General features: G+C 72.5%; 49 protein-coding genes and 1 pseudogene (2 of these 50 cut by a window edge). 13 read left to right on the top strand and 37 right to left on the bottom strand.

Annotation, left to right across the window (positions count from 1 at the left end; all coding sequences use genetic code 11):
- On the top strand, positions 1–2090 hold the 3' portion of the coding sequence (locus ACWCSV_RS08890) for a hypothetical protein (RefSeq protein WP_451139968.1). 148 nt of this gene lie to the left of the window's left edge; 2090 of the gene's 2238 nt are visible here — the last part of the coding sequence; its start codon lies beyond the left edge, outside the window; it ends in the stop codon at positions 2088–2090.
- Between the two features lie 39 nt (positions 2091–2129).
- Here the strand turns inward: ACWCSV_RS08890 and ACWCSV_RS08895 are convergent.
- Positions 2130–2685 (bottom strand): annotated as a pseudogene (locus tag ACWCSV_RS08895) (SDR family oxidoreductase).
- Between the two features lie 392 nt (positions 2686–3077).
- Here ACWCSV_RS08895 and ACWCSV_RS08900 point away from each other — a divergent pair.
- Positions 3078–5357: a catalase gene (locus tag ACWCSV_RS08900; RefSeq protein WP_451139970.1), complete on the top strand. Its 2280-nt coding sequence runs from the start codon at positions 3078–3080 to the stop codon at positions 5355–5357.
- Between the two features lie 117 nt (positions 5358–5474).
- Here the strand turns inward: ACWCSV_RS08900 and ACWCSV_RS08905 are convergent, their stop codons facing one another.
- Positions 5475–6416, bottom strand: a complete 942-nt coding sequence (locus ACWCSV_RS08905) for a LysR family transcriptional regulator (RefSeq protein WP_451139972.1) — start codon at positions 6414–6416, stop codon at positions 5475–5477.
- A 100-nt stretch (positions 6417–6516) separates the two neighbouring features.
- On the opposite strand from ACWCSV_RS08905, the gene ACWCSV_RS08910 reads away from it, so the two are divergent.
- On the top strand, positions 6517–6882 hold the full coding sequence (locus ACWCSV_RS08910) for a YybH family protein (RefSeq protein WP_451139974.1): 366 nt from the start codon (positions 6517–6519) through the stop codon (positions 6880–6882).
- 24 nt (positions 6883–6906) lie between these two features.
- On the opposite strand, the gene ACWCSV_RS08915 is transcribed toward ACWCSV_RS08910, so the two are convergent.
- The 20 genes from ACWCSV_RS08915 to ACWCSV_RS09010 all read right to left on the bottom strand — a co-directional run bounded on the left by ACWCSV_RS08915 (position 6907) and on the right by ACWCSV_RS09010 (position 31805).
- Positions 6907–8157 (bottom strand): MFS transporter, encoded by a 1251-nt coding sequence (locus ACWCSV_RS08915; RefSeq protein WP_451139976.1) that lies wholly within the window; start codon positions 8155–8157, stop codon positions 6907–6909.
- A gap of 104 nt (positions 8158–8261) precedes the next feature.
- Positions 8262–9821: an MFS transporter gene (locus ACWCSV_RS08920; RefSeq protein ID WP_451139978.1), complete on the bottom strand. Its 1560-nt coding sequence runs from the start codon at positions 9819–9821 to the stop codon at positions 8262–8264.
- Positions 9822–10002: 181 nt separating this feature from the next.
- Entirely contained in the window at positions 10003–10866 is an 864-nt protein-coding gene (locus tag ACWCSV_RS08925) for a phosphate ABC transporter ATP-binding protein (RefSeq protein WP_451139980.1), read from the bottom strand.
- 61 nt (positions 10867–10927) lie between these two features.
- Complete coding sequence (locus ACWCSV_RS08930) at positions 10928–11860, bottom strand: sortase (RefSeq protein ID WP_451139982.1); 933 nt, start codon at positions 11858–11860, stop codon at positions 10928–10930.
- A gap of 150 nt (positions 11861–12010) precedes the next feature.
- Positions 12011–13402, bottom strand: a complete 1392-nt coding sequence (locus tag ACWCSV_RS08935; RefSeq protein ID WP_451139984.1) for a hypothetical protein — start codon at positions 13400–13402, stop codon at positions 12011–12013.
- Positions 13403–13532: 130 nt separating this feature from the next.
- Positions 13533–14525: a hypothetical protein gene (locus ACWCSV_RS08940; RefSeq protein ID WP_451139986.1), complete on the bottom strand. Its 993-nt coding sequence runs from the start codon at positions 14523–14525 to the stop codon at positions 13533–13535.
- Positions 14526–14791: 266 nt separating this feature from the next.
- The gene (locus ACWCSV_RS08945) at positions 14792–17350 is read right to left on the bottom strand and encodes a hypothetical protein (RefSeq protein ID WP_451139988.1); all 2559 of its coding nucleotides are present in this window, start codon (positions 17348–17350) and stop codon (positions 14792–14794) included.
- Positions 17347–19095 (bottom strand): phosphate ABC transporter substrate-binding protein PstS, encoded by a 1749-nt coding sequence (gene pstS, locus ACWCSV_RS08950; RefSeq protein WP_451139990.1) that lies wholly within the window; start codon positions 19093–19095, stop codon positions 17347–17349. The genes ACWCSV_RS08945 and pstS overlap by 4 nt, the downstream gene beginning before the upstream one ends.
- A gap of 83 nt (positions 19096–19178) precedes the next feature.
- Entirely contained in the window at positions 19179–20480 is a 1302-nt protein-coding gene (pstA, locus tag ACWCSV_RS08955) for a phosphate ABC transporter permease PstA (RefSeq protein ID WP_451139992.1), read from the bottom strand.
- An 88-nt stretch (positions 20481–20568) separates the two neighbouring features.
- Entirely contained in the window at positions 20569–21675 is a 1107-nt protein-coding gene (gene pstC / locus ACWCSV_RS08960; RefSeq protein WP_451139994.1) for a phosphate ABC transporter permease subunit PstC, read from the bottom strand.
- 96 nt (positions 21676–21771) lie between these two features.
- Positions 21772–22167 carry a hypothetical protein gene (locus ACWCSV_RS08965; protein WP_451139996.1) on the bottom strand — a complete coding sequence of 132 codons (396 nt, stop codon included), beginning with the start codon at positions 22165–22167 and terminating at the stop codon, positions 21772–21774.
- A 468-nt stretch (positions 22168–22635) separates the two neighbouring features.
- Positions 22636–23886 (bottom strand): cytochrome P450 family protein, encoded by a 1251-nt coding sequence (locus ACWCSV_RS08970; RefSeq protein WP_451139998.1) that lies wholly within the window; start codon positions 23884–23886, stop codon positions 22636–22638.
- A gap of 191 nt (positions 23887–24077) precedes the next feature.
- On the bottom strand, positions 24078–25445 hold the full coding sequence (locus ACWCSV_RS08975; RefSeq protein WP_451140000.1) for a cytochrome P450: 1368 nt from the start codon (positions 25443–25445) through the stop codon (positions 24078–24080).
- Positions 25442–25990: a GTP-binding protein gene (locus ACWCSV_RS08980; RefSeq protein ID WP_451140211.1), complete on the bottom strand. Its 549-nt coding sequence runs from the start codon at positions 25988–25990 to the stop codon at positions 25442–25444. The genes ACWCSV_RS08975 and ACWCSV_RS08980 overlap by 4 nt, the downstream gene beginning before the upstream one ends.
- Positions 25991–26075: 85 nt before the next feature.
- Entirely contained in the window at positions 26076–26435 is a 360-nt protein-coding gene (locus tag ACWCSV_RS08985) for a DUF742 domain-containing protein (RefSeq protein ID WP_451140002.1), read from the bottom strand.
- On the bottom strand, positions 26432–26878 hold the full coding sequence (locus ACWCSV_RS08990; RefSeq protein ID WP_327178488.1) for a roadblock/LC7 domain-containing protein: 447 nt from the start codon (positions 26876–26878) through the stop codon (positions 26432–26434). Before ACWCSV_RS08990 ends, ACWCSV_RS08985 begins: the two co-directional genes overlap by 4 nt.
- Positions 26875–28476 carry an ATP-binding protein gene (locus tag ACWCSV_RS08995; RefSeq protein WP_451140004.1) on the bottom strand — a complete coding sequence of 534 codons (1602 nt, stop codon included), beginning with the start codon at positions 28474–28476 and terminating at the stop codon, positions 26875–26877. The genes ACWCSV_RS08990 and ACWCSV_RS08995 overlap by 4 nt, the downstream gene beginning before the upstream one ends.
- Before the next feature lie 540 nt (positions 28477–29016).
- The gene (locus tag ACWCSV_RS09000; RefSeq protein WP_451140006.1) at positions 29017–29868 is read right to left on the bottom strand and encodes an alpha/beta fold hydrolase; all 852 of its coding nucleotides are present in this window, start codon (positions 29866–29868) and stop codon (positions 29017–29019) included.
- Positions 29869–29958: 90 nt separating this feature from the next.
- Positions 29959–30780 (bottom strand): alpha/beta fold hydrolase, encoded by an 822-nt coding sequence (locus ACWCSV_RS09005; protein ID WP_451140008.1) that lies wholly within the window; start codon positions 30778–30780, stop codon positions 29959–29961.
- Between the two features lie 188 nt (positions 30781–30968).
- A complete protein-coding gene (locus tag ACWCSV_RS09010) occupies positions 30969–31805 on the bottom strand; it encodes an alpha/beta hydrolase (RefSeq protein ID WP_451140010.1) in 837 nt (278 codons plus the stop codon).
- Positions 31806–32122: 317 nt separating this feature from the next.
- Between ACWCSV_RS09010 and ACWCSV_RS09015 the strand changes: the two genes are divergently transcribed.
- From ACWCSV_RS09015 to ACWCSV_RS09025, 3 genes are all read left to right on the top strand, one after another.
- Positions 32123–32824, top strand: a complete 702-nt coding sequence (locus tag ACWCSV_RS09015) for a nuclear transport factor 2 family protein (RefSeq protein WP_451140012.1) — start codon at positions 32123–32125, stop codon at positions 32822–32824.
- 115 nt (positions 32825–32939) lie between these two features.
- Positions 32940–35735, top strand: coding sequence for an ATP-binding protein (locus ACWCSV_RS09020; protein WP_451140014.1), 2796 nt, complete (start codon positions 32940–32942; stop codon positions 35733–35735).
- A gap of 375 nt (positions 35736–36110) precedes the next feature.
- Positions 36111–37436, top strand: coding sequence for an alpha/beta fold hydrolase (locus ACWCSV_RS09025; protein ID WP_451140016.1), 1326 nt, complete (start codon positions 36111–36113; stop codon positions 37434–37436).
- Positions 37437–37507: 71 nt separating this feature from the next.
- Here ACWCSV_RS09025 and ACWCSV_RS09030 read toward each other — a convergent pair whose 3' ends face one another.
- Both ACWCSV_RS09030 and ACWCSV_RS09035 read right to left on the bottom strand, forming a co-directional pair.
- The gene (locus ACWCSV_RS09030; protein WP_451140018.1) at positions 37508–38296 is read right to left on the bottom strand and encodes an SAM-dependent methyltransferase; all 789 of its coding nucleotides are present in this window, start codon (positions 38294–38296) and stop codon (positions 37508–37510) included.
- A 158-nt stretch (positions 38297–38454) separates the two neighbouring features.
- Entirely contained in the window at positions 38455–39474 is a 1020-nt protein-coding gene (locus ACWCSV_RS09035) for an AraC-like ligand-binding domain-containing protein (RefSeq protein WP_451140020.1), read from the bottom strand.
- Between the two features lie 288 nt (positions 39475–39762).
- On the opposite strand from ACWCSV_RS09035, the gene ACWCSV_RS09040 reads away from it, so the two are divergent.
- Together ACWCSV_RS09040 and ACWCSV_RS09045 are read left to right on the top strand one after the other, a co-directional pair.
- Positions 39763–40605, top strand: coding sequence for an alpha/beta hydrolase (locus tag ACWCSV_RS09040; protein WP_451140022.1), 843 nt, complete (start codon positions 39763–39765; stop codon positions 40603–40605).
- Between the two features lie 286 nt (positions 40606–40891).
- Positions 40892–41971: a beta family protein gene (locus ACWCSV_RS09045; RefSeq protein ID WP_451140024.1), complete on the top strand. Its 1080-nt coding sequence runs from the start codon at positions 40892–40894 to the stop codon at positions 41969–41971.
- Positions 41972–42084: 113 nt separating this feature from the next.
- On the opposite strand, the gene ACWCSV_RS09050 is transcribed toward ACWCSV_RS09045, so the two are convergent.
- On the bottom strand, positions 42085–42624 hold the full coding sequence (locus ACWCSV_RS09050; protein WP_451140026.1) for a MarR family winged helix-turn-helix transcriptional regulator: 540 nt from the start codon (positions 42622–42624) through the stop codon (positions 42085–42087).
- Between the two features lie 46 nt (positions 42625–42670).
- On the opposite strand from ACWCSV_RS09050, the gene ACWCSV_RS09055 reads away from it, so the two are divergent.
- Positions 42671–43618 (top strand): DMT family transporter, encoded by a 948-nt coding sequence (locus ACWCSV_RS09055; protein WP_451140028.1) that lies wholly within the window; start codon positions 42671–42673, stop codon positions 43616–43618.
- Here the strand turns inward: ACWCSV_RS09055 and ACWCSV_RS09060 are convergent.
- Positions 43597–44535, bottom strand: coding sequence for a GlxA family transcriptional regulator (locus tag ACWCSV_RS09060; protein WP_451140030.1), 939 nt, complete (start codon positions 44533–44535; stop codon positions 43597–43599). The genes ACWCSV_RS09055 and ACWCSV_RS09060 overlap by 22 nt on opposite strands.
- A 211-nt stretch (positions 44536–44746) precedes the next feature.
- Here ACWCSV_RS09060 and ACWCSV_RS09065 point away from each other — a divergent pair, with 211 nt between their 5' ends.
- From ACWCSV_RS09065 to ACWCSV_RS09075, 3 genes are all read left to right on the top strand, one after another.
- The gene (locus ACWCSV_RS09065; RefSeq protein ID WP_451140032.1) at positions 44747–45469 is read left to right on the top strand and encodes a DJ-1/PfpI family protein; all 723 of its coding nucleotides are present in this window, start codon (positions 44747–44749) and stop codon (positions 45467–45469) included.
- Positions 45470–45539: 70 nt separating this feature from the next.
- Positions 45540–45866 (top strand): hypothetical protein, encoded by a 327-nt coding sequence (locus ACWCSV_RS09070; protein WP_451140034.1) that lies wholly within the window; start codon positions 45540–45542, stop codon positions 45864–45866.
- Positions 45863–46330: a hypothetical protein gene (locus ACWCSV_RS09075; RefSeq protein ID WP_451140035.1), complete on the top strand. Its 468-nt coding sequence runs from the start codon at positions 45863–45865 to the stop codon at positions 46328–46330. The genes ACWCSV_RS09070 and ACWCSV_RS09075 overlap by 4 nt, the downstream gene beginning before the upstream one ends.
- A 93-nt stretch (positions 46331–46423) precedes the next feature.
- On the opposite strand, the gene ACWCSV_RS09080 is transcribed toward ACWCSV_RS09075, so the two are convergent.
- The 11 genes from ACWCSV_RS09080 to ACWCSV_RS09130 are packed head-to-tail and all read right to left on the bottom strand — an operon-like array spanning position 46424 to position 56517.
- Complete coding sequence (locus ACWCSV_RS09080; protein ID WP_451140037.1) at positions 46424–47440, bottom strand: Rieske 2Fe-2S domain-containing protein; 1017 nt, start codon at positions 47438–47440, stop codon at positions 46424–46426.
- A 1-nt stretch (position 47441) separates the two neighbouring features.
- The gene (locus ACWCSV_RS09085; protein WP_451140039.1) at positions 47442–47678 is read right to left on the bottom strand and encodes a recombinase-like helix-turn-helix domain-containing protein; all 237 of its coding nucleotides are present in this window, start codon (positions 47676–47678) and stop codon (positions 47442–47444) included.
- A gap of 28 nt (positions 47679–47706) precedes the next feature.
- Positions 47707–48642 carry a PDR/VanB family oxidoreductase gene (locus ACWCSV_RS09090; RefSeq protein WP_451140041.1) on the bottom strand — a complete coding sequence of 312 codons (936 nt, stop codon included), beginning with the start codon at positions 48640–48642 and terminating at the stop codon, positions 47707–47709.
- A 56-nt stretch (positions 48643–48698) separates the two neighbouring features.
- The gene (locus ACWCSV_RS09095; RefSeq protein WP_451140043.1) at positions 48699–50324 is read right to left on the bottom strand and encodes a thiamine pyrophosphate-binding protein; all 1626 of its coding nucleotides are present in this window, start codon (positions 50322–50324) and stop codon (positions 48699–48701) included.
- Positions 50325–50333: 9 nt separating this feature from the next.
- Positions 50334–51122 carry an SDR family oxidoreductase gene (locus ACWCSV_RS09100; RefSeq protein ID WP_451140045.1) on the bottom strand — a complete coding sequence of 263 codons (789 nt, stop codon included), beginning with the start codon at positions 51120–51122 and terminating at the stop codon, positions 50334–50336.
- A 19-nt stretch (positions 51123–51141) separates the two neighbouring features.
- Positions 51142–51897: an SDR family oxidoreductase gene (locus ACWCSV_RS09105; protein WP_451140047.1), complete on the bottom strand. Its 756-nt coding sequence runs from the start codon at positions 51895–51897 to the stop codon at positions 51142–51144.
- Positions 51890–52411: a cupin domain-containing protein gene (locus ACWCSV_RS09110; RefSeq protein ID WP_386888256.1), complete on the bottom strand. Its 522-nt coding sequence runs from the start codon at positions 52409–52411 to the stop codon at positions 51890–51892. The genes ACWCSV_RS09105 and ACWCSV_RS09110 overlap by 8 nt, the downstream gene beginning before the upstream one ends.
- An 11-nt stretch (positions 52412–52422) precedes the next feature.
- Positions 52423–53211: an alpha/beta fold hydrolase gene (locus tag ACWCSV_RS09115; RefSeq protein ID WP_451140051.1), complete on the bottom strand. Its 789-nt coding sequence runs from the start codon at positions 53209–53211 to the stop codon at positions 52423–52425.
- A complete protein-coding gene (locus ACWCSV_RS09120) occupies positions 53208–54005 on the bottom strand; it encodes an aspartate dehydrogenase domain-containing protein (RefSeq protein ID WP_451140053.1) in 798 nt (265 codons plus the stop codon). The genes ACWCSV_RS09115 and ACWCSV_RS09120 overlap by 4 nt, the downstream gene beginning before the upstream one ends.
- Entirely contained in the window at positions 54002–54979 is a 978-nt protein-coding gene (locus tag ACWCSV_RS09125; protein ID WP_451140055.1) for a VOC family protein, read from the bottom strand. The genes ACWCSV_RS09120 and ACWCSV_RS09125 overlap by 4 nt, the downstream gene beginning before the upstream one ends.
- Before the next feature lie 53 nt (positions 54980–55032).
- On the bottom strand, positions 55033–56517 hold the full coding sequence (locus ACWCSV_RS09130) for an aldehyde dehydrogenase family protein (RefSeq protein ID WP_451140057.1): 1485 nt from the start codon (positions 56515–56517) through the stop codon (positions 55033–55035).
- A 315-nt stretch (positions 56518–56832) separates the two neighbouring features.
- On the opposite strand from ACWCSV_RS09130, the gene ACWCSV_RS09135 reads away from it, so the two are divergent.
- On the top strand, positions 56833–57671 hold the 5' portion of the coding sequence (locus ACWCSV_RS09135; RefSeq protein WP_451140059.1) for an MFS transporter. Its footprint extends 526 nt past the window's final position; only the first 839 of its 1365 coding nucleotides appear in the window; the start codon lies at positions 56833–56835; its stop codon lies beyond the right edge, outside the window.

The following is a 57671-nucleotide window of genomic DNA, read 5'->3' on the forward strand; positions in this document are numbered from 1 at the left end:
CCGGAGCCTTCGCGAGCGTCTTCTCACTGACCTCCGCCACCTCGGGGCAGCGGTACGCGGTCAAGTGCTTCACCCGGCACGTTCCCGACCAGGAGCTCCGCTACCGGGCCATCAGCGACCGGCTCGCACGCCTGAACCCGGCGGAACTGTCCCAGCCGTGGAAGCTCGGCTTCGAGTACCTGCCCGACGCGATCATCGTGGGCCGGGAGTACTATCCGGTCCTCAAGATGGAGTGGATCGAGGCCGTCACCCTCTCCTCCTGGCTGGACGACCACTTCACCGACCGGTACGCCGTCGACCGGCTGGCCGAACGCTTCGCGTCGCTGACCCGCGATCTCTCGGACCACGAGATCGCCCATGGCGACTTCCAGCACGGCAACCTGCTCGTCGCAGCCGACGACACCTTCCGCCTCGTCGACTACGACGGCATGTACGTGCCGGAACTGTCCGGGCTGGGCGGCACCGAGCGGGGGCACCGCAACTACCAGTCGCCCCTGCGGGGGAACGACGACTTCGGCGCGCTGCTCGACCGCTTCTCCGCCTGGGTCGTCTTCCTGTCGCTCAAGGCCGTCGCCGCCGACCCCGCCCTGTGGGGCCGGCTGCACGAGCCCAGCGGCGAGTTCCTGCTGCTCACCGAGGACGACTTCAGGAACCCCGTCGGCTCCACCGGCCTGCGGACCCTGCTGGCCCACCCCGACCCGACGGTGAGCGGTCTCGCGGAACAGGTGAAGTTCCTGGCCTTCCAGCCGCTGGAACTGCTGCCGCCGCTGGCGGGGGCCGCGGTGCCGAAACAGCGGACCGGAGCGCCGGCGGGCGCGGGCTCCACCGCGTCGGCAGGTTCCACCCGGACGGCCGGTACGGGTGGGCTGCCCGGCTGGATGACCGGGCACGTCGCTCCGCCTGCCGCGCCCTCCTCGCCCGCCGCGGCTCCCTCGCCGGCCGCCCCCGCCGCACCCCCGTGGGCCGCTCCCGCCACAGCGCCGGACACCTTCCGCGTCCGGACGCCGTGGGATCTGGCGGTGGCGGTGTTCTGGCCGGTCGCGCTGGCCGTGGCCGTGCTGATGGTGGTCGGTGGCCTCCCGGCCGTTCCCCTCGGTCCCGGTGTGCCGCTCGTCCTCGCCGCCGCGTTCACCGCGTTCGCCCGGGGCCGCCGGACGGAGTGGACGCAGGCCAAGGCGGCGCTCCGCCGACTCGAAGACGAACTCCTCCGGTTGGGAGATCCGGCCGAGGCGGCCGAGAAGCTGCGCGCGGAACAGGCGGCGCTCGACGCGGCGGAGGCGGGCCGGAACGCCGCCCAGCCACAGGCCAGGGCCAGGCTCACCGCCGCGTACCACAACGAACTCAAGGAAGCCGAGAAGCGCAGGATCGCCGCCCTGCGCGACCTCGACAGCCGGATCGGCAGACTTCCGGAGGAGCTCCGCAAAGCCCTGGACCGGGCGCTCACCGACAAGCAGTCCGCGTACGTGCAGGACCACCTCCGCCGGACCTCGATCGTCCAGACCCCGCCGTACGGCATCGGCCCGAAGCTCGCCGCGCGGCTCGCCTCGGCGGGCATCCGGACCGCCGCGGACTTCACCGGCGCCCGGATCGTACGGACCGGGCCGCGGCGCTACCCGCACAGCACCGGCGCCGTACTGGTACGGCCCGGCGGCGCCACCGTCGACATCTCCGGCATCGGGCAGGCGAAGGCGGTCGCTCTGGAGGCGTGGCGGAGAGAGGCCGTCGCGTCGGCCTCCGCCCGGCAGCCGACGGCCCTCACGGCGGTGGAGCGGCACACGGTCGAGCAGCGCATGGCGGCCCGTCGGACCCATCTCGGCGTCCAGCGCACCACCGCGGAGTCCGAAGCCGTCGCCAGGGGCGCGTCGGCACGCAAGCGCCTGGAGGACGGCCAGGAGCGGCTCGCACGGGAGAACACGGCCGCCGACGACCGGGCCCGGACACAGCGGCGGGAGTTCAGCCGGCGCGCGGTCGAGCTCCAGCGGGACGGCGACCTCTACCGGACGCTGAGCGACCTGATCGGCGAGGCCGGACTCCGGCGTCGCGGACTGTCGTACCCCCGCTACCTGAGGTTCGCCTGCCTCGGACGCTGAGTGTGGGAGGGCCCGGCCCCCACGGTGCGGAGCGGTGGCCTACGGCAGAGGGGTGCCGCCCGTGGCGTCGACGATCCCGGCCGTGATGCAACTCGCCTGCGGCGAGGCGGGGAAGACGTAGGCCGGGGCCCTCTCGGCCGGCTGGGCGGGGCAGCGGCGGCTGCTTGCCGTACTCCGCCGTGTCCGGCGAGGTCGCCGGGATCAGAGGGGTCCAGACCGGCCCCGGCGCCACCGCGTTGACCCGGATGCCGTCCGGCGCCACCATCTGCGCGAGACCCTGGGGGAAGGTCACGAGGGCCCCCTTGGTCATGGCGTAGTCCAGCGGATGAGGGCTCGGCCTGCACGCCTGCACCGAGGCGGAGGTCCTCGGACTCCAGGTGGGTGAAGAGCACGTCGACACCCTCCCGGGCGAAGGCGAGCGCCCTCGCGCGCCCGATGCCGGAGTCCCCGCCCGTCACCACGGCCTTGCGGTCGGCCGGCCGTCCGTGCCCCCGGTAGGAACCCCCACCGCGGTCCGGCGGCGGGTCCATCGGGCCGGTCCAGCCCGGACATGTCCGATCCTGCTGCGGAAATCAGGCCGGGGGTGCTTCGTCATGGGGTTGTCGGGTGTCCGCTCTTCGTGCTCATCCGCTGTCTCCTGCTGCCGGAAAGGGGGAAATTCCCGAGGGTGAATTGCGTCTGTTGCCGAATCGCTCTCCCGAAACGGAGAAATCAGATCGACGCGATCCGCCGCGCCGGTCCTCGTGCGGCGCCGCACGCGCCGGCCACGCGGCCCGGGTCGCGTCAGGGCGGGGGGTGAACTGGGCTTTCGCGGCCATGAAGGGGGGCGAGTTCCGGGCCGCGAACCTGCACGACGCAGCGCCGGATGGGGCAAGCGGGAGGTGTCGATCTTCCAGACCCGGGGAATCCGTATCCGGTCGAGACCGCCCCGCCGGGCGCTGCCCGCGTGGGCGCGCGGCACCATCCGTCGATGTGGATCGGAATCCAGTGAGCGAAAAGAAGAACCCCGTGTCCGCTGCCGCCGAAAAAGTGGTGAAGAAGGCCCAGGAGGCCATTCACCCGGGAAATGAGATCCCTGGAGCGCCCGGCCCGCAAGCCGTGCCCGTCGAGGAGCCGACGGAGGTACGCGGACCCCTCCGGCCCAAGCACGACCAGCGCGGCCCGGACACCTACAGCCCCACCGGCCAGGCCACGGGCACCCGGCAGAGCGAGGTCGCCCAGGACGGCGCGTACCTCACCACCGCGCAGGGGGCGCGTCTGTACGACACCGATCACTCCCTGAAGGCGGGGCCCCGCGGCCCGGTGCTGCTCCAGGACCACCACCTGCGCGAAAAGATCACCCACTTCGACCACGAGCGCATCCCCGAGCGCGTGGTGCACGCCCGCGGGGCCGCCGCGCACGGCGTCTTCCGCGGCTACGGATCGGCGGCGGGGATCACCAAGGCCGCATTTCTCGCCGAGGGCGTCGAGACGCCGGTGTTCGTCCGGTTCTCGACGGTCCTGGGCTCGCGCGGATCGGCCGACACCGTGCGCGACACCCGGGGCTTCGCGACGAAGTTCTACACGGACGAGGGCGTCTTCGACCTCGTCGGGAACAACATCCCGGTGTTCTTCATCCAGGACGCGATCAAGTTCCCCGACGTCATCCACGCGGGCAAGCCCCACCCGGACCGGGAGATCCCGCAGGCGCAGAGTGCCCACGACTCGTTCTGGGACTTCGTCACCCTGCACACCGAGGCGACCCACCACACGCTGTGGAACATGTCGGACCGGGGTATCCCGCGCTCCTACCGGATGATGGAGGGCTTCGGAGTCCACACCTTCCGGCTGGTCAACGCGGAGGGCCGCACCACCCTGGTGAAGTTCCACTGGAAGCCGAAGCTCGGCGTGCACTCCCTGGTGTGGGAGGAGGCACAGATCGCCGCCGGTGTCGACCCCGACTTCCACCGCCGCGATCTCGCCGACGCCATCGAGGCGGGTGCCTTCCCGCAGTGGGAGCTGGGCGTCCAGACCTTCCCGGACACCGACGACCAGATGTTCGAGGGCATCGACCTGCTCGACCCGACGAAGATCGTGCCCGAGGAACTCGCCCCCGTACAGCCGATCGGGTCGATGACCCTTGACGCCAACCCGTCGAACTACTTCGCCGAGACCGAGCAGGTCGCCTTCCACCTCGGCCACCTCGTACCCGGCATCGACGTCACCGACGACCCGCTCCTCCAGGGCAGGCTCTTCTCCTACCTCGACACCCAGATCAGCCGGCTGGGCGGGCCCAACTTCGGTCAGTTGCCGATCAATCGCACGCACGCGCCCGTCAACGACATGCTGCGGGACGGCATGCACCAGACCGCCGTGCACCGGGGAGCCGCCCCGTACCACCCGAACTCCCTGGACGGCGGCTGCCCGTTCCTCGCAGGCTCCGACACCGGGGCCTTCATCGAGGTACCCGTCGAGCTCCCCGCCGCCCCCAAGGTGCGAGATGCGCCGGCCTCCTTCGACGACCACTTCAGCCAGGCCCGGCTCTTCTGGCTCAGCGTGACCCCCACGGAACGCGAACACATCGTCGCCGCCTACACCTTCGAGCTCGGCAAGTGCTGGGAGGAGGCGATCAAGGTACGCGGACTCCAGGTCCTGGCCAACATCGATCCCGATCTCTGTACGCAGGTAGCGACCGGTCTGGGGCTCCCCGTACCGGAGGCGAGCGTCCCGTTGGCCATGGTCGAACCGAGCCCCGCGCTCTCCCAGCTCGGCGGGGAATGGCCGCTGGACGGCCGGACCATCGGCATCGTCACGGACGGATCGGACGACCTCGACGGGGTACGGGCCGTGCGCCGCGCGGTGCTCGACGCCGGCATGGTCCCGCTGGTCGTCGCCCCGCACGGAGGCGCACTGGGCCAGGGCGACGACGCCGTCACGGTGCAGCGCACCTTCGCCACGGCCAGGTCCATCGAGTTCGACGCGCTCCTGCTGGCCGGGTCGCCCGGTCCGGCCGCCGACGCCTACGGAGCACGGGACGCCAAGGCCGACGACGCCGCCGCGGCCGTCCTGGCCGTCGATCCACGCCTGCTGCTGATGATCGGCGAGGCGTTCCGCCACGGCAAGGCCATCGGCGCCTGGGGCGAAGGGGCGGATGCCCTCGCGGCAGCGGGTCTGCCCGCCGGCTCCTTCGGCGTGGTGGTCGGCGAGGCGGCGTCGGAGGTGCTGGAGAACATCACCGGCCTGCTCGGGGCACACCGCGCCTGGGACCGCTTCACGCCCGCTCTCTGACGGGACCCCCCTTCCGGGGCGGCGGAGGAGCCGCCCCGGGGCATCTCTTTAAAAGGGGCACGCGCGGCGCGGACGCGCGTGCCCCACTCACGTGGAGGGCGCTCCCGACCGGTACCGCTAACGGGCCACGACCCCCCGCGCCGGGGCGGGAACACCGCCGGCCGCCGCGCCCCCACCCGGTGCGGCGAACGACTCCCGGCAGTGCGCCAGTAGTTCGCGCAGCGCCGGGCTCTTCGTGGGCGCGGAGACCAGGGCCAGCACGGCGGCGGTGTCCGCGTCGGTGAGGGGTACGGTCACCAGCCCCGGCCGGTGGGCCACCATGGACGCGGAGAGTACCGCCACACCCAGCCCCCGCTCCGCGAGCCGCATCACCGCGTCCGGTGCGGTGGCCCCCAGGGACACCGTGGGCGTGAGCCCCCGGGCGGCCGAGACCTGGTCCAGCACGGTACGGATGCCGGTGCCCGGGGGCAGGCAGATGAGGGGATGGGCGCACAGTTCGGCGAGGGTGACCCCTTCGGCCGCCCGGGCGGCGAGCGGATGCCCGGGCGGGACGGCCGCGACGATCGGCTCGCTGATCACCTCGTGCCCGTCCAGGTCCTCCGGCGCCCGCCCCGCCGCGCCGATCAGCGCGAGATCTACGTCCCCCTCGCGGACCCGCTCGACCAGCCGGGCGGAATCGTCCTCGACGAGGCCGATCTCGACGCCCGGGTACGCCAGATGAAAGGCGGACAGCGCCTCGAAGAGCGGCTCCACCGTGCACGCCGTCACCATGCCGACGACCAGCCGGCCCCGGACCAGCCCGTTCATCTCGTCCACCGCGTGCCGCAGCGCCTCCACCGCGTCGAGCACCGCGCGCGCGTGTCCGAAGGCCACCTCGCCCACCGCGGTCAGCCCGGCGCTGCGGCCCGACCGGTCGATGAGGGTGGCGCCGAGATCGTGCTCCAGCTGGCGGATCTGGGCGCTGATCCCGGGCTGGCTGATGTGCACGCGCTCCGCGGCCCGGGTGAAGTTGGACTCTTCGGCCACCGCGAGAAAGTACTTCAGCTGTCTGAGTTCCATAACCTCTGATTATAGAGGCGGTTGGGACGATTGATTGGACTTCTCCCGCCTCCGCGAAGGACCATGAGAGGGCAGAGATCGTGTACCGGAAAGGAACGTTGTGTCCGAGAACGAGAAGGCCCTGAAGCCGGAGGACCTCACCCGCCTCTTCGTGGAGCGCGCCAACGCGGGTGACGCCGCCGGACTCGCGGCGCTCTACGAGAAGGACGCCGTGATGGCGTACCCGCCCGGCAGTACCACGGTCGGCCGGGAGGCGATCCGGCGGCTGTGGGAGCAAGTTCTCTCCCACGCGCCGGAGTTCGAGGCGGAGGAACCGCTCCCGACCCTCGTCATCGGTGACATCGCGCTGACCTCCACGCCCCCGAAGGACGGTTCCGGCGCCCGTGCCCAAGTGGTCCGGCGTCAGGCGGACGGGAGTTGGCTGCGCATCATCGACCAGCCGGAGTTCCGTCCGCCGGCCGGCTGAGGGGCATGTGCGAGGGGGTTGAGGTCAACTCCCCTCCACCGCTGCGGCGGTGCCAGGGGCCGCCCGGTGTTCCGTACGAGCGTGGGCCCGGCGTACCGCCGGGCCCATCGCCGTACCGGCCGCCAGGAAGAGCCCGCCGAGCACCAGCCAGCCGGTGAAGCCCCAGGACAGGATCAGCGTGGTGAGCAGCAGCGGCCCGATCAGCCGAGCGACGGCCGTCCCGGCGCCGTAGAAGCCCTGGTACTGGCCCTGCTTGTCGGCGGGAGCGAGCCCGAAGCCGATCTCCCACGAGCCGGAGCCGAGCAGCATCTCGCCGAGGACCTGGATCACGGCCGCCGCCAGCAGGAGACCGCCCGCCGCCCACGCCGAGGTGCCCAGGGACGAGCACGCGAAGGCGAGGCAGGCCAGCAGCAGGACGTACCCGGCGTGCCGCACCGACCGGGACGCCGAGTCGAGGCCGGTCACCCGGGACGCGATCCGTACCTGGAAGAGCACCACGCTCACGGTGTTGACCACCAGCAGCGCGGAGACCGTCCACCCCGGAGCCTCCGTACGCTGCACGATCCAGAGCGGCAACGCCACGCTCAGCAGCGGCATGTAGAGCAGCATGACCATGTTGAGCAGGGACACCACGGCGTACGGCCGGTCCCGCAGGACCGCCAACCGCGCCTCGCCCGAGGGCTGGTCGGCGCCCGCCGGTCCCACCGGTGCAGGCAGGCGGTACAGCATCACCGCCGCGGCCACGAAGCTGAGCGCGTCCAGCGCCAGCGCGGCCAGGTACGCGCCCTCGGTGTCGAGTTGCAGGGCGACTCCGCCGAGCGCCGCACCGAGGGCGAGTCCCGCGTTCACCGTCGACTGGAGGTGGGCGCGGGTCTCCGTACGCCGCGCCGGCTCCACCAGCGCCGCCAGCAGGGCCTGCCGGGCCGCCGCGAGACCGCACTGGGCGCAGGCGTACACGCACACCGCCACCAGGAACGCCGGGTAGGCACGTACGAAGAGGAAGGAGGCGACCGCCGCCCCGGTGACCAGGGACATCAGGACCGCGACCCCGTGCGGGCCGCGCCGGTCGGCGAGGTGCCCCAGTGGCACCCCGGCCACCGCCCCGAGCGCCCAGCCCAGCGTGAGCGCCGCGCCGATCGCGGTGGGGGAGAGCCCGACGACACGGTTGAAGTAGAGCGCCGACACCACGTAATAGGCGCCGTCGCCCACCGAGCTGGTCAGCTGCGCCCGGGCGAGCCTCCTCGGCGCCCCTGCCGGAGGGATGATCCGTCTCATGCGCATGCGGTGCCTCTCCGTTGCCGCCCGGTCGTGGCGCGCGTCGCGGTGAAGTCTGCGCCGCGGAGCGGCCGGGCGACACCGAATTGGAGGGGGAACTCGGTTCACCCGCGGCCGAGTCGGGCGGAAGGCGGCACCTCGGGGACCGCCTCCGGCTGCCGCGCACCCTGGAAGTCGGCCGCCCGGATCAGCAGCAGGGACACCACGCCGCCCACCAGCGCGAGGCCGGCGGAGAGGGCGAGGAGGGTGTTCAGCCCGTCGACGTACCCCGTCACGGCGAGCCGCTCGACGGTGCCCCGCTCCACCTCGGGAACCAGCGCCGCGGCCCGGTCGATCTCGCCGCCCCGTACGAGGGAGACGATCCGGTCCGTGCGGTCACCGGCGCCCGGTACGCCCGCCAGGCCGTCGCGCACCCGGTTGCCGATGACGACGGCGAAGGTGGAACCCAGCACCGCGACCCCGGCGCTCACCCCGAGCTGCCTGAACGTACCGCTGATGCCCGAGGCCATCCCGGAGCGGGAGAGGTCCACGACCCCCACGGCGGTGGAGGCGAGCGGCGGGTTCACCAGCCCGGCGCCGAACCCGCCCAGCACCAGCCCGGGGAGGAAGTGCTCCCAGCCGGAATGTGCGCCGGCCCCGCCCATCAGCAGCAGACCGGCGCCGACCAGGAGCAGCCCGACGCCGATCGGGAAGCGGGGCTGGACCCCGGCGCTGAGACGGCCCGCGAGCAGTGAGGCGAGGAGCATCGCCAGCGAGGAGGCCAGCAGACGTACGCCCGTCTCCAGAGAGGAGTACTGGAGCACCTCCTGGAAGTGCACGGCGAGGAAGAGGAACATCGCGAACAGCGAGCCGTTCATCGCGAACGCCGCGACGGACCCGCCGACGAAGGTCGGGATACGGAACAGCCGCAGCTCGAACATCGGCTCCGCCACCCGCGCCTCGACGACGAGGAAGGCCGCCAGCAGCACCCCGCCCACGACGAGGAAGGTGAGTGCGCGGGAGTCGCTCCAGCCGCCCTCGCCCACGCGGATCAGGCCGTAGCCGAGGGTCGCGAGCCCCGAGGTCAGCAGGGCGAACCCCGGCAGGTCGAGCCGGCGGGCGAACGGTGAGCGGGACTCGTCCACCCGCAGCACGACGATCAGCGCGACCAGGACGCCGATCGGCACGTTGACCAGGAAGACACCCCGCCAACCGATGCCACTGGAGATCAGCCCCCCGGTGACCGGGCCGATCGCCGAGGCGAGTCCGGTGACCATGCCCCACACGCCGAACGCCGCGCCGCGCTCCTTTCCCTCGAAACTGCCCGCGAGCAGCGCCGGCCCGGTCGCGAACATCACCGACCCGCCCATGCCCTGGAAGATCCGGGCGAGGACCAGCATCAGCGGGGACTGCGCCAGGCCGCACAGCAGGGAGGCGAGCGTGAAGAGGACGACACCGAGGGCGTAGAGGCGTCGGCGCCCGAACCGGTCGGCGAGGGTCCCGCTCGTCAGCAGCAGGGCCGCGAGCGCGATGGCGTATCCGTCGATCACCCACTGGAGGTCCGAGAACCCGGCGTCCAGGTCCTCCTGCACGTCGGGCATGACGACGTAGACGATGGTGGTGTCCAGCAGGAGCATGAACGTCCCGCCGCACACCCCCAGCAGCGTCCACCACTTCTTCCGCATCTGCGCTCCTTCTGCTCGTCGGGCGGACGGAAAGCGCCGCCGGACGGGAATCCGGCGGCGCACTCTCTCCCCTCGTTCATGCTCGCGAGCGGGGAGTCAGAAGTCCAAGAGCTGGTTTTTCGCGACAGTCAAACCTCTGCTTATGGTGGATGGTTCCGAAGTGGTCGTGGAGTGGACCGGCTCAGCCGAAACGCCCGTTGACGTAGTCGGCCGTACGTACGTCCCGGGGAGAGGCGAACATGGCCTGGGTGTCGCCGTGTTCGACGATGAGACCGGGCGTCCCCTGCGAGGCGAGGAAGAACGCGCAGGTGTCCGAGACGCGGGCGGCCTGCTGCATGTTGTGGGTGACGATGACGATGGTCACCTCCGACTTCAGCTCGGCGATGGTCTCCTCGATGCGCCGTGTGGACGTCGGGTCGAGCGCGGAGCACGGCTCGTCCATCAGCAGCACGCGGGGGCGCACCGCGAGGGAGCGGGCGATGCACAGGCGCTGCTGCTGGCCGCCGGAGAGGGCCCCGCCGGGCTGGCGCAGCCGGTCCTTGACCTCCCGCCACAGCCCCGCCTTGGTCAGGCACTCCTCCACCAGGTCGTCGCGGGTGTCACGGCCGGCCTTGATGGCGTTGAGCCTGAGGCCCGCGAGGACGTTGTCGTACAGCGACATCGCGGGGAACGGGTTGGGCTTCTGGAACACCATGCCGATGTTGCGGCGGGCCTGCGTGATGCGGCGGCCGCGGTCGTAGATGTCGTCGCCGTCCAGCAGTACCCGGCCGGCCAGCGAGGCCGAACCGATCAGCTCGTGCATCCGGTTGAGGATGCGCAGGAACGTCGACTTGCCGCAGCCCGACGGGCCGATGAGGGCGGTGACCTGGCGGGCGGGCATGGTCAGCGAGACCCGGTCCAGCACCTTGTGGTCGCCGAACCACGCGGAGATCTCGTCGGCCTCCAGGGTGGCGGGACCCTGACCGCGGATGACGCGTGGCTGGATCAGGGTGTCGGTGAAGTCGTCGCGGTCGGCGGTCGCGCCGGCCGTGTCGGTGGTGGTCATGGTGACTCCAGAAGGGGCGGCGAGATGGTCTGCGTGCACGTGAGCGTGATCGGAGGCGCGGTCAGAGGAGGTTGGGCAGCAGGGCGGTCAACGCCCCCGCGTCCGCGATACCGAGGGCGGCGAGCAGCGGTGCTCCGCAGGCCCAGGTCTGCCAGCGTCCCCAGACTCGATGGGCACCCACGGTGAGCAGGGCGGCGACGAGCAGGGCCTGCGTCCACAGGAACACCTGCAGCCACGCGTCCTGTTCGCCCTTCAGCGCCTGCTCGGACCCGGCGATCCAGCCGGTGCGCAGCACGCGCGGCGGGCTGGGCTGGACGGGCGTGACGAGCTTGGCGTCGACCCGCAGGACGCCGGAAGGGGTGTACGGTCCGCCGGTCGCGGTGATCAGCGTCAGCCGTCCCTCGCCGGAGGCCAGGGGGGCGGGGAGCGGGTCGCCCGCCCGGCGGATGCCGGTCACCTCGTAACCGGCCTTCGCCTGGCCGGTGGTCACCTCGATCCGGGTGCCGGCCGGCAGGTTGTGCAGGCCGCCGAAGGGCCCGCCGTACCCCCACTGGCGGCCCATCACGATGGAGGTGCCCGCCTGGCCGGGCAGCGGGGTGTCGCGGCGGTGACCCGGACCGGACATCAGCACGGTCGAGGTGGTGCCCTCCGCCACGACCTCCTCCAGGTCGAGCACGGGGATGCGCAGCAGCGCGACGGGGGCGCCGGGTGCGAGCGCCTTGCCGTCGAAGGTCTGCTGGCCCACCGGGGCCGTACCCAGGGCGAGTTGCTCGCGCAGGTCGTCGTGGGCGACCTGCTGGTCGCGGGCGTGCTGGAGGTGGCCGACGACGGTGAGGTTCGCGGCGAACCCGAACAGCACGGCGGCGAGCACGCACAGGGCGGCGCCGGTCACGGCGAGACCGGGCCGGGAGGTTGCCGCGCCGGGCGCCGCTGCCGGGCGGGGCGGCTTCTGGTGGGGCGGGGCGGCCGGGGGCGGCGGTGCGAGCACGGACACGAGGGGTGCACTCCTGGTCGACGGTACGGAGGTCGGGGGCGGCGCTTGGGCCTGAGCCCCGGACGCGGGGACCGGCTCCGCGCCGCCGGGCCCGGGCGGCCACGTGAGGTGGCGGCCACGGGCCCGCGGCGGGCGGGCCGGTCAGGGACGTCAGTGACGGGGGGCGGTGAAGCGGAGCATGCCCCTGCGGCGTACGTGGACGACGAGGGCGGCGCCGGCGGCGATCAGAGCGAGGCCACCGAGTGCGGCCGTGCCGAGCTGTGCGCCGGTGGAGGCGAGCACACCGCCGCCGGAGCCCGAACCCGAGCCGGAGCCCGAGTCCGTACCGAGGCCGCCGGTGTCGGAGCCGCCGGTGTCCGAACCGCCGGTGTCACCGCCGGAGCCGGAGCCCGCGGTGGAGGCGTCGGGGCTGGTGGTGTCGCTCGGGTCGTCCGTCGGGTCGGTGGGGTCGTCCGTCGGATCCGTGGGATCGTCGGTCGCGGCGGCGTCCGTACGGAAACCGAACGCGACGCTGTACCCGCCGTCCGCACCCTCTGCCAGCGTCAGGGTGTGCGTGCCGGGCCCGATGTCCTCGGGGACGGAGAACGCGTAGTTCGTCACGGCGCCGTCGGCGTCCGCCGTCGCGCCGGCGAGGGAAGCGCCCCCGTCGAGGCCGGCCGCCACCGCGGCCGCCGCCGCGAACCCCCGCGCGGTGACCTTCACCGTGTCACCGGGCTTCAGTACCGGGTTCGCTTCCAGAGCGTTGCCATCGGCGTCGGTGACGGCCAGAGGCGCGTAGACGGGCACCCCGCCGTCCACCTCCGATGCGGCGTACAGCTGTGAGTCGGCGGGGATGAAGGACGCGTAGTAGAAGTCGCGGCCCACCGCGGCCGGTGCGGGAATGTCGATCTCCGCCGCTCCGTCGACGAGGTCCGCCCGGCCGATCTCCACGGGTTGCGCGTTGTCGGAAGCCTTGGACGAGAAGACGACGGTGCCGGTGGCCCCCGCCGGCGTCACGGTTGCCTTCAGCGCGTACGGCCGGCCCACCACGGCGGTCGCGGGAACGCCGGAGAGCGCGATGCCGGTGGTCTGCTGCTCCAGGACCGACCAGGAGTCGCCCTCCACCTTGATGAGGGCGGTGAAGGCGGGATCCGTCTCGCCCCTCGCCGTGCAGTAGAGGCCGACGGTGTAGATGCCGTCGAACTTCCCGTCGGGAATGGCTTCGAGGAGACGCTGCCCCAGTGTCCGGTGGAGCACGGCCGGGCTCCACGCGACCAGATCGTCGGAGAAGGCGCTCGTGGTGCTCGGCGCGGACTTCAGCTTCGCCAGGTTCGACGCGAGCGGGTTGCCCGGCACGACCACGGCGAGGTTGGAGACCACCGAGCCCTCCGGGCAGGGACCGTCCGTCCCGGCGTGGGTCGCGAAGAGCGGATCGTCGAGCTTTCCGCTCGTCGGCGTGAGCGTGAGCGAACCGATGGTGGTGAACGCGTGGGCCTGCGTGGTCATGGCGAGCACGGCCGCGAGAGCCGCGAGGAGCAGAGCACAGCTCGTCAGCAGAGCCACGGGCGATCTCAGTGGTGCCGGGCGGTTCATGGGCGGGTTTCCCCCCAGGGAGTACGACGGATGGATGGATACGCCGGGGGGCCGGGCACCCGTGGGGTGCCCGGCCGTCGTGCTCGGCGTTGCGGTTCGGCTAGTTGAGGCCCTGCAGCGTGGTGGTGCCGCAGCCGGTACCGAGGGTGCCGAAGCCGTAGGCGGTGATGGTGGAGGCGGCGGCGCAGACCTTGGAGGACGAGCCGACGAAGGTGGACGCGATCGTGGCGTCGGTGAGCTTCGCCGTGGGGACGACGTTGTAGACGTCACGGTTGAAGGAGAAGCCCGTGTTGAGGGTGAAGGTGGAGGTGTTGTAGGGGGCGGTGCCGTTGACCTTGATCACGTCCGTGGCGCCGTGGATGTCGGTGACGGTGCCGCCGGCCTGCGCGATGTACTGCGCCACCGAGTACGGGGCGATGTCACCGGCGGTGTCCAGCGCCAGACCGTTGTTCTCCTGCACCGACTGGTTGACGCAGCTGCCGACCTGCGCGTCCGTCAGGCCGATCTTCTCCAGGAAGAAGGAGCGCGTGCCCGAGCCGGTCTGCGGCAGCAGCGGCGTGAGGGTCACGCCGTTCAGCGTGGTGGTGGTGCACTGGAAGATGGCCTTCAGCTGCGCCGTGGTGAGGTCCTGGGCGCCGGCGGCGTAGAGCGCGCTGTCGGTGCGGACCGCGACGGACACCGCGTCCTTGGCGAAGGGAATCCAGGTGAGCAGGGTCCCCGTCGTCTTGACGCCGCGCGAGGAGCGGGCGAAGTCGATGCAGTCCTTGGTGGTGTCGGCGACGTCGGTGGCGAGTGCGGTGATACCCGCGCTGGAGCCGTTGGGCCGGTTGATCGCACAGTTGGCGGCGCGGGTGGTGACCGTCGCCGAGCCCGTCGCGTCGTAGGAGGCGATGATCTTGGCGTTGGAGCTGTTCACCACGACGTTGCCGAGTGCGTTCACGACGTCCTGGGTCGTGTCCGAGCCGACACCGGCCAGCGTGCGGTAGTCGCCGGCCGCCGGGTCCGCCATGGCGGCCGGGGCGGCCAGGGCACCGAGGGCGAGAGCGAGGGCACCGACGACGGCACCGGTACGAAGACGGGACGTGACGTTCACTGTTTTCTCCTCCGTGGAAACGGATTCCATGCGTGCGGATGACAAGGAAGGGAGCAGTGGAGCAATCCGGATTTCGGTGCTTCCGGCCCGTCGGCCGGCGGTGCCTACACTTCCCTGCCGGGGGTACGGGCGGCCACAAATCCGCGGTGCGTATCAGATGAATGGATTGTTTCCTGCGCCACCCCTGGAGGTTCCGGGTGCACCGCCGGAAAATCGCGCTTTCCCGTGGGCGGAATTCCCCGGGAAAGCGCGCATTCCGTACGGCCCTATCGGGCGCCGGCCGCCTCCGTCCTGCCTCTGCGGGCGGCCAGGCGCAGCAGGACGGGCCCGGACAGTGAGGCCGCACCACCCAGGACGAGCACACCGAGCAGGACCCAGCGGACCGCCCCGAGCAGTTCGGAGGGAGTGGTGCCGGACGCCGCCGCGGCCGTGTCGGTCCCTCCCGAGGCGGCGGCAGCGGTGCCGCCCGCCGACGCGGCCCCGGATGCTCCGGGTGTGCCGGTGGACCCGGACGTCCCCGGGGAACCACCCGTGGAGCCGGACGAGGCTGATCCCGTGCCTCCCGCGACGGATCCGCCGTCCGCGGCGGTACCGCTGCCGGCCCCACCCGTGGAACCGCCGTCCGCCGGGTCCTCGCCCTCAGTGGTCACGCCCTTCTCCAGTGCGCTCGCCGCGGCGAGCGCCTGAGCGCGCAGCTCCTGCGGCAGCGGGGCGTACCCGGCCGGAAGCCGGCCGGGTACGGTGCCGGGCCGCTGCCCGTCGCCCACGGCGTACCGGATGACCTTGGCGTAGTCCGCGCGGGCGTCGGCGGGCTGGTCCGTGGAGGCAGCGGCGTAGACGACCGAAGTGAGCGGGTACGCGCTGCCGTGCACCTTGGCGGGGTCGGTCGTCCTCACTCCCGGGACGGAGGAGTCCGGCATCGTCGTGACCGCCTTGAGCATCGTGGCCGTCGTCGGCTTCACGAAGGTGCCGTCTGCGTTGGGCAGGGCCGCCACGTCGAGGAGGTACCGCTCGGAGGAAGCGGTGTCCGCGATACCGATCTCGTGGGCGCTGTTCAGCGGCGGGCGTGTTCCCGACAGTCCTGGCGGAGACGTGGTCGCGTTGCAGGTGAACGCCAGCCCCGAGTAACCCCGCCGGATCTTCAGTGCGGTGCTGTGCATGTCATTGGCGTACGGGACGAGATTCTGGCTTCCGTATTCGATTCCGGGGCACTGGGTGGGCGTCGAGGTGATGTCGCTCTTCGGGTAGTAGTCGAAGGGCTCCTCGGTCAGACCGAGATCCTTGTAGCTGGTGTTGAGATGCATTCCCCAAGGGTCGGGATTCCCTTCGAGGAAGGAGCGGGCGTCGTCGTTCTGGATGAGGTAGCGCCAGAGCATGCGCGCGGTGTCGGAATTCTCCAGGCCCACGACGATTCCGTTCGGCGCTTCGCGTCCGGCATTGATCTCGGGGTTCAGCTGAAGGAATTCCGGGTCCGAAGCGATCCTGACGGGATTCCCCGCGACGGATTCGGGCTGGGGCACGCCGAAGGTCCCCATCTGCACGTTCTCCACGTACGACTCGGTCAGCAGCTTCGCCAGGAGCCTCTGGTTGAGGCGCAGCCGGCCCGCATGGTGCGAGACCTGGGTGGCCGTGTCCACGTAGTTCCACAGGAAGCCGATGGTGAGACCGCTGATCGCGACCGGTGCGTGCACGACGGGGGCGGAGTCCGCGTCGGCCTCGATCGGGTCCACCGTGAAGGCGAGGCCGGGCGACGTGTCCGTGGGCGCGGTGACCGCCGCGCGCGCGGTCTCCTCACCGGCCTGGGTGAAGGTGAAGCGACGGGTTCCGCCGGTGCAGAGTGCGCTCTGCCACGAGGTCATGGCGTCGGTGACCAACTCGGAGCCGATGGTGCGTCGTTCAGGCTTGTCCGGATCGCAGTTGTCGCCCACGGGAAGGAAATCGAGGCGGAACGTCAGGCGCTGGTCCCAGATGGACCGGCTCAGTGCACTGGCCGCGGCGGGGGACGACGAGGACTGCGCCAGCCTGCCGTCCGGGTTGTGGTCGCCACGCGGGACGACGACGAGCCAGCACGGCTGGACCGCCCCCTCCGCGTTCCGGCGGGCCCCGCATCCCAGGTGGGGTGACTCCACGGAGGTCCGCACCTCGAAGGTGGCCTCGCCCGAGCCCTGGGAGTCGTTCTGCACCCAGGGGAGGGTGTTGGTGTCCCCGCCGGTGAAGTAGGTGTTGTCGTAGGCGCCGGACGTCTCCGCCCCGCCGACCGGCCTGAAGGGAACGTACTTGTTGCCTCCGAGAGGTTCGTCCGGCACGGTCGCGTAGTCACCCTCGGCAGGGTCGGCATCCGACTGCGGAACGAGCGTCCTGGTCGAACCGGGAGTGAAGGCATCGGTCGCGCCGAACTCGCACTGCTCACGCGACGGACCGGCGTCGGGATCGTCCCCCCAGCACTGCATCAACTGCATGAAGTCACGGCCGGTCTCCGCGGTCCCCGGAGTCCCTCCCGTCCAGGAGACCTTGATGGCCTGGCCCCGGAGGTCCTTGGTCTGACCGACCGTCACCTTCAGCTGGGAGAAGTCGTCGTACCTGCCCTTCGTGCCGGTCTTCGTCACCGCGGAGCTCTGCTGCTCCGCCGCGCTCGCCGGGGTGTCACCGCCCGGCGGCACCGGCAGCACGGCGAGGACGAGGGCGGCCGTCAGCGCGCCCGCGCCCGCCATCACCCGGCGCCCGGCCGGGGCGGTCCGCCCCGGCAGCCGTACCCGTACGCGACGCGTGAACGGCCTCTTCTCCTCCAGGCTCCCGGTGCCCGGGTCCTTGGTCGTGCCGCTCATGCCGCGTCCCCCCTGCGCCGGGCGCGGGCGGCCATGGCCCGTGCGGTCAGCGGGGGTACGACGACCAGCGCCACGAGCAGCAGTGCGGAGAGGGCCATCAGCGCGCCGCGCAGCCCGAGGGCGTCGCCGGAGGCGAGGGTGACCGGGTTGGCGACGACCGAACCGTCCCCGGCCGCCGCGGAGTCGGTGATCACCTCGCCGGTGTCGGGGTCGATCGCGGTTCCCGTCGTGCCGTCCGTGGTGCTCCCCGCGGCGCCCGCGGTCGCGTCGGGCTTCCCGTCGCCGTCCGTGTCCGTCGCCGCGCCGCCCGTGCCCCCGGTCCCGGAGCCCTGGCCGCCGGTGGAGCCACCGGCCGCCGAGGTGCCGCCCGTCGAGGTCGTGGTGCCGGTCGTGCCACCCGCGGCGGAGCCGCCGGAGGCGCCGGGCCTGACCGGCGTCGTCCTGGTGTCACCTGCGGTGCCGGTGGTGCACTGCGTGGGGCCCTGCTTGTCGCACGCCTTCGGCCGGGGTGCCTTCTTCGCGAGGGTGTTGGTGCCGTCGCTGGAGAAGGTGGGGTTGCGGCACTTGCCGATGTCGATCGACGAGGTGGGCGCCCCGGGCACCTTGCGCAGCTGGTCGAAGCCGGCCTGCACCAGGTTCTTCGGGAGCGGCGAGTAGCCGAGCTCCTCCGCCTGCTGCTGGCCGTCGCAGAGGAAGTAACGGCCGAACGTGCCGAGGGAGTTGCCCTTGTCCTTGGTGAAGCCGGCCTCCTCCTTCGTCGGCAGGATCATGTAGCTGTAGCTGGACAGCGGGTAGGTGCGGTCGTCGCCGTTGCGGTAGACGCCGTCGAGGATCTGGGTGAGGTAGGAGGGGCTGGCCTTGTCCGTGTTGATCTTCGCGCCGAGCAGGCCGACGGCCACACTGGCGGCGGTCGGCTCGACGTAGTAGCCCGAGGCGTTCAGCATCTTGGCGACCGGGAAGCCCGTCTTGAGGGCGTAGGAGTACTCGACGTAGGTGATCGCCCCTTCGCCGGACGCCTGGCGGACATGGCCCGCGACACCGTTGGAGCCCGATTTGGCGATCATCGAACTTCCGCCCAGAAGGGGGTAGTTAGACGTCATCCCGCAGCCGCTGCCGCGGCCGGTCCTGTCGCAGTAGGCGTTCCAGACGGACTTCTGCTCCTTGGCCATCCAGGTGGTGAACTGGGCGGTCGTGCCGGAGCCGTCGGAGCGCACGACGGGAATGATCTGACGGGCGGGCAGGGTCAGCCCCGGGTTGTCCGCCTTGATCGCACCGTCGTTCCAGCGGGTGATCTGCCCGGTGAAGATCTTCGCGAGGACCGGGCCGGAGAGCCGCAGGTTGGTGACCCGCTTGCCGTTGATCTTGAGGTTGTACATGAACGACGTACCGCCCGCGACGATCGGCATGTAGGCGTAGCCGCGCTGCGGGGGCGAGTCGCGGACACCCTGCTCGTACAGCCCGTACGGGATCTCGGAGACGGCGAAGTCCACCACGTTGTTGCGGAACTGCTCGCGGCCCTGCGAGGAGCCGTTGTCGGTGAAGTTGACCGTCATGCCGAAGTTGGCCTTGACGTTGCGGACCCACTGGGTGACCGCGTTGGCGCTCCAGGTGGAGCCGGAACCGGTGATCTTCGCGTGCGAGGCGGCCTCGGCGGCGGGTGCCCGGACGGCCGAGAGCGCGCCGGACACCAGCAGCAGGGCCAGCAGGATCACCCCCGAACGGGCGGGAACGGTGGCGGGTCTCACGATGAACTCCTTGGCGGCGTGCTGGTTCGTGGCACGCGGGTTCGGGGGGAGCGGACAGGGGTGACGGCCGGACGGGGCGCGCGTCACGGTGTCGGGGGGTGGGTGTCGGGGGCCTGCGCCGCGGACGGGGCGAAGGGGCGTACGGCTACGGAGCCCCGCGCCGCGAACCGCGCCGCGTCCCGGCGGGAGGCGGTGACCCTGCGGTGTTCCTGGCCGCGCGAGAGCTGTCCCGGTCCGCGTCCGCCGAGCACGCGGGCGACGACGAAGAGCAGCAGCACCAGGGCCATGAGCAGCGCGGCGGTACCGAACCCGCGCGAGATCATGTTCGGTTCGGGCGAGCGGACGAAGGTGAAGGTGGCCAGCGGCAGCGACACCATCGGCCCCGAGAACGGGTCCCAGTTCATCTCGGCGGTGAAGCCCGCGGTGAGAAGCACCGGCGAGGTCTCGCCGATGCCCCGGGCGGTGCCGAGGATGACCGAGGTCGTCAGCCCCGAGCGGCAGGTGGGGAGGACGACGTGCCAGACCGTCCGCCAGCGGGAGGTGCCCAGGGCGTACGACGCCTCGCGCAGGGTGCCGGGCACCAGCCGGATGACGACGTCGGCGGCGCGGATCACGATCGGCAGCATCATCACGGAGAGCGAGAGCGCCGCCGCGAACCCGGAACGGTCCATGCCGAGGCCGAGGATGACGGTCGCGTAGATGAAGAGGCCGGCCACGATGGACGGCAGCGCGGTCATCGCCTCCACCACCGTGCGGACGAAGCGGGCGAAGGGGCCGGGCACCTCGTTGAGGAAGACCGCGCACACCAGCCCGACCGGGACGGTGATCAGCAGCGCGATGGTGATCATGATCAGGGTGCCGACGGCGGCGTGCAGCGCGCCGCCCACCGACAAGGGCTCCAGCGGCCCGGCGAACCGCATGTCCTCGGTGAAGAAGCTGAGGTGCGCCAGCGCCCTGCGGCCTTCGAAGAGCGCGTAGACGACGACGTACACGAGGATCGCCACCAGCAGCAGGCCGAGCGAGCGGATCACGGCGGCGGCGACCCGGTCCACGACCGCCGGGCCGTCCTCGTCCAGCGAGACCACCAGGGCGTACAGCCCCAGGAAGAGGACGTACGCCACGACGACGAACCCGACCACACCGTTGAACGGCGTGAGCCGGGCGAAGACCAGCCAGGTCAGCGAGAGCGATCCGGCGGCCGAGCCGAACAGGGCGTACAGGTCGCTCGCGCGCAGCGGGGACAGGGCCCGCCGCCGCTCGCCGGCGGGGTCCTTGGTACGGGCGGGCCCGGGCAGGACGGTACGGGGCGCGGCGCCCGGGGCCGGGTCCGTGCCACCGGACGCGCGGGGCGCTTCAGGGGCCAGGGTCATGGTCGTAACGCTCATTTCTCGGACGGAAACCGGGCGCGGACTACGGGGAGTGCGATGACTGCGGGGACCGCGCGGACGGAGGGGACCGGCGGAAGGCGGGGTCTCAGGCGTCGCTGGACGCGCCGGAGCGGCTGCGGGCAACGATGGACGACGCCGCGAAGTTGACGATCAGCGTCATGACGAACAGGGCGAACCCGGCTGCCATCAGCGCCGACATCCCGAACTCGCCGGCCTCGCCGTAGCGGAGGGCGATGAGCGAGGAGACGGAGCTGGTACCGGCCTGGAGCACGTGCCACTGCACGTCGAAGGTGAGCGAGATGACCATGAAGACACCGATGGTCTCGCCCAGGGCACGGCCGAGTCCGAGCATCGTGCCACCGATGATGCCGCCCTTGGCGAAGGGCAGGACGACGCTGCGGATCATGCCCCAGCGGGTCGCCCCGAGGGCGTAGGCACCCTCCCGCTCCCCGGCAGGGGCCTGCGAGAAGACCTCGCGCATGATCGAGCAGATGATCGGCGCGATCATCATCGCGACGACCAGCCCCGCGAGCATCGAGGACGAGGTGTAGACGCTCGGCGGCGAGAGCGGGTCGTCCGGGTCCGCGCCCTCGACGCCGAACACCGGTATCCAGCCGAGGTAGGTGGCGATCCACCGCGCGGTGGGCACCACCTTGTCCTGGAGGAAGAAGAAGCCGAACAGGCCGTACACGACGGACGGTACGGCGGCCATCAGGTCGACCACGCTGATGAGGGTGCGGCGCAGCCTCGGCGAGGCGTACTCCGAGATGTAGAGCGCGGACCCGAGGGCCAGCGGGAACGCGAAGGCGATGGCGATCAGGGCGATGAGGACCGTCCCGACGAGCACGGCGGCGATGCCGAAGTTCCCCGCGTCGGGCGCCCATTGGGAGGTGGTGAAGAAGGACCAGCCGGCGTCCTCCAGAGCGAGCCGGGCCCGCGCGAAGAGGAACCCGCCGACGAGCAGCATCACCAGCAGGACGAGTGTCCCGCCGGAGCGGGCGACCGTACGGAAGACCTTGTCCGGCAGGCCGGGGTCCGCGTACAGCCGCCGCGGCGCGCCGCCGGCCCGCTCGCCACCCGCCGCCGGAGCGGCGAGCGGGCCGGCGACGGGACCGGCGGACGGAGCGCCGTCAGCGCTTCCGTGGAGGACGCCGTCGTCCGTCAGGCGTCTGGATCTTTTCAGCGAAGGCACGCCCCGACGCTCGACCGATCCGGTGGACGGACACGTCCTGAGAGGTGAACGAGAGGGGCCCTGGGGGCAACATCGACATTCCCGGCATCGTTTCGCTCAAGAGCTACCCCAGAACGCCTCCTCTTCCACCTTCAACCCGGGCAGCATCGCCCGGAACCGGTCGTAGGCGGAGCGGCAGGTCGCATGCCGCTCGTACGTCCTCGGCGAGGCGGCCACCACGGTGCCCGACCGGTCCCGCAGCACCCAGACCCAGCCGCCGCCCCCCTGACGGTGCTGGATCCCCCCGGAATGGTGCGCGTACTCCGCGCACAGCCGGACGAACGCCGCCCTGCACCGCGCGTGCGAGCCGAACGACACCCCCGCCACCGCCATCGACCGGCCGTTCGACGCGACCAGCCGCCAGCCGTACCCCCCGTGCGTGTCGATGTCTATCTGACATCGCGTGCCCGTCGTACCGGCGGCCGATCTCGCCGCCTCCTTCGGCTGTTCCATGCCCCACCCCCCGCCGCCCCTTCACGGAAAAGACCGCAGGGTACGCACCTGCGTGGGCGGCAGAGGCAATCTACTGAGACGCGGGGAACCATGGAGAGGCAAAGGAGAGCCCCGAGCCCACGATTCATGACGCGGTAACCAGGCGTCCATGCTGGGGAAATCGCCCGAGACCGCCCATCCGGCGCGGGAGTGCGCCGGGGCCGGAGTGACATGGGCGGTACGCGGTGGTGCGGGTCGGAATGGGGGCGTCCGGATTGTTTTCCCGTGCCGGAGGGCGTGCCCGTCCCCTGCGCGCGTGCTGCCCGGCGCGGGAGGCGGATCGGAGCCGTACAGGAAAGTGCGCGGGGGTACGGGTACGAGGCGGGCAGGGGTACGGGTGCGAGGCGGGCGGGGGTACGGGTGCGAGGCGGGCGGGGGCTCCTGGTGCTGCCCCCGCCCGCCTCGCACGCCCCCCCCCGGGCGTCCGTCTCAGCCGTGCAGGCGTACCGGCAGTCGCTGCACGCTGTTGCCCACGAAGGAGGCGTGCCGGGGCAGTTCGGGCTCGGGCACGGCCAGGTCGAGGTCGGGGAAGCGGGTGAACAGCTGCTCCAGCGCCGCCGTGCCTTCCATCCGGGCCAGCGGAGCGCCCATGCAGTAGTGGGCGCCGTGGCCCAGCGAGAGGTGGCGGGCCTTGCTGTCACGGGTGATGTCGAAGCGCGCGGCGTCGGGGCCGTGGGCGTTGGTGTCGCGGCCGGCCGCCGAGTAACCGGCCAGCACTGGCGTCCCCTTGGGGATCACGGTGCCGTCGAGCTCCAGGTCGCGCGTCGGATAGCGGAACGGGAAGTAGCTCACCGGGCTGTCCCAGCGCAGCGTCTCCTCCACCACGTCCTCCCAGCTCGCCTCGCCCGCGAGGACCAGGGCGAGCTGGTCGCGGTGGGTGCAGAGCGCCCGCACCGCGTTGGTGATCAGGTTGAGGGTCGTCTCGTGCCCGGCGATGATCGTGAGCATCAGGGTGCCGAGCAGCTCCTGCGGGGCCAGCCGGTCACCGTTCTCCTCGCGGGCCGCGATCAGCGCGGTGGTGAGGTCGTCGCCCGGCTCCTCGGTCCGGGCGGCGGCGACCGCGCTCAGCACCTCCACCATCTCCCGGTTGGCGGCCATCGCCTCCTCCGGGCCGATGTCCGTGGCGACGATCTGGTTGGACAGCCGGTGCAGCCGGTCGTGGTGTTCGGGCCCCACGCCCAGCAGCTCGCAGATGACGCCCATCGGCAGCGGCAGCGCGAAGTGCGTCCGCAGATCGGCGACCCCGTCCCCGGCCGCCGCGGCGTCCTCCAGCCCGTCCAGCAGCGAGGCGGTCAACGCCTCGATGCGCGGCCTGAGTTCCTCCACCCGGCGCGGAGTGAACGCCTTGCTCATCAGGGACCGCAGCCGCCGGTGGTCGGCACCGTCGGCGGTCGTCATCCCCTGCACGGTGGCGAACGTCTTCAGCGGCCAGCCGTCCGCGATCTCACCCGCCTGGAGCGCCGCGAAGTGCGCCGCGTTCTTCGCGACGTCGGGGTGCTGGAGGAACTCCTTGAGCGCGTCGTGCCCCAGCACCGCCATGCCCTCCACCTCGCCGGGCAGGATCACCTCGGTGACCGCGGAGCGCCGCAGCAGCCGGGCGTTGGCCGCGTGCGGGCAGCCGCCCGCGGGGTCGAGGCGGTACGGCCCGTCGGCCGCGGAGTTCACCGGTGACGTGTTCAACAGAGCTCTCCAGATTCGGGGATGAAGGGTCGCGGGGCGGTAGGCCGTGCTCCGCGAGGCGCGGGTCCTCGCCGCGGGGCGGCGGCGCGGGGATGCCGGCGCGGGCCGCAGCGCGGGTTCGCCGGGACGGGTTCGCCGGGACGGTGCGTACCGGGCGTCGCCGGACAGGTACGGGTTCGTCAGTGGGTCCGTCAGTACGGCACGGTCGAGGACGGCCGGGGCACGGAGGCGCTCCAGGGCGCCGACCGGGCCGGCGCGAGGTCCCTCGCCGACTGCGGGGTGACCTCCCCCTGCGGCAGCTGCGGTGTGCCGAACCGCACCGGCAGCGCCCCCAGACCCTTGCTCCAAGGAGACTTGATCCATTCCAACTCCGATTCCGGCACGGCGAGTTCCAGGTCGGGCAGCCGGTGCAGGATGGTGTCCACCGCGGTCCGGGTGATCAGCCGGGCCGGGTCCTGCGCGGGGCAGGTGTGCGGTCCGGCGCCGAACGCCAGATGGGAGCGGTTGCCGACCACCGGCGCACCGTCGGCCGGCAGGATGTCCGGGTCCGCGTTGGCCGCCGCGAGGCCCAGGATCAGCATGTCGCCGGTACGGATGTCCTGTCCGCCGAACCGCATGTCGCGGGTGGCGTAGCGGGCGGGGAAGTTCTGGGTGGGCGGGAAGCGCCACAGCACCAGGTCGAGCGCGTCGTCCACGCTCAGGTGGCCGCCGGCCAGCGAGGACCGGAACGCCGGGTCGCACAGGAGGATGCGCAACGTGGTGGCGATCCAGTTCACCGTGGTCTGGTTCCCCGCGACGAACATCACGACCAGGTTGTGCAGCACCTCCTCGTCGGTGAGCTCCGCCGGGTGGTTCAGCAGCGTGGAGGTGACGTCCTCGCCCGGCTCGCGCCGCTTCTCCTTGATCAGCCCGTAGAGGATGGCACCCATCCGGCGGCTGGCGTCCGCCGAGCCGCTGGTGGCCGAGACGGTGCCCGCGACGGCCTCCACCAGCTCCCGCCCGGTGCGGTCGTCCAGCCCGAGCAGTCCGGTGATCACCCGCAGCGGCAGCGTACGGGCGTAGTCGGCGACCAGGTCAGCCTCCCCCCGCGCGGCGAACGAGGCGATCAGCCCCTCGGCGGCGGCCCGGACGCTGCGCCGCAGCTCGTGGCCGTTGATCCCGGCGAGCGCGTCCGAGACGGCCGCCCGCATCCTGCGGTGCTGCTGCCCGTCCGCGAAGAGCAGCGCGGGGCGCCACCCGACCATCGGCAGGATCGGCGAGTCGGCGGGCACCCGGCCCTCGCGCAGCAGACTCCAGTGGCGCGGATCGTGCGAGAAGTCCCCTTCGTCGCGGGTGAGCTCGAGGAGCTCGCGGTGGCCCAGCACCAGCCAGGCGTCTATGCCCGGGGCCATGGAGACGGGCGCGACCGGTCCGTGCGCGTCGCGCATCTGCTCGTACAGCAGGGGCATCCGGTCCCCGTCGAGATCCGGCCCGTACAACGGGGTCGCGGTGGACGCGGACGGGGCGGCGGGCCAGGGGCACCGGGCGGCGGACCCGGCCGGGGGGTGCGGCGTGCTCATGAAGGCTCCGTGGCGACGTGGATGAGGTGGCTGACGAGGGCGATCAGGGCCCGGATCGACGACTCCTCGTCGCGCGCGTCGCAGAGGACCAGCGGCGTCCCGGGCAGCAGATCGAGAGCGTCGCGCAGCTCGCCCGTGTCGTGCAGCGGACTGCCGGGGAAGACGTTCACGGCGACGGCGAACGGCAGATCCAGGTCCTCCAGGTTGCCGAGGGCGTCGAACGACGCGGTCAGGTCCCGGGTGTCCACCAGGGCGAGCGCCCCCAGCGCGCCCTTGGCGAGGTCCCGCCAGGCCGGCAGGAAGCGCTGCTGACCCGGCGTACCGAACAGGTAGAGCACCAGGTCGCCGTCGATGGTCAGCCGGCCGAAGTCGAGGGCGACCGTGGTGGTCGTCTTGCCGCTGTCCACGACGGTGTCGACCCGGGCGCCCGCCTGGGTCATCGCGGCCTCGGTGAAGAGCGGCTCGATCTCCGAGACGGTCCCGATGAGCGTGGTCTTGCCCACCCCGAGCGGGCCGACGACCAGGATCTTCGCCGCCCCCGCCACGCTGGACGCGACGTACTTCCCGGAGGTGGGACCGACCGGGGTTCTGCGGCCCGGCGCGGGTGCCGGACCGGCCTCGACGAAGGCTTCAGATACGGCTTTCGAGACCATCGAGGACCTTTCTGAGCATGGTCACATCGGCGCGTTCGGCCGCGGGAATGGGAGGGCGGGTCACGATCAGCCCCCACTGGACGAGATCGGCGAGCAGCACCTGCACGACCGACGGCGGCTGCCGCAGGTGCGCGGCCACTTCCGCGACCGAGATGAGCCCCTCGCAGTGCGTCAGGATGGCGAGATGCTCCGGCTGGAGGGACGACGGGAACGCCGCCTCCGTGGCCATCACCAGCGACTCCCAGGACAGCGGCTCGGCGCCGGACTCCGCACGGCCGCGGGTGATGACGTAGGGGCGTACCGCCGAGGCTCTCGGCTCCTCGGACCGGCCCGTCATGACGACGCGATGGCCTGATCCCGCGGCAGACTGCTCAGGTGCGCGCCGATCTTCGCCACGAGCAGCTGCATTTGCTGGGCCACGAGACCGACGTCCGCCTCCAGGTCGGTCGCGACACCCAGGTGGGCGCCGACCCCGGCATGGGTGAACAGGACGAACCCGTGGTCCGACTCGAGCATCAGCTGGCGCAGCCCCACACCCGAGCCGAAGAGCAGGGTCGTCGTGGAGCGGCCCGTCATGGTCATGGCCGCGCAGGCCGCCGAGAGGGACTCCGCCTCGGCGACGCTGAGACCCGACACCGGGCCCTTGAGGTTCTTCGCGGACGCGTGGCCGAGACGCAGGCCGTCCTCCGAGACGACGACCGCGTGCCGGACGCCGGGGATCTCGGTGAGCGGGCGGAGCATCCAGCCCAGGTCGGGGAGTCGAGTGATGGTTCCGGTCACGACCGGCCTCCGTGCTGCTCGTTCGGGGTACTGGGCAGAGACGGTTCGCCGTGCGGCGCCGCCTCGGGTTGATCGGTGGCCGGCCGGGCCCGCGCCTCGTCCGCGCCGAGCGCGGCGCGTCCGCGCAGGGTGCCGGAGACCACACTGGCGATCGACGCGCGGGCCGCCTCCGGCGTCCACGGTGCGGACTCGGGGGCGGACCGCGCCGGAGGCACCGAGTGCCGGGCCGCCCGCGGCGACACGGCATTCGGGGCGTCCGCGGTACGGGCCGGGCTCCGCCGGCTGCGGCGGCGCGGAAGACCCGCGGTCTGCGGGCCGCCGTCCGAGGACGGCCCGGCCGGGACGAGGCCGTCGTCCCGGTTCCCCGGCCGGGTGTGCTCCGCGTACTGCTCCGTGTACCCGGCGCTCCCGGCGTACACGTCGTGCTCGGCGTCCCCGGCCGGTCGCGGCGCATCCCGCACCGGGAGCTCCGGGGACTCCGGGTCGTTCTCGGGCCACGCGTCCGGACGCCGGTGCGCCGGGACCCGCGCCGCCGGCTCGGTGAGCAGCCGGAACGGTACGAACATGACGGCGCGGGTCCCGCCGTACGCGGACGTGCCGCTCAGCTCCACGTTGAAGCCGAGCTCGCGGCTCCACCGGCCGACACAGGCCAGACCGAGCCGGGGCACCGCACCCAGCCGGGTCAGGTCCAGATCGTCGTGGAGCTGGCCCCGGGCCTGCTCCAACACGTCCGGCGGCATGCCGAGCCCGGCGTCGTCGATCTCGACGACCGCCCCGGCACCCACCTCCCGGACACTGACGATGACTTGGGAACGCGAGGGCGAGAACACCGTCGCGTTCTCCAGGAGTTCGGCGATGGCGTGCATCAGCCCCTCCGCGGCCGGCGGTGCCGCGTACAGGGTCTGCCCGCCGTGCACCTCGATCCGCCCGAACTCCACGATCCGCGACTGCGCGCCGCGTACGCAGTCGTACAGCGAGACCGGCCGGGTCTCCCGGCGCGCGGGCCAGATGCCGCACATCACCAGGAGGGTCTGCGCCTTGCGGGTCATCTGGGAGGCCGCGTGGTCGGCCTTCATCACCTCGGCCATCAGCCGGGGATCGTCCAGGGATCGTTCCACCTGGTCCAGCACCTGCTGCTGCACCGTGGCCATCACGTGCATGGTGCGTGCCACCGACTCGAAGGCGGCCATCACCGAGTCCCGCAGCACGCGTTCGCGGTGCACCGCCTCGTCGGAGCCGAGTACGTCCACCACCAGGTCCAGCGAGCGCGCGAACTCCTCCCCGGTCTCCCGCCGTTCACGCAGCGGACCCGGCGCACCGTCCACCCGCTGCCCGGTGCGCAGCAGTTCGGCGATGGCCGGTACGCGCACCTGGGCGAGGTGCGCCGCCTCCGCGTCCCGTGCGGCGGCGAGTGCCACCGCCTCGGCGCGGCGGGCGCGCTCGGCGCTCAGCTTCCGGGTGAGCAGCACCACCGGGGCGATCAGCAGCACGGCGACCGCGACCCCACCGGCCGCCAGCACACGTCGCGCGTCGCCGGTGAGCACCAGGGCCGACACCGCGCAGCCGGCCGCGAGTACGGCGGTGGCCGGCCAGATCACGGCGGGGCGGAGCACTGTCCCGTACTCCGACCGGTCGGTCCGCTTCGCGGGGCGCCCCGTCCCGGTCGGCGGCCTCACCACGACGGCCTCGCCCCGACGGCCTTGCAGTACACAGCGCCAGCCACGAGGAATGGACCCTTCCAGGACACGTCGAACTCCCTTGCGAGATCAAAGGCATGCAGAGCCTAGACCAAACGGTCTGATTTCCAAGGGGGGTCAGGAAGACTGATCGTCAAGATCGCAACAGTTGTGGCGACTTGTCGCACAGGTACTTCCGGAATTCGAGAGGTCCCGGGGGGCGCCGCTCCTCGTGTCGCCCCTGGGCCGGTCCACCAGCGGCGATGGACCGGCCCAGGGGGGAGGGCGGGTGACAACCGGACGCGGACGGATCTCCCGGTGCGGGTATTCCCGACGGCTTCACCCGGTGTCGCCGGGAACTTCACGTACGAGACGCATTTCCGACCGGCTCTTTCCGGCCGGCCTTTCGAGGTCCTGTCCGGCCGCTCGTTCCCGGACCGGCGTGCGGGGCAGGTGCGGCCGTCACGGCCGGGGCTGCGCGTCCTTCGTCGCCGTGGACCTGGCGGCGGCCTCGATCAGGTCGAGCACGGCGCCCGGGTGGGAGACCAGGGCGGCGTGGGAGCTGTTGATCTCGACGGTACGGGCCCCGGCGCGGCGGGCCTCGAAGCGCTCCAGGTCGCTCCCGAGGGTCTTGTCCTGCCGGGCGACCAGCGCCCAGCTGGGGATGGTGCGCCAGGCCGCAGCGGTTGCCGTGGCGCCGAACGCGGCTGCCGCCACAGGGCGTTGGGCGGCGGCCAGCACGCGCGTCGTGACCGGCGGAAGATCGGCGGCGAAGACGCTGCGGAAGAGGGCGGGGTCGATGAAGAGATCGGCGCTCCGGTTGCCTTCCTCGGCGGTCCCTGTCGGGATCTGGCGCAGGGCCGGGGTCAGCTGCGACTCGGTCGAACGGGCGGCGAGCGCGCCGAGGTTCTCGTCCTTGTCGGGCATCAGCGCGGCGATGAAGACCAGCGCCTCGACCTGCGGATTCCCGGCCGCCGCCTGGCTGATCACGGCACCGCCGTACGAGTGCCCGACCAGCACGATCGGACCGTCGACGGTGGCCAGCACACTGCTCAGGTAGGCGGCGTCGGAGGCGAGGCCGCGCAACGGGTTGGCGGGGGCGAGGACGGTGTATCCCGCCCGCTGGAGCCGGGCGGAGACGGCGTTCCACCCCGAAGCGTCGGCGAACGCGCCGTGTTCGAGCACGATGGTCGGCCGGGCGGTCGCACGGTCCGCCCCGGCGGGGGCGGCGGAGGCGTGGGGCGTCAGGGTGAGGGCCAGCAGCCCCGCGACGGCGGGCAGGGCCAGCAGGTTTCGGATGCGTCGGACGTGCACGGGATCTCCCAGGTGTGTCGTGTGGTGCCGGGTCGGTGAGGGGCCCGGGGCCGGGGGGCCGGCGAATGCGGGCCCTGGGCCGGTCGGTGGTCAGTCCTTGAGGAAGGCGAGGAGGTCCCGTCCGAACTCCTCCTCGAAGCCGCCGAACAGCCCGTGCGGGGCGCCGGGGTAGACCTTGAGCGTGGCCCGGGGCAGGAGCCGAACGGACTCCTCGGCGGCAGCGCCGATCGGAACGATCTGGTCGTCGTCCCCGTGGGCCACCAGGACCGGAATGTCGATCTTCTTCAGGTCCTCGGTGAAGTCGGTCTCGGAGAACGCCTGGACGCAGTCGAGCGCTCCCTTGAGCCCGACCTGCATGCTCTGCAGCCAGAACTCCTGCCGCTTGCCCTCGGAGACGGTCGCGCCGTCGCGGTTGAAGCCGTAGAAGGGGGCGCTCAGATCCCGGTAGAAGCTCGACCGGTCGGCGGCGACCCCGGCCCGGATCGCGTCGAAGGCCTCCACGGGCAGGCCCTTGGGGTTGGTGTCCGTCCTCAGCATGAGCGGGGGCACGGCGCCGAGCAGGACCGCCTTGGAGACCCGGGAGGTTCCGTGGCGTCCGAGGTAGCGGGTGACCTCGCCGCCGCCGGTGGAATGCCCCACCAGGACCGCGTCGCGGAGGTCGAGGTGCTCGAGCAGTTCGGCGAGGTCGTCGGCGTACCGGTCCATGTGGTTGCCGTCCCAGGTCTGGGTGGAACGGCCGTGCCCCCGCCGGTCGTGCGCGACGGCGCGGTAACCGTGCGAGGCGACGAGGTGGGACTGGGTGTCCCAGGCGTCGGCGTTGAGGGGCCAGCCATGGCTGAAGACGACGGGACGGCCGTCGCCCCAATCCTTGAAGAAGATCTGGGCGCCGTCCGTGGTGGTGATCGTGGGCATCGCTGTGTTCCTTCGCGCAGGGCCGTGTGCGGGCCGGTGTGCCGGCCCGCAGATGGTTCGATACGGGATGCCGAGTGCGGGTCGGCGGGAAGTGGGTGAACGGGGGCTCGGCAAACGTGGGGAGTCACGGTCGGGGCCGGGGCCCGAGGCGGCCGGATCGGATGGACCGGACGGACGGAGCGGCCGGATCAGACGAAGCGGCCGAGGAAGGCGAGGGCGGTGTCGGCGACCTCGCGCCAGCCGCTGTCGATGATCAACGAGTGCCCGCGCCCGGGGAGTTCGGTGATCTCCGTGATGCCGGTGTTGCGCTTCTGGCGTTTGAAGGAGGCGTTGGCGATGGCCCACGGCACGGTGTGGTCCTTCTCCCCGGAGACGATGAGGAGCGGGCCCCGGTCGGGGTTCTCCGTATCGACCCGGGCTTCGGTCCAGGGGTTGAAGTTGGCGGTCGCGGCCTGGAAGAGAGGGGCGCCGGGTGCGGGGACGGCGAACGTCCGGTGCAGGTCCCGTGCCTCCTGCTCGTCCACAGCGTTGGCGAAAGCGTATCGGAACTGCTCAAAAGTGAGCGGAACGGCACGATGGATGTTTGCCGGGTTGGTCAGGACCGGTGCGGACGCACGCAACGCGGAGAACGGCAGGGGCAGGACCCCCCGGAAGGGCGCGGGATCGATGGCGACGGAGGCGCGCGCCAGGCCCCGGCCGGCCAGGATCTGGGTGAGCAGGCCGCCGAAGGAGTGCCCGACGACGGCCGGCTCGACCTCGAGCTTGCCGACGAGGGCCTGGAGGTGGTCGGCGATCCGGCCGACGGTCTTGTCGGCGAGGGCCTCGGGATGGGCGTTGGCCTCGTCGACCGTGTCCGGGTCGTCCGGCCAGGACAGGGCTACGGGGGCGTATCCGGCCGCCTCGAAGAGGGCGGCCCACCGGTCCCAGCTGCTGGAGAGCAGCCACAGACCGTGGACGAAGACGACGGGGACGCGGCCCGAGGCGTTGGCCGCGTCGATCTGTTCGATGTCATGAGCAGGAGGCATGGCCCCACGCTAGGAACCCGCGACCGTCCTGGAACCGGGCGAATGACTGCAACCGCGCGCGTGCCGACCGCACGGTGTGCTCCCCGCCCGGAACGCCCGCGGACCAGGGCGTGGCGCCCGAGCCGGTGTCCGGCGGCAGTGGAAGCCCGAGCCGGCCGGCCCGCCGCCCTCTGCACGGGGCCGTCCACCGGGTCCGTCGGCGGTGGTCGGGGGCCGAGTCGGCCGCCGCCCCACGGATGCAGTCATCCGTACGATGCGCCTCTCCGTCCGGCCCGCGCAGACTGGTGATCCGACCGCTGCCCCCGAACGGAGTGCCCATGCCGGACGCCATCTTCGGTCACCAGTACCTCGGCGAGCTGGGAGACCTCGTGCTGTTGCTCGACTTCGTCGCGGCCGACCGGCTCTCGGTGACGGTGCTGGAGGGGGAGGGCGAGAGCGGCGCGGACGGCCGGGCCGAGACGGTGCACATGACGATGACCGAAGTCAGGGCCGGGCTGTACTTCACCTTCTGGCAGGACGGGTCGGGCACCTCCGTCACGCAGCTCCAGGACTTCACCAACGGCGTGCTGCGCGCCACGCTGGCCAGAGGAGACGGGAGTTGCGCGGTCATGGCGGGAACCCTGCGGCGGATCGACGGGGACGAGCACGTCCAGACCGGTGCCTGCGACCGCAAGGAGGTCGCCGTGCGTGCCATGCGGGACCTGCTGGCCGGCGACGCCACACACCTGGAACGCGACTGGACCGAGAACTTCGTCGAACACAGCCCCGGACGGTCCGGCGGCCTCCCCGGACTGCGTACCCGGGCCGTGAGCGCGGAGGGCGCCGTCTGGGAGCCGGCCAGGATCATCGCCGAGTCGGACTTCGTGGTGACGCACGCCCGGCTCACCGTGCCCGGGCGCGAACCCGCCGCGGTGGTGGACGTCTTCCGCTTTGAAGGCAACCGGATCGCCGAGCACTGGGACGTCGTCCAGACCGAAGTGGCGGGAGACGGGGAGGCAGGCCGTCTCCCCATGGTGTGAGGGTTTCATGATCATGTCGTGATCCGTGATCCGCACACGGACCGACCCGCAGCCGATAGCCTCCAACCCGGGGGCGAGGTACAGGATGTCGACCGGGCAGGGGGTGTCGCCGGGCGTGGAGACGAACGATGCGCTACCGGTACCGCCCGGCGGAGGTCCGGGGGTGCCGGGCGGCCGGGGCGGGACCGGACCGGCCGCCGACGCCTCGCCGGTGGGCCGCGAGCGCGAACTCGCCGCCGTCGCGCGGGCCCTGGCCCCGGACTCCGCCGAAGGGCAGGCCCTCGCGCTCGTCGGGGAGCCGGGCGTCGGCAAGACCGAGCTGCTGCGGGTGGTCGCCGAGCGGGCGCGCGCGACGGGCAGCCGCGTACTGCGCAGCCGGGGGAGCGAGGGCGAGCGGGGACTCGCGTACGCCGGTCTCCACCAGCTCCTCCTCCCGGCAGCCACCTCGATCGAGCAGCTTCCCGAAGCGCAACGCGCGGCGCTGAGAGGTGCGTTCGGCCTGGCCGACACCGCGAGCTCCCCCGACCCCATGGTGCTGCGGCTCGGCGTGCTGAACCTCCTCTCCCGCCTCGCCGACAAGGGACCCCTCCTGCTGGCCGTCGACGACGTGCACTGGATGGACTCCGCGAGCCTCGACATCCTGGCGTTCCTCGCCCGCCGCCTGGAGGGCGAACCGATCGGGCTGCTCGTCGCCGGACGCGGTACCGCCCTGCCGGACCGGCTCGCACCCGCCCTGCCCACCCTGCTGGTCGGCCCGCTCACCGAGACCGACAGCGCACTGCTGCTCGCCCGCCGGCACGGAGACCTGGAGCCCGGCACCCGCCGTCGGATACTCCAGCAGGCGCACGGAAACCCGCTCGCACTCATCGAACTCCCCGGCGTCATGAACCAGGACGGCCACGCGGCCTGGGGACGGACCGCCCACCTGTCCCTCTCCCGCCGCCTGGAGGAGGTCTTCGCCGCCCAGCTCGGCACCCTGCCGGAGACGACGGCGCAGGCCCTGCTGACCGCTGCGGCGGCCGGTACCTCCGATCTGTCCGTGATCACGCAGGCGCTGCCGGAGGGCGGGCCCGACGCCTTCGAGGTGTGGCGGCCCGCCGAGTCGGCCGGGCTGGTCCATCTGCACGCGGGGCGGCTGGAGTTCCGCCACCCGCTGGTCGTCTCCGCCGTGTACGCCGGCGCTCCGTACGCCGCACGCAGACGCGCCCATCTGCGGCTGGCCTCGGCCGAGCGGGACGCCGACCGCCGGGCGGAGCACCTCTCGGCGGCCACCGTCACCCCGGACGAGGAGGTCGCCCGGCAGATCGAGACCGCGGCCGAGCGCTACCGCACGCGCGGTGCGATCGCCGAGGCCGTCGCCGGATTCGTCCGCGCTGCCCAGCTCAGCCCCCGCCCCGAGGAGCAGGGCCGCCGGCTGGGGATCGCCGCCGTGGTCTCGATGGTGGCCGGTGACGTCACCCGGGCCGAGGAGCTCGCCTCCCGCGCGAGTGCACTCAGCGACGATCCGGAAGCCCGCGCCTGGACCGCCCAACTGGGGGCCGTCGCGGCCTCGATGACCCTGCGCATGGAGCACGCCTTCCACCTGGTCCTCCCGGCCGGCCGGCTTCCCGACCCGGCCATCGCCCCCTACACGCTCACCGTCGGCGCGCACATCGCCCACCACACGGCCCGCGCCGACCTCCGCGGTGAGCTCGCCCGGCAGTTCACGGCCGGCACCTTCCCGCCCGGGACGGACCTCTACGCCACCTGGATCGCCTGGATCCTCGACCCCCACCACGCCGCCGTACGGGCCCGTGCCGCACTGCCCACCCTGACCGCCGCGCTGCGCGGCGAGCCGGCCGAGCAGCACCTCGCCGGCACCCTCGCCATGTGGCTCGACGCCACCGACGTCTCCATCGGTCTGCTGGACGCCGTAGCCCACCCCGACCGGGCCGATTCCCTCACCGTGCAGGCCGGTACGGCCGCCGCGGACCGGGCCTGGGCCCTCTACGAGGCGGGCCGGTGGAGCGAGGCACGCCACGGGGCGCGGAGCCTCGGCGAAACGCCGGGCCGGCCGCCGTCGCTGCTCTCCGTCACCGCGGCCCGTGTTCTGCTGGGCACGCTGGACGCGGCAGCCGGGAACCGGACGGCCGCGGAGGCGGCGCTGCGGCCGATCCTCGACCACGCGGAGACCGCCCACCTGCGGCTGCTGTCCGGCCGGGCCCGCTGGGCCCTCGGTCTCGCCGCGCTCGCCGACGAGGACCACGCGGCAGCCCACGCCGCCCTGCGCCCCCTCTACGAAGCGGACGGCACACCGCTCCACCCGCATCTGGGCTGCTACCTCCTGCCCGAACTCGCCCTGGCCGCCGCCCGCACCGGCCAGGCGGACGACGCCCGCGCGGTACTCGCCCGGGTGCGGGAGTCGGTGGGAGCCGCCGCCTCCCCGCGCCTCACCCAACTCCTCGCCCACGCAGCTGCGTTGCTGGCACCGTCCCATGAGGCCGAGGGTCATTTCGCCACCGCGCTCGCTGTACCGGAGGGCCCGGCGTGGCCCTTCGAGCGGGCGCTGACCCAGCTCGACTACGGCCAGTGGCTGCGTCGCCGCCGGCGAGTGGCCGACGCCCGCGTGCAGTTGGCCACAGCCCTGGACGCCCTCGAACGGCTCGGCGCCCGGCCGTTCGCCGGCCGCGCCGAGTCCGAACTGCGCGCCGCGGGAGTCGCCGTTCGGCCGCCGAGCGGGGACCGGCTCGCGGAGTTCTCGCCCCGCACCCGGCAAGTCCTGCGCCTGGCCGCCGAAGGGCTGACCAACCCGCAGATAGCGGAGCGGCTCTACCTGTCGCCGCGCACGGTCGCGTCGCACCTCTACCGCAGCTTCCCCAAGCTCGGCATCACCCACCGCTCCCAACTGCGCGACGCGGTGCCGCCGGCGTAGGAGCCGGAGGCTCGGTTCCGCCCTTCCCCGCACGGACGGATGGCGCGATCCGGCGCACGCAGACGTCTTGTCACTGAGTGACACGCGGACCTACTCTCCAGTATGACTCGCGAGTAACCAGCGTGTTTCCGCGGGGTTTTCGGGTTCGGCGCACCCCTGTCCCACCCGGACCCGGCGCAGCCCCCGAGTGCACACCCCGGTGCGGGATCAGGGTCCCGGTGCCCCCACGGCACGAGCCGCCGGTAGCGAACTCTCGTCCTTCCCCCGAACCGAGGAGTGAGCCGCATGGAACGACCGAGCAGTGCCCGTCCCCCTCACGCGTCCCCACCGGTCCCGACCCGCCGCCGGACCGCCCGTCCGGCCAGGCGCGGCACCATGGGGGTGATCACCGGGCGTCTGCTGGCGGCCGGGATCGCCGCCGTGGCCTGCCTGGGCGCCCAGACGCTCCCCGCGTCCGCCGCCACCGCTCCGGTGGTCTCCCGGGGCGTGGAGATCCCGGCTTTCTACACCCCGCCCGAGACCCTCCCCGCGGCGGACGGCGCGCTGGTGCGTACCGAACCGCTCAAGCTGGCGCTGAGCCTGCCCAGTCTGGGCGGCCCGCTGCCGGGCAGGGCGACCCGGCTCATGTACAAGTCGACCGATTCCAACGGCTCTCCGGTGGCCGTGACCGGCGCCTACATCGAACCGACGGCCGCGTGGAAGGGGAGCGGACCGCGTCCGCTCGTCGCCCTGGCGCCCGGCACGATGGGGCAGGGCGACCAGTGCGCGGCCTCGCTGGGACTCCAGAACCCGATCACGCTCAACGGCGACACCGTCTCCATCGGATACGAGGACCTCTCGGTCTACCGGCTGCTGGCCGCCGGTACCGCTGTGGTCGTCACCGACTACGCGGGCCTCGGCGCCACCGACCGGCTGCACACCTACGTCAGCCGGGTCGACGGCGGCCACGCCCTCCTCGACGCCGCCCGCGCGGCGCGCGGGGTGAGCGGGGCGTCCGTCACCGCCGCCTCCCCGGTGGGGCTCTACGGCTACAGCCAGGGCGGCGGCGCCAGCGCCTCGGCCGCCGAACTCCAGCCCGCCTACGCGCCGGACGTCAAACTGGCCGGTGCCTACGTCGGCGCACCCCCGGCCGACCTGGCCGCCACCATCAAGGGGATCGACGGCAGCGCCCTGGCCGGCGCCCTGGGCTGGTCCCTGAACGGCTTCCTCCAGACCGACCCGTCCCTCCAGCCCATCGCGGACGCCCAGATCAACGCGGCCGGCAGAGCGGCCCTCGCCGACCTCTCGACGATGTGCATCGGCGACGCGCTCTTCGGGTACGGCTTCAAGAAGAGCAGTTCGTGGACGACCAGCGGCAAGTCCCTGAGCCAGCTCGTCGACACGATCCCGCAGCTCAAGTCCACGCTCGACGCCCAGCGCATCGGCAACCTCAAGCCCACCACCCCCGTACGGGTGGCCACCGGCATCCAGGACGACATCGTGCCGCACGCCCAGGCGCGCCAACTCGCCGTCGACTGGTGCCGCAAGGGCGCGAACGTCACCTACGACGCCATCGTCCTTCCCAATCTCGGGGACAAGATCGTCACCAACCACCTCGTCCCGCTCCTCACCGACCAGGGCGACGCCATCTCCTGGCTGACCGACCGGCTGGCCGGCAAGTCCGCGAGCTCCAACTGCTGGACCATGCCGCTGCAGCCCTGACCCCGCACCGGAAAACGCCGGGGGTCCCCCCGCTCCGCGCGGAGGGACCCCCGGTCATGGTGCCCGGAGCGTCAGGGCTTGCGGGCGACGAGGCCCCACTGGTCCACGCCGGGGCCCTCGGGCTCGCCGTCGGGGCGCCAGTACGTGATGGAGAGGAACCCGGGGTCGATCAGCTCCAGGCCCTCGGCGCACCCGGTGATCTCCTCGGGCTCGCGCACCAGGTAGGGCGGGTTGTCGCCGGAGTCGTACGCCTCCTGGGCGGCGAGGGTCTCCGGGGTCTTGATGGTGTCGCAGATGACCAGGTAACTGCCCGACGGCATCCGGGACATGTACGACTGGACCACCTTGATCCCGTCGTCGGGGAGCAGGTGCCCCAGCGTCGACAGCAGCAGCACCGCGACCGGCTGGGTGAGGTCGAGGGTCTTCGCCGCCTCGTCCACCACGGCATCCGTGTTGGTGAGGTCCTCGTCCACGAAGGCGGTGGCGCCCTCGGGCGAGCTGGTCAGCAGCGCCGCGGCGTGCACCAGCACGATCGGGTCGTTGTCCACGTACACGATCCGGGAGGACGGATCGATGGCCTGCGCGACCTGGTGGGTGCTGTTCTCCACCGGCAGCCCGGTGCCGACGTCCAGGAACTGGCGCACACCCAGACCGCCGAGGTGGCGGATCGCCCTGGCCTGGAAGGCGCGCGAGGCCTTCGCGATGGCGGCCGTCGCCGGGTAGGCGGCGGTGACCGCGTCCGCCAGCTCCCGGTCCACGGGGTAGTTGTCCTTTCCGCCCAGCCATGCGTTCCACACCCGCGCGGAGTGGGGTATGTCGGCACGGATCTTCTTGCGGAACTCAATGTCGTCAGGGGCCATCGGAATCTCCTACTCGCGCTTCAACGGGTGCAGTTGGCCGGGGGCCCGGTTGCCCGCACGGCATGACCGTACCTCCCTGTGGAGGGTGTGTGCGCGTCCCCCCTGAAACCCGCCCCCGCACACCGTCCCGGGCAGGTGAGCGCACACCTGACGGCACGTCATGCCTGGGCGCCCGGGCCCTCGTCCCCGGCAGGCGGAAGCGGATGCGGAGCCGGTGTCGCAGCCGGCATCCGGGCCTCGCGCCAGGCCCGGGGCGAAACGCCGTAGGCGGCCTTGAAAGCTCGACTGAAGTGGGCCGTCGACGAGAAGCCCCAGCGGTGCGCCAGCGCCGCGATCGTCTCACCGTTGGGCGGCACCCGGGACAACTCGCGGCGGCAGGCGTCGAGTCGCTGCTCGCGGACCCAGGAGCCGAACACGATGCCACGCCGGGCCAGCACCGCGTAGAGGTGCCGTACCGAGATGTGGTGGGCGCGGGCCACCGACGACGGCGTCAGGTCCCGGTCGCCCAGACGGGTGTGGAGGTGCTCCACGATCCGTGTGCCGAGCGTCTCGTGCAGCGCCCCGGCCGCGAGCGCGTCACTGCCGGACTCCCCGGCCACGACGGCGCGGACCAGCTCCAGGGTCGGGGAGGCGAGCAGCCGTGCCGCCGTTCCCTCGTGGAACCGGGGTCCGGTGGCGAGACGGGTGAGGTAGCCGGAGGCCAGCCCCGCGAGGCCGTTCCCGCCGCCGAGCGTCCGGGCCGTCACCGCGCGCAACGCGAGCTCTGGGAGCGCGAGTTCCGCCAGGGGAACCCGGAAGAAGTGTGCGTCCACGCCCCGTTCGAACAGGAGCGTGTACGGGCGCCGGGTGTCGTAGAAGGCGAGGTCCCCGGGGTGCAGGACCGCGTGTCTGCCGTCCTGCGCGACGGTGCTGTGCCCGGAGACCTGGAGACTGACGAAGAGCACCGGTTCCGCGTCCGCCTTCACCAGGCGCGGGGTGCGGTGGACGGTTGCCGGGTTCGCCCGCACCGTGCTGATCTGCAGGGAGCCGAGCGCGGAGATCGTGACGTCGGCGAACACCTGGTCGGGGCGGGCCGGCAGGACGAGATCGACCGGGACGACCTGCTCGCGGATGGTCTCGCGCAGCGCTTCGGCGCGGTCCAGGACGGGGAGGGCGGAGGTCCCCCAGACGGTCTTCACCGGTTCCTCCTCGGGATGCGGACCGACGCGGTGCGCGACGGCGGACGACCCGGGCAGCGTAGGGCGCCCCGGCCCTGCGTGGTCGTTGCGACGCCGTGTTGTGCACCGTCGGGACAACAAGTCCGCGCCGTGCGGCCGGACGAGGCGCGCAAGTCGCCCGAATCCGGCCCGTCCGCCTCCGACAGCCCTGCCGTGAGGTCCGGTTGACCCATCGTGCACAGCTCGCCCGGCAGGGGCCCGGAGCGGTCGGGAGCCGTGCAGGCTGGGAGGAACCAGAGAGGAACACACATGACCGCATCGGCCGATCTCCGGGCCATCGAACGCATCAATGAGGGCGACCGCACCCCCGTCGTCTTCGTCCACGGTCTGTGGCTGCTGCCCAGCAGCTGGGACCGGTGGGCCACCGTCTTCGAAGAAGCGGGCTACGCCCCCCTCACGCCCGGCTGGCCGGACGACCCCGACACGGTGGCCGACGCCAACGCCCACCCCGAGGTGTTCGCGGGCAAGAGCGTGGGCCAGGTCGCCGACCACTTCGCCTCCCTGATCGAACGCCTGGACCGCAGACCCGTGGTGATCGGGCACTCCTTCGGTGGGCTCATCACCCAGATGCTCGCCGGGCGGGGCCTCGCGGCCGTGTCGGTCGCCATCGACCCGGCCCCCTTCCGGGGCGTCCTCCCGCTGCCCGTCTCCTCGCTGCGCGCCGCCAGTGCGGTACTCGGCAACCCGGCCAACTACCACCGGGCCGTGCCCCTGACCTACGACCAGTTCCGCTACTCCTTCGCGAACGCGGTGAGCGAGGAGGAGGCGAGGGAGCTGTACGAGCGATTCGCGGTCCCCGCGCCGGGCGAACCCCTCTTCCAGGCGGCCGCCGCGAACTTCAACCCCTGGACCGAGGTGAAGGTCGACACCCGCAGCCCCGAACGCGGGCCCCTGCTGATCATCTCCGGCGAGAAGGACCACACCGTGCCCTGGGCCATCGCCAACGCCTCGTACAAGAAGCAGGAGAAGAACGGGGTCGCGGTCACCGAGATCACCGAGATCGCGGGCCGCGGCCACGCGCTCACCATCGATTCCGGCTGGCGCGAAGTCGCGGACACCGCGCTGGACTTCGTGAAGCGGTTCACCGACTGAGGTGTCGAAGGGATCGCCGCCGCCCAGGCTCGTCGAGGCGGCGGCCGTCCCTTCGGTCCCCGCACGCCTTTTGGCCAGAGCGTCCGGTTCGGCCCCCTTTCGCGGCCCCCGGACGCCGAGGACCCTTCCCGCAGGAGAACCGTGCCGACGGCGCCCGGGAGGAATCCCCCCGGCGGGGAGAGCCTCCTTGGTACGTACGCGTACGAACGAGCACGTACGCGTACGAACGTGCCGCGCCGCCGGAACGGTCGCCAGGGATCGCAGGACTGTCCCCAGGGGAGCCGCCATGCCGAGACTTCTGTACGTTCCCGTACTCCCGGTGCGCAGCCATGCCGCCCGGGCCTACCGCGATCTGCGGCCCGCCGTCCGGGACGGCGTCACGCCCCTGTGGAGCCTGCCGCCCCACCCCGATGTGCGGGGCGCCTCGCTGGCCGCAGCCGTCCGGCGGGAGGTCGCCGAGGTGAGCCGGGTCCAGACCGGGGGCCCGGCGTGGCTCGACGCCCCCTTCGCAGAGGAGGCGCAGATCTCGACACTCGCCGAAGTGTTCGCCGCATACGTGGAGTTCGGTTCGTTCCGGCCGGTGACCGGGCCGTTGCGGCCCGCCGCCCAGCAGGGCGCGGCGGTCGCGACGGCGGTGGAGTACGGGCGCCCGCTCGGCATCCGGGTGCCGGTGCCCGGCGAGTGGGACCACGGGCTCACCGGCGCGGTGGCCCGGCTGGTGGCACGGACGGGCCGTGCCGTGGAGCTCGACCTGCTGATCGATCTCGGCGGTGTCCTCGGCGACCGGCCCGGCGCGCCGAAGGAGGCGCTGCGCGCCCTCGACGCCCTGCTCCCGCTGGCCGACTGGCGCTCCGTCGTCACCATCGGCGGAGGGTTCCCGCAGGTGACGGCCGAGATGCTGCACCGGGGCGTGCGGGAGGAGCCCCGCAGGGACTGGCAGGTCTGGCAGGAGATACGGCGGAGCCCCGGCGGCCGGCTCACCGCCCTCGGGTTCGGGGACTACGGCGTCCAGCCGGCCACCGCCCTCGCCCGCCCCTACCGGCCGGACCAGCGCGGCGGGCCGGACTGGGGCTACCTGCGCTACACCACGGACCGGACCTTCGCGCTGGTGAAGGTCCTGCACAGCGGCCCGGACCGGGCGAGGGCCAACCGGGAGGCCGCACGCGCACTCCTGAGGCTGCCCGACTTCCGTGGCGCGCTGGCGAGTTCGGGGGAGTGCTGGCTGCGCGACTGCGCCCGCTCGCTGACCCACCCCGCCGTGCGCACCGGCTCGGACGGTCCGGGTACGGGCAACGCCGCCACCTGGCTGCGGGTCGGGAACGTCCAGCACATGACCCATGTGGTGCGGAGCCTGGCCGCGGCATGAGACGCCAGGTCGGCCCGCCGGGCCTCGGCCCGGCGGGCGGGTCTCGGCTCCGGCCGTCGGGCCTGAGCTCCCGGCTCCGCCCGCCGGGATGCCCCGGCTCCGCCCGCGGGGTCTCAGCTCCGCCCGTTGCCGCGCGGGTCCTCCAGTTCGGCGAGCCACGTGGTGAGGGCGCCTTCCAGCGCCTCGGCCTGCGCCGGGGGCAGTGCGGCGAGGAGACGCCGCTCGTTGTGCATGTGGTCGGTGAAGGCCCGGTCGATGAGTTCCCGGCCCGGCACGGTGAGGGCGACGACCCGGCCCCGGCCGTCCCCGTCGCCCCGGCGCCGGGTCACCAGCCCCGACCGCTCCAGCCGGTCGATGCGCTTGGTCATCGCCCCGGTGGTCACCATGGTGTGCGCGGCCAGCTCCCCGGGGGCCCGCTCGTACGGGGCACCGGCCCGGCGCAGCGCCGCGAGGACGTCGAACTCGCCCTCGCTGAGGCCGTACCGCTGGTAGACCACGCACAACTCCCGGGTGAGCAGGGCGGCGAGCCGGTGCAGGCGGCCGATGACGGCCTGCGGGCCGACGTCGAGGTCGGGGCGCTCGCGGCGCCAGGCGGCCTGGATGCGGGCCACGTGATCGGACGGCGGGTCCTGGTGCTCGTGGGGCTGCTGCATGACCCCACCCTAGCGATTGGCTTCCTGGGAAGCTAATATGTCTTCCATGGAAGCCAATGTGCGAGGCCTGGCCATCGCCGCCGTGGCGCCGGTGGCCTGGGGCGCCACCTACTACGTCACCCGCCACTACCTCCCCGCCGGAGACCCGCTCTGGGGAGCCGCCCTGCGCGCCCTGCCCGCCGGATGCCTGCTGCTGCTCCTCGCCCGGAGCCGGCCCACCGGCGCCTGGTGGTGGCGGTCCGCCGTGCTGGGGCTGCTGAACACCAGCGCCTTCTTCGTGCTCGTCTACATCGCCGCCCAGCGCCTGGCGACCAGCACGGCGTCGATGGTGATGGCGCTCTCCCCGCTGGTCATGACGGTGACCGCCTGGGCCCTGCTCGCCCAGCGCCCCCGCGCCGTCCACCTGGCCGGTGGTGCGAGCGGACTCGCCGGGGTGGCCCTGATGATGTGGGGCCGTACCGGAGGCGGCGGGACCGGCGGCCTGATCGCGTCCGTCTCCGCGATGCTGGTCTCCTCCCTGGGGTACGTGCTCTCCCAGCGCTGGAGCTCCGGCGCCGGGGTCCTCGCCACCACCGCCTGGCAGCTCTGCTTCGGCGGCGTACTCCTGCTGGCGGCGGCTGCCGTGCGCGAGGGGGCACCGCCACCGCTGGACCGCCGTGCGCTCCTGGGCTTCTGCTACGTCACCCTCGTCGCCACCGCCCTCGCCTTCCTCGCCTGGTTCGCGGCGCTGCGCCTGCTCCCGGCCGCCACGGTCGGCCTCGTCGGCCTCCTCAACCCGGTCACCGGCGTCCTGCTCGGCACGGCCCTGGCGGCGGAGGGGCTCACCGGCCGGCAGCTCGCCGGGATGGCGCTGATCCTCGCGGGCGTGCTGCTCGGACGGCCGGGCAGGGCGGCCGTCGAACCCGGAGCGCCGACCGCTTCCGATCCTGCTCCGGGAAGGGCCGGCCCATGGGAGCAGCGCGAAGGGCCGCGTCAGCCGAAGGTGCGGCGGTAGCTCTGCGGGCTGACACCGGTGGTCTTCTTGAACCGGTCGCGAAAGGCGGTGGGCGATCCGAACCCGACCTGGACACCGATGCGTTCGACGGAATGGCGTGTGGTCTCCAGGAGATGCTGGGCCTGGCGGACGCGTGCGCGGTGGAGCCACTGGAGCGGGGTGGTGCCGGTCTGTTCGCGGAAGCGCCGTATCAGGGTCCGGGTACTCGTCCCGGCGTGGGCTGCGATGTCGGCGAGGGCGAGATCGGAGCCCAGGTTCTCCCGCAACCAGGCGAGCAGCGGCTCGAGGGTCGATCCCTGAGGGGCGGGCACGTGATCGTGGACGATGAACTGCGCCTGCCCGCCCTCGCGTTCCAGAGGCATGACGGACAGCCGGGCGGCGTCGGCGGCGACGGCCGAGCCGTAGTCACGGCGGATCATGTGCAGGCACAGGTCCAGGCCGGCGGCGGCGCCGGCGGAGGTGAGGATCTGGCCGTTGTCGACGTACAGGACGTCCGGGTCCACCTCGATGTCCGGGTGGGCCGCGGCCAGGAGACCGGCCGCGGCCCAGTGCGTGGTGGCGCGCAGGCCGTCGAGGAGACCGGTGGCGGCCAGGGGGAACGTGCCCGAGCAGATGGAGGCGATGCGCGTGCCGTTCGCGGCGGCCGCGCGCAGCGCGTCGCGGACGGCGGGAGCGAGCGGGGCCGCGAGGTCGGCGGTACCCGGAACGATGATCGTGTCCGCGGCCTCGAGACCTTCCAGTCCCCAGGGCGCGCGCACGGTGAAGGCGCCGGCATCGATCTCCGGCCGCTCGCCGCAGACGCGGATCCGGTAGCCGGGGCGTCCGTCCGGGAGACGGGTGCGGGAGAAGACCTCGATCGGTGTGGACAGATCGAAGGGGATCACCTGGTCCAGGGCGAGGACGGCAATGGCGTGCATGGCGAGAAGATACCTGACCCTCCGTGGCCGTGACGCGGCCTAGGCGCCCTGAGTCCGGCAGTTTGACCGGTTCAGGGCCTTACCCGGTGTCATGGCGTTATCCCGTTGAAAGGTGTCACTCGTGCCACTGGGGCGCGGGTCGACGCCGGGCTAGCGTCGGGAGCGGCTCCGGCACCGGCCGGATACCGAGCGCCCACGAAGGAACTTCTCCATGCATGCCCAGATCGTCCTGTACGACGGCTTCGATCCGCTCGATGTCGTCGCTCCCTACGAAGTGCTGTACGCCGGCGGTACCGCCTCCGGCGGCGCGGTGAGCGTGGAACTGGTCTCGGCGGAAGGCCCCCGGGACGTGGTCGGCGGCACCGGGGGCCTCGTACTGCGCGCCACCGCCGCCCTGGATCCCGCACGCGCGGGCCTGATCCTGGTCCCAGGCGCCTCGGGCCGCGTGGGAGAGCCCGGCGAAGTTCCCGACGGCGAGGCGGCGGCCGGGGAAGGGCGGCAGGACGGCGAGGCGGCGGCCGGGGAAGGGTGGCAGGACGAGTTGATCCCCGTACTGCTGGGACGCGCCCTGACGACCGAGCTGCCCGCGCTGCTGAAGACGGCCAGGGACAACCCCGAGGTGACGCTCGGCGCGGTGTGCGGCGGCTCGCTCGTCCTGGCCATGGCCGGTCTGCTGGAGGGCCGCTACGCCACCACCCACCACAGGGGCCTGGACCTGCTCGACGCCACCGGCGTCCACGCGGTCGGCGCCCGTGTCGTCGACGACGGCGACCTCGTCACCGGGGCCGGCGTCACCTCCGGCCTCGACCTGGGCCTGTACCTGCTGGAGCGCATGGTGGGCCCCCGGATCGCCCACGCTGTCGAAGAGCTGTTCGCCTACGAGCGCCGCGGCACCGTCTGGCGAAACGAAGGCCCCGCACCCGCCGTCCTCTGACCACATGTGCCGCCCGCACCTCAACCTCAACGCACCCCAACGCACCGCACTCGTAAGGAAGAACAGCACCATGGCCGCAGAAGGCGTCTGGGACCTGTCCATCTCCACCCCCGTCGGCAGGATCGAAGCCGTGGTCGAATTCGCCCGGCAGGACGGTGTCCTGACCGGGACAGCCCACGGAGCGGGCGAGACCGTCCCGCTCGGCGACATCACCCTCGAAGGTGACCGGATCACCTGGAAGCAGGCCATCACCAAGCCCCTGCGCCTGAACCTGGCCTTCGCGGTCACGGTGGACGGTGACACGCTGACCGGCACCTCCAGGGCCGGACGGCTTCCGGCCTCGAAGGTCACCGGCCGGCGCCTTGCCGGCCCCGCGGCAGTGGAGCGTCGGGCATGACGAAACTCTTCCTCTCCCTGCACGTCCTGGCGGCGGTGCTGGCCGTAGGACCGGTCACGGTCGCCGCGAGCATGTTCCCCGGAGCGCTCCGTCGCGCCCACGGCGCCCCGGGCGACCGCGAGGCACTCGCGGGCCTGCGCACCCTGCACCGCATCTGCCGCGTCTACGCCGGCATCGGCATCGCGGTCCCCGTCTTCGGGTTCGCCACGGCCGGCAGCCTCGGCGTCCTCGGCAACGGATGGCTGATCACCTCGGTCGTCCTGACCACCGCGGCGGCCGCCGTCCTGGGCCTGCTGATCCTGCCCGCCCAGGACCGGGCCCTGACCGCCGCGCAGACATCAAGACCCGGCCCCGCCCTGCCCCCGGGCGCCCGGCTCGCCATGCTCACCGGTGTCTTCAACCTCCTGTGGGCAACCGTCACCGTTCTGATGATCGTCCGCCCCGGCTCCACCACGGGAACGTGACCGTGCGCCTTCGCCCCTGCGCATCACGGCCCACGCCGAACTCGTCTCGTCGATCGTGATGCCGGCCAACCTCGGCATGATCCGACGAGAGGCCTACGGCGTGGCCACCGACTGCGCCGCCGCCCCCGCCCGGTAGAGCCGGCGCAGCCGCACCACGCCCAGGTCGTGCTGGTACAGGTTCTCCCGCTGGTCCGCGTCGGCGGGCAACGCCTCCAGCATCACGCGGTCCTGCTCCAGCACCTCCCAGTGGCGCTTCTCGATCAGCGTCCGGTAGAGGAACCGCCAGGAGGCCCGCTGCCAGTCCGCCACCCGGCGGTAGCGCCAGAAGAAGACGCCGGAGCGCTCCTCGTCGACCGGGCAGACCATGCCGACGATGCCGAAGGGGCCACCGGGGCCGGCCGACGGCGGGTACGGGATCGACAGGTCGACCCAGTCCACACCGGTGCGGCAGAGCTCCACCCAGTCGAAGTTGACGCCCCGCTGGTCCGTCTTCTCGAAGAAGTAGCCGCGATCGGTCTCGCGGATACGGAACTTGGCCGTGGTGTCACCGTCGAACATCGTGTGGGAGTCGTGGTGGAGGAACGCCCCGTGCATCGGGTCGAGCAGGTTCTCCACGGCGTACCGCCACGGCACATCCCACTCGGCGTAGCAGAGGAAGGCGGACACCCCGTCGTCGTCGAGCGGCTCCGGCAGCGTCAGCTCCGGCGGCTCCGGGTGTTCCTCGTCGCCGAAGTACGCGAGGACCGCGCCCGCCACCTCCCGCACCGGCAGCGAGGTGACCAGCTTCCTTCCCTCCAGGCTGCATCCGGGCAGGCCGGGGACGGACGACACGGTGCCGTCGCCCTCCACCTCCACGCCGTGGTACCAGCAGGCGACCCGGTCGCCGAGGTGCTTGCCCAGCGAGAGCGGTGCGCCCCGGTGCGGGCACCGGTCGGCCAGCATCGACAGGGCGCCGTCCGAGCGGCGGAACAGCAGCCACTGCTCGCCGAGCGCGGTCACCCGGCGCATCGCGCCCGGGGCGACGAAGTGCGAGGGGACGACGGGGTGCCACTGGTTGCGCAGCCCCGTGGCGTAGATGTGGTCCGCGGTGGCGGAGGACGACAGTGTCATGTCAGGCTCCCAGTCGGGTGATCTCGGCGCGGAAGGACTCCTCGGTCCAGGGCGTACCGTCGGCGGCGTGCACCTGACGAGCATTCAGGCCGCGCACCACGTCCACTAGTTCGTGGCCCTCCTTGGTGAAGACCTCTTCGAGGGTTGCGGCGAGCCTGTACTCGTACGGGGTCGGCTCGTGCGTCCGGGACTGGTGGACGTCCAGATACGGCCAGGCGCCGGTCGTGGTGTCGTTCATGGTGTCTCCAGGGAGTGCGGGGGAGAGGTCACAGGTCGAGGACGAGACGGCCGGAGGCGCACCGCGAGACGCAGATCATCATCGTGGCGCTCGCGGCGTGCTCCGCCTCGCTGAGCAGGAAGTCGCGGTGGTCCGGGGTGCCTTCGATGACCCGGGTCTCGCAGGATCCGCAGATCCCGTCGCGGCAGGAGCTGTCGACCGGCAGCCCGGCCTCCTCGGCGGCCTCCAGGACGGAGGTGTCCGCGCCGACGGTGAGGGTCACCCCCGACGTACGGCACTCCACCTCGAACGAGGCCTCGTCACCGCCGCGTCCGACGACCGGGGCGGCGAAGCGCTCCAGCCGGAGCCGGCCCTCGGGGCAGCGTTCCTGGACCGCGGCGAGCAGCGGCTCGGGCCCGCAGCAGTACACCAGCGCGTCCTCCGGCAGCCCGGTCAGCGCCCGGTCGAGGTCGATGTGGCCCCGCTCGTCCTGCGGGACGAGCGTGACGTCCCCGCCGAGCGCGTCCAGCTCCGAGGCGAACGCCATGGAGGCGCGGCTCCGGCCGCCGTGCACCAGCCGCCACGGCACCCCGCGCCGGGCCGTCTCCCGGGCCATCGCGAGCAGCGGGGTGATACCGATGCCGCCCGCGACGAACACGTACGAGCCCGCCTCCTCCAGTGCGAAGCGGTTGCGCGGCTCGGAGGCGGTGACAAGCTGCCCGGGGCGCAGCTGGGTGTGCACGTACCGCGAACCACCGCGCGAGGAGGGCTCGTTGAGCACCCCGATGCGGTAGGCGTCCAGCACCTGGGGGTCCCCGCACAGGCTGTACTGGCGGACCCGGCCGCCGACGTGGACGTCGAGGTGCGCGCCCGGGGTCCAGCCGGGCAGGGGTTTGCCGTGCGGGTCGGCGAGTTCGACGGACAGTACGCCCTCGGCCTCCCACGTCATACGGCGGACGATCAGCTCCAGCGACTTCTCGCTCATGGCCAGGTGCCTCCTTACCGGCAGTTCGAGTGGCGGGATCCAGCAGCGGACACGGGCTACCGCCCGGGAATCCGCACGGGCGGGGTGAACGGGTTCTTCATCGGCCCGAGGGCCGTCAGGTCGACTTCGACCAGCACCGGACCGCCCGAGGCGATGGCGTGGCCGAGTACCGGGGCGGCGTGCTCCTCGGCGGAGATCCGCGCGTACGGCAGGCCGCAGGCGCGCGCCAGCAGCTCGAAGTCGGGGGTCACCAGGTCCACCCCGGAGCGCCGCTCGCTGTACCGGTCCTGCATGTTGCGGAGTACCCCGTACCCGCCGTCGTTGAAGACGATCAGCGTGAGCGCGGGCCGTTCCTGGGCGAGGGTGAGGAGTTCGCCGAGGTGGACGGCGAGCCCGCCGTCGCCGGCGATCACCACGGTCGGGGAGTCCGGGCGGCCGAGCGCGGCGCCGATGCCCATGCCGAGCCCCTGACCGATGCCGCCGCCGCGCGGGAAGACGTTGTCGCGCGGGTCGTACATCTCCAGCAGCCGGTTGCCCCAACTGCTCGACGGGATGGTGACGTCACGGGCCACCACCGCCTCGCGGGGAAGCGCGTCGCGGATCGCGTCGCAGATCGCCGCCTGCGGTCCGATCGACTCGTGCAGGTTCTCCCGCACCTCGGTGCGGACGGCCCTGACACGGTCCGTCCAGCCCTCCTCGGCCGGCCGGGCGTGCGCGAGGAGCGCAGCCAGGGCCTCCGACGCGTCCGCGTGCAGGGCATGGGCGGCGGGATACACCCGGCCGAGCGCCGCCGCGTCCACGTCGATCTGGAGGTGCGCTCCGGGGAGTTCCAGCGTGTAGTCGGCCGTCTCGTTCGAGCGGAAGTGCGTACCGACCGTGACGAGCACGTCCGCGTCGGCGAGGAGCGCGCGCACCGCCGGCGTGGTGGCGAAGTTGCCGATGACCTGCCCGTGGTCCTCGGGAACCGCGCCCCGGCCGGAGTTGGAGGTGAGCAGACCGGCGCCGGTCGCCTCCAGCAGCCGGGCCAGCTCGTCCCGGGCGCCGTTCGCCCCGCCGCCCGCCCAGATCAACGGGCGGCGCGCGGCGGCGAGCAGGGCCCCGGCGGCAGCAGCGGCGCTCTCCACCAGCGGGGGCAGGGCACGGGCGGCCGGCACGGCCGCCTCGTCGGACTGCGCCGCGTACTGGAGGTCGATCGGCCACTCCACGCTCGCCGGACCGCCGGGCGAGGCCATCGCCGCACGCGCCGCCTCGCGCAGGATCACGCCCGCCCGTTCGGTGTCCGGCACGCTCGCCGCGTACACCGAGACGGCCTCCAGCATGCCGATCTGGTCCTTGGTCTCGTGGATGAACCCCCTCCCGCTGCCCAGGAATTCGCTCTCCACCTGGCCGGTGACGTGCAGCACCGAACTGCCCGCGCCGAGCGACTCGATCAGCGAGCCGGCCGCGTTGCCCGCGCCCGTACCGGTCGAGGTCAGCGCGCAGCCGAGCGAGCCCCGGGCCCGCCCGTAGGCGTCGGCGGCGTTGACGGCGGACGCCTCGTGCCGCACGGGTACGAACCGCAGGTCGCGGTCGACGGCTTCCACCAGCGGCAGGTTGTGCACGCTGACGATGCCGAAGACGGTGTCGATGCCGAGTTCCCGCAGGACGGCGACGAGGAGATCGCCTCCGTTGTCGTGACGCATGGTGACTCCTCAGAGGATGGAACGGCCGACGCCGCCGCAGACGTCGATGGCGGTGCCGGTGATGTACGAGGCGCGGGGCGAGAGCAACGCGACCACGGCGTAGGCGACTTCCTCGGCGCGGCCGAGCCGGCCGAGCGCCACCCCGCGGTCGGCGGCCAGCTCCGCCTGCCAGTCCTCGTAGGACTGGCCGGTGCCGGCCGCCGCGTGGCGGCGGGTCCACTGGCCGGTGTCGACGAGCCCGAGGCAGACGGAGTTGACCCGGATGCCGTCGCCGGCCAGCTCCACCGACAGGGACTTGGAGAGGTTGAGAATGCCGGCGCGGGCGGCGCTCGTCGTGATGAGCCGGGTCTCCGGCTGCTTCGCGAGCACCGCGTTGATGTTGACGATGCTCGCCGCCGGGGAGGCGGCGAGATACGGACGGGCGGCCCGCAACGGGTGCAGCACCCCGGCGAACTTCAGCTCCAGCTCGTCCCGCCAGTCCTCGGCGGTCGAGTCGTCGAGCCCCTTCATCCGGGACTGCCCCGCGTTGTTGACGAGCCCGTCGACGCCGCCGAACTCCTCGGCGGCCCGCCGGACGAAATCGTGTACCGCCTCGGCGTCCCGTACATCGCACACCTCCGTCAGCAGTCGGCCGGGGCGGGCGCCGAGCCCGTCGGCGGCCGTGGCCAGCCGTGCGGCGTCGCGCCCGCACGTCGCCACATGGGCGCCCTCGTCGAGCAGGGCGCGGACCGTGGCCAGGCCGACGCCCGAGCTGCCGCCGGTCACCACGTAGGTGCGGCTCGCGAGGCCCAGATCCATGGTTCGTATCTCCTGCGCTTCAGTTCATGGTGAAGCCGCCGTTGACGGCGACCACCTGTCCGGTCAGATAGCGGGACTCCTCGGCGAGCAGGAAGGAGACGATCCCGGTGAGGTCGTCGGGCCGCTGCGGCCGGGAGATGGCCCGGTTGGCCCGGTAGAGGTCGTGGCGCTCGGCGGGCACGGTCTCGGTCGCCTCGCACTCGGTCAGACCGGGGGCCACCGCGTTCACGGTGATCCCCCGCTCGCCGAGCTCCCGCGCCATGGCCCGGGTGAGCGCGATGACCGCGCCCTTCGAGGCGATGTAGTGGGCGAGCCGGGGCGAGCCGTAAAGAGCCGCGTCCGAGGCGAGGTTGACGATGCGGCCCACCGGGCCGAAGAGCGGATACAGCGCCTTCGACACCAGCCAGGGGCTGCGGGCGTTGACGGCCATCAGCCGGTCCCACACCTCGACGCCGATGTCCCAGAACTCCTTGCCGCCCACCCCGTTGGCGAGCGCCGCGTTGTTCACCAGGCCGTACAGCGGCCCCAGTCCGCGCACGGCTTCGGCCAGGTCCGCCACCGAGGCGGGATCGGCCACGTCGCACCGCACGAAGTGCGCGTCGAGGCCCTCCGCGCGCAGCCCGGCCACCGCCCGCTCGCCCCGCTGCCGCTCCAGCTCGGCGACGACGACCCGGAAGCCGTCGGCGCCCGCCCGGCGGGCCATGGCCAGTCCCAGGCCACGGCCCGCACCGGTGACGACGACGGTGCGTACGCCGTCCGGACCGCGGTCAGTCACGGGTGACACCGTGCATCGGGGAGTACTCCGGGTACGACGGCACCTGCGGCTTACGGGTACCGATGACCACGCAGAACAGCGCGTCGGTGTCGCCCTCGTTCTTCAGCGAGCGGGTCACCCCGGCCGGCACGACGATCATGTCGCGGTAACCGAGGGTGCGGTACTCCGCCTCGTCCGGTCCGCGGTGGATGCCGACCTTGACCTCGCCCTCCAGGACGAAGAAGGCCTCCTCGACGTCGTGGTGGGTGTGGGCCGGGCCCTCGGCGCCCGGGGGCAGCAGCATGTTGGAGAAGGTGAACCCGCCGGACGGGATGATCCGGCTGTCGCCCTCGTGGTTGCCGGTGGCGCCGGAGCCGACGTAACGGATCTGGCCGCGCCGGTACTGCGGGCCCGCCTTCTCCTGGAAGGACAGCGTGTCGAAGTCGGCGACGCGCGACTCCTTGGAGGCGATGAGCGAGTCGGTGTACGCGGAGAGGTCGTCGCCGTTGTCGTACGCGGTGGTGGTGAGCGGCATGGGAGAGACTCCTACTCGGGTATGGATGCGGTGATCCTGAGGTGGGCGAGCACCCAGGCGTTGACGTGCCCGGGCTGCTCCTGGTTGGCCAGGTGACCGGCGTTGCGGACGATCACGTAGGCGGATCTGTGGACGGCCCCGGCGATGACCTGGCTCGCGTCGACGCCGGTGACCCGGTCCTGGTCGCCGCAGAGCACCAGCGTGGGCGCGGCGACGGAGGGAAGCTCGCTCCGCAGGTCGGCCGAGGCCATCGACTCCGCGGCGTGGGTGTAGCCGGGCAGCCGGACCGAGGCGGCCATGGTGTCCACGACCCGCCGGACCAGCTCGTCCGGTGCGTCGGGGGAGACCAGGCGGGGGCCGCGGGCCTCGGCGAAGGCGCGCGGGCCCAGCTCCGCCAGCTCGGCGGCCCTGGCACGCATCCCCTCGGCCCTCGCGGGGTCGGTGCCGGAACCGGCGCTCGAATCGGCGACGATCAGGGACGCCACGAGCTCCGGGTGGCGGGTGGCGAGGCGCAGCGCGATCACCCCGCCCCAGGAGACCCCGAGGACGTGGGCGCTGCCGCCCCGCTCCCGGATCAGCCCGGCCGCCGCGTCCGCGAAGCCGTCGAGGGTGAGCGGTTCCCCGGGGTCGGGCGAGGCCGCGTAGCCGGGGGCGTCCCAGGCCACTACCCGTGCGTGCGCGGAGAGTTCGGCGAGCTGGGCTGCGAACGCCGCCGACGAGGAGCCGATGCCGTGCAGGCAGAGCAGCAGCGGTCCCCGCTCCCCGGCCTCCACCACGTGGACACGGGCGGGCGCGGTCACAGGATCTGCCCGCTGCGGCCGGCGAGCGCCGCGAGACCGCGCAGCACCGCGTACGGCACGACCTGGCTGGTCGCCGGGTTCTCGGGGTCGGGCCGGTGCGCCACCTCGAAGCGGTACGAGCCGTGCGGGCCGGACGCCTCGATCAGATGCCGGGTACGGTGCGCCGCCGGATCCGCGACGACCTGGACCCGCACAGTGTCCAGGTCGCCGACGGCCAGCGCGACCGAGGCGGCCACATTCGTCGACTTGGGGAATTTGACCGGAACGTCGCGCGCGGTACCGGACATGACCTCGACCGGTCCCGTCGCCGTCCGCATCCGCGTCAGCAACTCCGCGTCCATCCAGGGCTGTTCGAGAGTGGACGGCAGTTTGGTGGTAGTGAGGCGGACCTCGTCCAGCGGGCCGAGCGAGCACGCGGCCTGGAGCAGGTCGAGTCCGCCGACCGCACCCCCGGTGAAGTACACCCGGCCGGGACCGGTGTTCAGCAGCCGCTTCGCCAGCTCCTCGTCGGTCAGCGCCCCGCTGGAGGCGATCAGCAGGTCGGTGCCGGAGGCGAGGACGCGCTCGCCCCACTCGCGTACGACGCCCTGACCGGCCGCCTCCACGATCAGGTCGCAGAGCTCGAGGGCCTCCTCGAAGGAGACCTGCCGGGCGGGCGCGGCCTCGCCCAGCGGGCGGTTGTCGACGATGCACGCCAACTCGGCTCCCGCCACCCGGCCCTCGGCGAGGGCGGTGCCGACCACGCGGCCGATGGCACCCCAGCCGACCAGGCCAACCTTGCGTACGGCACTCATGCGGCAGTCTCCTTCGATGCGGGTACAGGTGCATCGGTTGTCGGCGGGGCGTCCACGGGCGCGAGCGGACCGGGGTCGGGCGTTCCGGCCATGTGGCAGCGGATCTCCTCCGAGGGCGCCCCGGCCGTCCCCCAGAGGTCGGAGAGCTCCGGGACCCGCCGCCACACCCGGGCGATCCAGGCGTCCTCGACGATCTGGGCGACCTCGGAGGTGTACTCGCAGACCAGCCCGGAGGGGTCGGTGAAGTACGAGAAGGTGTTGTCGCCCGGACCGTGGCGGCCCGGTCCCCACTGCGGGGTGATGCCGTGGTGGCGGAGCCGGCCGATGCCCCGCATGAAGTGGTCGACCGAACTCATCTCGTACGCCACGTGGTTGAGCGAAGTCCACTCGGCCTGGTTGAACGCGATGCAGTGGTGGTCGGCGTTGCACCGGAGGAACGCCATCTGGTGCTCCGACCAGTCGGAGACCCGCAGCCCCAGCACGTCGCGGTAGAACGCCACCGCCGCGTCGATGTCCGTGGTGTTGAGCACGGCGTGCGTCACTCCGACCGGTACGGCCTCCTCGCGGCCGCGCGGGGTGACCGCGTGCACCTGGGCACTGATCTCGATGAGCCGCCCCTCGGGGTCGGTGAAGCGCAACCCGTATCCACCGCCCGCCTGTTCGAGCGCACCAGGCCCGAACACCGGCACGATGGACCGCGCTTCGAGGCGGCGGGCCGCCTCGTCGACCTCGGCGGGGGTGGCCACGGCGAACGCGAGGCGGCCGAGGCCGACCCGGTCCCGCTCGGTCAGGTGGAGGACGTGGTGCTCGTCGCTCGTGCCCCGCAGCCAGCGCGCGCCGGTGTCCGACTCCACGGTCGTGAGCCCCCAGACCTCCTGGTAGAAGTCGGCGGCCTCGGAGAAGGCGGGCGTGTGCAGCTCGACGTAGCGCAGGGAGCGGAGCCGGGCGACCGGTCCGGGCGGTGGCTGGTGCATGAGTGTCTCCATGGGGCGGTGGGGCAGTTCGGCGGCACGCCCTGAGGCGTCCGTCAGAGCGCCCAGGGGAGGGGGAGTTCGGAGGTGCCCCAGTACAGGGACTTCTGGCGCTGGTACGCGCGGATCGCGTCGCGCCCCTTCTCCGTACCGAGGCCGCTGTCCTTCCAGCCGCTGAACGGGGTGGCGGCGCTGAACTGCTTGTAGGTGTTGATCCAGACGGTGCCGGCCTGGACGCGCCGGGCGATCCGCGCGGCGGCGCGGTGGTCGCGGGTCCAGATCCCGCAGGCCAGGCCGTAGACCGAGTCGTTGGCCTGGCGGACCAGGTCGTCCTCGTCGTCGTACGGCAGCGCGACCAGCACCGGGCCGAAGATCTCCTCCTGGCAGGTCCGCGAGGTGTTCGGCAGGCCGTCCAGCACGGTCGGCAGGTAGTAGGCGCCGCCGGCGTACTCCTCGCCCTCGGGCACCGCGCCGCCGCAGAGCACCCTGGCGCCCTCGGAGCGGGCGAGATCCACGTAGGCGGCGACCGAGTCCCGGTGGCGGTGGTGGACCAGAGGGCCCACCTGGGTCCGCGGATCGGTACCGGGTCCGACCCGCAACTCAAGGACGCGTTCGACCAGTTCACCGACGAAGGAGGCGTAGATCTCCCGGGCGACGAAGAGTCGTGAACCGGCTATGCAGGACTGGCCGCTGGACGAGAAGATCCCGAAGAGAACCCCCGCGAGGGCCTGTTCGACATCGGCGTCCGCGCGCACGACGGTCGGCGACTTCCCGCCCAGTTCGAGGGAGACCGGGATCAGTTTCTCCGCCGCGGCCCTCGCGATGGAGCGGCCCGTCTCCGTACCTCCGGTGAAGCCGATGCGGCCGACCAGCGGGTGGCGTACGACCGCGTCCCCGACCACCCGGCCACTGCCGGGCAGCACCGAGAGAAGCGCGGTCGGGAGTCCGGCCTCCTCCAGCGCCCGGGTGATCAGGCGGCCGAGCGCGAGGGAGACCAGCGGGGTCCAGCACGCCGGCTTGAGCAGTACCGCGTTGCCGGCGGCGAGCGCGGGGGCGATCTTCTGGGCGTCGCTGGCGATGGGGGAGTTCCACGGGTTGACCGCCGCGACGACCCCGATCGGCTCGTGCGTGCTCACCGTGACGTACGGGCCCCGGGACGGGGTGATCGTGTCCTCGGCGGTCTCCAGTGCGGCGGCCAGGTAGCGGAAGGTGCCGGCCGCGCTGACGGCGAGGGCCCGCGTCTCGGCGAGGGTCTTCCCGGTGTCCGCGGTCTGGATCGCGGAGAGCTCACCGGCCGCCTCCTCGGTCAACTCCGCGATCCGGTGGAGGAGTCGGGCGCGCTCGTGGGGGAGCATGTCCCGCCAGGCCGGGTCAGCCACCGCCACCGCCGCGGCCTCGGCCGCCTCGGCGACATCGGCGGCGGACGCGGAGACGACGGTGGCGAGGACCTCGCCGGTGGCCGGGTCGACGGTGGCGACGGGCTCGCCCGTGCCGGGCCGCCACACGCCCGCGACCAGGATGTCGGTGGAGAAGTGGGGCACGAAGAGACCTCCGGACGGCGGGATTTCGGATGGGTCCTGCGGACGCGATCCAGGTGCGGGAGCCAGGGCGCGTCGTCCTGGGGGTGGTCGTCCACCTGGGGTGTCGAAGTGCTAGAAATCTAAGCGCTTAAATTTATTCGCGCAAGACCCCGCTCCCGGAACTTCTCGTTCCGGCCACCGTGAGCGCTCGTTCTTTCGAGACGCGAACGCGGCCTCGTGCGCGTTACATTGAGATTACTAAGGGCTTAATCATTGACCGCTTAGGTACATCACCCTAGGGTCGCGGGAACTCCTGTCATCCGCGGAAGGACCCCCATGACGACTGTGGCCGGCCAGCAGGCCTCTGGTTCCATCTCCGCCCGGCTCGAACGGCTGCCGCACTCCCGCTGGCACGTCAAGGTCCGGTTCCTGATCGGCGCCGTCACCTTCTTCGAGGCGTTCGACCAGCTGCTGGCCGCGTCCGCGCTGCCGGTCCTCACGAAGCAGTGGCACCTGACCACCGGCCAGGCCACCTTCGCGGTGACCTCCGCCTCCGTCGGCATGCTGCTCGGGGCGCTCGCGGCCGGCTGGCTGGGGGACCGGATCGGCCGGGTGCGCACCGTCGGCCTCGGTGTCGCCGTCACCGGCCTCGCCAGCCTCGCCGTCGCCCTCTCCGGCGGGATCGAGACCTTCTCGCTCTTCCGCTTCGTCCAGGGGCTCGGCATCGGAGGCGTGGTGCCCGTCGCCGCCACCTACATCAACGAGATCGCCCGCTCCGACAAGCGGGGCCGGTTCGTCCTGCTGTACGAGATGATCTTCCCCGCCGGCCTCGCCGCCGCGACCCTGATCGCCGTCTGGGTCGTGCCCCACCTCGGCTGGCGCGCCATGTTCGTCGGCGGCGCGCTGCCCGTCGTGATCGCCGCCGTCCTGCCCCGCCAGGTCGAGGAGTCACCGCGCTGGCTGCTGGCCCGTGGGCGTACCGAGGAGGCCGAGGCGGCCCTCGCGCGCATCGAGGCCGAGGTCGTCCGCTCCACCGCCGAACCGCTGCCCCGGGCCGCCGGAAGCGCCACCGGGGATGTCGCCGAGGGCCGGTTCGCCGACCTGTTCCGCGGTGCGTACCTGCGCCGTACCGCCGTGCTCTCGGGCCTGTGGTTCGTCGCCTACTACGTCAACCA

The sequence above is a fragment of the Streptomyces sp. NPDC001770 genome, from assembly GCF_053596135.1.

Bases quoted from the DNA above. Each gene is read 5' to 3' on its own strand.
- ACWCSV_RS08915 (WP_451139976.1), bottom strand. From the start codon at position 8,157: ATGAGACGGATCATCCCTCCGGCAGGGGCGCCGAGGAGGCTCGCCCGG.
- ACWCSV_RS08945 (WP_451139988.1), bottom strand. From the start codon at position 17,350: ATGAGCGGCACGACCAAGGACCCGGGCACCGGGAGCCTGGAGGAGAAG.
- ACWCSV_RS09070 (WP_451140034.1), top strand. From the start codon at position 45,540: ATGGCCGCAGAAGGCGTCTGGGACCTGTCCATCTCCACCCCCGTCGGC.
- ACWCSV_RS08965 (WP_451139996.1), bottom strand. From the start codon at position 22,167: ATGGAACAGCCGAAGGAGGCGGCGAGATCGGCCGCCGGTACGACGGGC.
- ACWCSV_RS09005 (WP_451140008.1), bottom strand. From the start codon at position 30,780: ATGCCCACGATCACCACCACGGACGGCGCCCAGATCTTCTTCAAGGAT.
- pstA (WP_451139992.1), bottom strand. From the start codon at position 20,480: ATGAGCGTTACGACCATGACCCTGGCCCCTGAAGCGCCCCGCGCGTCC.
- ACWCSV_RS09095 (WP_451140043.1), bottom strand. From the start codon at position 50,324: ATGCGTCACGACAACGGAGGCGATCTCCTCGTCGCCGTCCTGCGGGAA.
- ACWCSV_RS09075 (WP_451140035.1), top strand. From the start codon at position 45,863: ATGACGAAACTCTTCCTCTCCCTGCACGTCCTGGCGGCGGTGCTGGCC.
- ACWCSV_RS09090 (WP_451140041.1), bottom strand. From the start codon at position 48,642: ATGAGCGAGAAGTCGCTGGAGCTGATCGTCCGCCGTATGACGTGGGAG.
- ACWCSV_RS09010 (WP_451140010.1), bottom strand. From the start codon at position 31,805: ATGCCTCCTGCTCATGACATCGAACAGATCGACGCGGCCAACGCCTCG.
- ACWCSV_RS09040 (WP_451140022.1), top strand. From the start codon at position 39,763: ATGACCGCATCGGCCGATCTCCGGGCCATCGAACGCATCAATGAGGGC.
- ACWCSV_RS09085 (WP_451140039.1), bottom strand. From the start codon at position 47,678: ATGAACGACACCACGACCGGCGCCTGGCCGTATCTGGACGTCCACCAG.
- ACWCSV_RS09125 (WP_451140055.1), bottom strand. From the start codon at position 54,979: ATGCACCAGCCACCGCCCGGACCGGTCGCCCGGCTCCGCTCCCTGCGC.
- ACWCSV_RS08905 (WP_451139972.1), bottom strand. From the start codon at position 6,416: ATGGAACTCAGACAGCTGAAGTACTTTCTCGCGGTGGCCGAAGAGTCC.
- ACWCSV_RS08925 (WP_451139980.1), bottom strand. From the start codon at position 10,866: ATGACCACCACCGACACGGCCGGCGCGACCGCCGACCGCGACGACTTC.
- ACWCSV_RS09120 (WP_451140053.1), bottom strand. From the start codon at position 54,005: ATGAGTGCCGTACGCAAGGTTGGCCTGGTCGGCTGGGGTGCCATCGGC.
- ACWCSV_RS08975 (WP_451140000.1), bottom strand. From the start codon at position 25,445: ATGAGCACGCCGCACCCCCCGGCCGGGTCCGCCGCCCGGTGCCCCTGG.
- ACWCSV_RS09025 (WP_451140016.1), top strand. From the start codon at position 36,111: ATGGGGGTGATCACCGGGCGTCTGCTGGCGGCCGGGATCGCCGCCGTG.
- ACWCSV_RS09100 (WP_451140045.1), bottom strand. From the start codon at position 51,122: ATGGATCTGGGCCTCGCGAGCCGCACCTACGTGGTGACCGGCGGCAGC.
- ACWCSV_RS09080 (WP_451140037.1), bottom strand. From the start codon at position 47,440: ATGACACTGTCGTCCTCCGCCACCGCGGACCACATCTACGCCACGGGG.
- ACWCSV_RS09110 (WP_386888256.1), bottom strand. From the start codon at position 52,411: ATGCCGCTCACCACCACCGCGTACGACAACGGCGACGACCTCTCCGCG.
- ACWCSV_RS09060 (WP_451140030.1), bottom strand. From the start codon at position 44,535: ATGCACGCCATTGCCGTCCTCGCCCTGGACCAGGTGATCCCCTTCGAT.
- ACWCSV_RS09045 (WP_451140024.1), top strand. From the start codon at position 40,892: ATGCCGAGACTTCTGTACGTTCCCGTACTCCCGGTGCGCAGCCATGCC.
- ACWCSV_RS09030 (WP_451140018.1), bottom strand. From the start codon at position 38,296: ATGGCCCCTGACGACATTGAGTTCCGCAAGAAGATCCGTGCCGACATA.
- ACWCSV_RS09055 (WP_451140028.1), top strand. From the start codon at position 42,671: ATGGAAGCCAATGTGCGAGGCCTGGCCATCGCCGCCGTGGCGCCGGTG.
- ACWCSV_RS08985 (WP_451140002.1), bottom strand. From the start codon at position 26,435: ATGACGGGCCGGTCCGAGGAGCCGAGAGCCTCGGCGGTACGCCCCTAC.
- ACWCSV_RS08920 (WP_451139978.1), bottom strand. From the start codon at position 9,821: ATGCGGAAGAAGTGGTGGACGCTGCTGGGGGTGTGCGGCGGGACGTTC.
- ACWCSV_RS09015 (WP_451140012.1), top strand. From the start codon at position 32,123: ATGCCGGACGCCATCTTCGGTCACCAGTACCTCGGCGAGCTGGGAGAC.
- ACWCSV_RS09065 (WP_451140032.1), top strand. From the start codon at position 44,747: ATGCATGCCCAGATCGTCCTGTACGACGGCTTCGATCCGCTCGATGTC.
- ACWCSV_RS09050 (WP_451140026.1), bottom strand. From the start codon at position 42,624: ATGCAGCAGCCCCACGAGCACCAGGACCCGCCGTCCGATCACGTGGCC.